Below are 57,671 nucleotides of genomic sequence, written 5' to 3' on the forward strand. Positions count from 1 at the left end.
GTCAGCGGATTTCATAGTGGGCCGCAGCGCATCAGGCTGCAACAAGCCCGGATATAAAGCTGCAACCCATCCTGTCGCAGTCGGAACACACGAAAAACCGTCGCAAACGGGAGGCGTTCATATAAACGACGATGGCGAACCAGCCTGAGCACACCGGTGAGCAAGGCATCGCGCTGATCAAGCAGTTCGAGGGGTTGCGGCTCGCGCGCTATCTCGACGCGGTCGGCAAACCGACCATCGGCTACGGACACCTGATCCTGCCTAACGAGCGCTTCACGCGACCGCTCACGCCTGCCGAAGCCGAGGCGCTGTTGCGGCGCGACCTGCGCGGCGCCGAGCTGAACCTGCGCAAGCTGCTGCGCGTGCCGGTCACGCAGCAGCAATTCGATGCGCTGATGTCGTTCGTCTTCAATCTCGGCGCGGGACGGCTGCGTTCGTCGACGCTGCTGCGCTACCTGAACGCCGGTGCGAGCGCGCGTGCAGCCGACCAGTTCCTCGTCTGGAACAAGGCCGGCGGCAAGCCGCTCGCGGGGCTCACGAAGCGCCGTCGGGCCGAGCGCGCGCTGTTTCTGTCGTGAGCGCCCGGACATCGCACCGGCCGAACGTCACGGGTCGCCGCGCATGTCGTTCGCGCCATTTCGCACGGCGTCGGCCGCCCGTAAGCTGAAACCGTCGCTGAAATCGTGCCGCATCCGTTCCAGCCATCCGTCATTCGTCATTCGCCATTCGTCACGACAGGAGCCCCGCATGAACGCTACTCGCTCGCCCGGCCGCACGACGCCGCCGTGTTCCACCATTTCGCGCACGCTGCGTCGCGTGCTCGGCACCGCATGCATCGCCGTAGCCGCCGTGGCGACGCTCGCGCCGCCCGCCGTCGCCGCCGCCGATCCGCTGCCCGCATACGGCGCCGACCTCCAGCGCACGTCGGTGTCGGGGCTGTCGTCCGGCGGTTTCATGGCCGCGCAGTTCGATGTCGCGTTCTCGAGCCGGTTGATCGGCGCGGGCATTGTCGCCGGCGGCCCGTTCTACTGCGCGGGCGTGAACACGCTGATCCCGCCCGCCGTGGCCGCGACCACGCTGTGCATGCAGCCGATCGGTCCCGCGCCATCCGCGGACGATGCATGGCGCGCCGCGCGCGTGTTCGCGCAACGCGGCGAGATCGACGATCCGGCCGCGCTGCGCGGGCAACGCATCTACGTGTTCAGCGGTGCGAAGGATACCGTGGTGTCGACGCGCGTCGTCGACCAGACCGCGCGCTTCTACACGCTCGCGCAAGTCCCGGCCTCGAATCTTCAGTATCGCGAATCGCCGGACGCCGGGCATGCGTTCATCACGAATCGCCCCGAAGACAACGCATGCAGCGCGAACGCGAGCCCGTATATCGACAACTGCGGCTTCCAGCAGGCGCACGACATCGTGCGCTGGATCTACGCCACATCCGACAAGCCGCTCAATCCGCCCGCCGCGCAGGCAGGCGGCAAGCTGCTGAAGTTCGACCAGCGCGCGTTCGATACGCAGCGCCGCGCATCGCTCGGCGACACGGGATACGCATACGTGCCGGCCGACTGCGAGCGCGTGGCGTGTGCGGTCCACGTGGTGTTCCACGGTTGCGTGCAGAACGTCGCGGCCGTGGGCGAGAAGATGATCCGCGGCGTCGGCTACAACGAGATCGCCGACACGAACCGGCTGATCGTGCTCTATCCGCAGGTCGAGAAATCCGCCGTCAATCCGCTTGGCTGCTGGGACTTCTGGGGCTATACGAGCACCGATCCGCTTCACCCCGACTTTTACCGCCGCGACGCGCCGCAGATGGCCGCCGTGATGCGCATGGTGCAGCGCCTCGGCGCCGCGCGTCCGTAATCCGCGTACCGGCCGACGTCACGTCGCCAACGCCCTTTCATCACGAGGAATCGCCATGTTCTCCACGTTCATCGCCCAATGGGAACGCGCGCACGCCGACGCGCTCCAGCTGTTCGGCAAGTTCGCCGCGCAGACGACCGGCACCGGCGGCACGCCCGGCGGCCCCGCGTGGCGCGCATTCGCGCACACCGCGCTGCTCGCCGGCCACCGTTATGCGGATGCATGCCAGGCAGCGACCGACGCGTTGTGGCTCGGCCAGCTCGCACGGCTCGCTCCCGGCAGTTCGGCCGCCGCGGTCAAGGAGCTGGCGGCACTGAACGCCGATCTCGCGACACGCTTCACGCAGAGCCACGTGCAGCATGCGGGCGCGATGGCCGACGCGGCCGCGCAATATCTCGACGATCTCGGCCGCACGCGCGGCCCCGCCGATGCCGCGATGGCGCTCGGCCGCTTTATGGGCGACCTGCAGGCCCAGACGCGTGCGCATGCGCTGCACGTCGCGTCGCTCGCGAACGGCGTCGCGCCCGCGCTTGCGCAATGGGCCGACCGAACGCTGCGCGACGATCGCGGCGCGCCCGATCAGGAGCAAGCGTCATGAACATCAAGCTCCGCTTCGTGAACCGCTCGAACGACTGCGGCAACAGCGAGGTCGTGCTGTTCCAGCGCGACGTGATCCCCGATCTGGACGCGTTTGCGATCGCGTGGAAGGTGATCCGGTATTGCGGGCGCGACTGCTTCCATCCGTTCGACTACTCGACCGACATCGACGTCGCGCTCGGCGACGAGCACGGCAACTTCTCGCCGCGCGTCACGGCACCCGCCGGCATGCGCTTCGTCGTCGACGCGCAACCCAACGGACGCGGCCGGCTCGTGCCCGACCTGGCCGATGCGCCGGGTGGCGACATCGAGGTCGTCAACCGGTTGCGGCGCGGCGCCGTGAACGTCAACGCGTTCAGCGCGGGCCGGCTGATCGCGGTGAAGCACGCGGTCGCGCCCGGCCAGAAGGCCGTGTTCCGCTTCACGCCGACGCTGTGGATCGGCGTGGCGTCGCAGGTGCAGGAAAGCCGCGCGCTGCACGCGGCGGTGATGTCGAGCGCGAACACGCTTCTGCCGCTCGCGGGCGTCGCCGCGGCCGACATCGTGATGACGGGCGGCGGCACCGGCACCGATGCGCAGCCGTATGCGTTCGCGCTCGAACACATCGTGCACGCGTAGCACGGCCTCACTCGGATTGAATCGACTTGACGGCACGGCTTCTCGGCCGGGCCGGCGGGAAAGGTGCGCGGCAGACCGACTGCCGCTTTTTTCAAACTCAAGGAGCAACGACGTGGATATCCAACTGAACCTGATCAACCGCTCGAACGACGCCAACAACTCGAGCGTCGTGATCTTCCAGAAGAACGTGGCGACCGACTTCGACGAACTCGCGATCGCGTGGAAGGTGATCCGCAATTGCGGCCAGGGCGACAACCATCCGTTCAAGTTCCCGATGACGATGAGCGTGAGCGCGAGCGACAGCTGGGGCAACTACATGCCGCAGCAGGTCGCCGCGAACGGCCAGGTGTTCCAGGTCGTGCGCTCCAGCTCCGGCGACGTGCTGCAGCTCGGCGGCGACCCGGGCGCGAGCTCCGAGGTGCAGGTGCGCAACGACCTGCCGGCCGGCGCGATCAACGCGACGATCTACAAGGACGGCAGCCCGCTCGCGCGCAAGACGTCGGTTGCGCCGGGCCAGAAGGCCGTGTTCCAGTTCAAGCCGACGATCTGGATCGGCGTCGCGTCGCAGATCGAACAGGGCGCGCTGATGAATTCCGCGGTGATCTCCGACATCAACACGGAACTGTCGCTGCTCGGCATCGCGAGCGCCGACATCGTGATGACCGGCGGCGGCCCCGGCCCGCGCTCGATGCCGTTCACGTTCCGGCTGGAAAACGTCGTGATGGCGTAACGGTCCGTGCGCCGGCGACGCACGGCCGGCGCCCATTCAATCAGTTATCCAAATCGAATCAAGGTGACTCATGGACATCAATCTCAACTTCGTCAACCTGTCGAACGACGTCAACAACAGCCAGATCGTGATTTTCCAGAAGAACGTGTCGACGGACTTCGACGAGCTCGCGATCGCGTGGAAGGTCATCACCAACTGCGGACGCGGCGACAACCATCCGTTCGTGTTCCCGATGCTGACGACCATCTCCGCGAGCGATGCCGACGGCAACTACATGCCGCAGAAGCGCGCGGACAACGGGCAGCTCTTCAACGTGTCGCGTTCGACGTCGGGCAACGTGCTCGCGCTGGCCGGCGCGGCGCCGACGTCGCGCGAGATCCAGCTGCGCAACGACCTCAGCCAGGGGGCGATCACCGCGTCGGTCTTCAAGGACAACCGGCTGCTCGCGCACAAGACGGGCATCGTGCCGGGCCAGAAGGCCGTGTTCGAGTTCAAGCCCACGCTGTGGATCGGCACGGCATCGCAGATCGAACAGGGCGCGGTGATGAACTCGGCCGTGCTGTCCGACATCAACACCGAACTGTCGCTGCTCGGCATCAAGAGCGCCGACATCGTGATGACGGGCGGCGGCGGCGGCACCACCGCGACCGCGTATCAGTTCCGGCTCGCGAACGTGGTGATGGGGTAAGCCGCGCGCCGCGCACGCGCGACGGCGAACGGACTGCCCCGTCACGTCGTCGCGCGCCGGCGCGTCAGCCCGCCCGCTGCACGGGCGCCATCTTCGAGAAGTACTTCGCGCCCGCGACGCAGCCGACGACCACGATCGTCACGGCCAGCATCGACGGCGGCACCGTCTCGTGCAGCAGCCCGGCGGCAAGCAGGAACCCGAAGAACGGCTGCAGCAACTGCAACTGACCGACGCCCGCGATCCCGCCGAGTGCGAGGCCGCGATACCAGAACACGAAGCCGATCAGCATGCTAAACAGCGACACGTACGCGAGCCCCCACAGCGCGGCGGCGTCGACACCGTCGAACGTCGCGGGCCGCGTGAACCACGCAGCCGGCAGCATCGCCGGCAGCGACAGCACGAGCGCCCACGAGATCACCTGCCAGCCGCCGAGCTGGCGCGACAGGCGCGCGCCCTCCGCATAGCCGAGCCCGCACGCGACGATCGCGGCCAGCATCAGCGCATCGCCCACCGCCGATGCGCTTGCGCCGTTGCGCAGCGCGAACGCGGCCACCGCACCGCTGCCGACGAGCGAGAAAATCCAGAACGGCAGCCGCGGCCGCTCGCCGCCACGCCAGACACCGAACAGCGCGGTCGCGAGCGGCAACAGCCCGACGAACACGATCGCATGCGCGGACGTCACGTGCTTCAGCGCGAGCGCCGTCAGCAACGGAAAACCGACCACGACCCCGAGCGCGACGACGATGAGCGACGCGGTTTCGGCACGCGTCGGCCGCTTCTGCTTCAGAGCGACGAGCAGCATCAGGCCGAGCACGCCGGCGATCGTCGCGCGCGCGAACGTGAGAAACAGCGGGTCGAGCCCCTGCACCGCGACGCGCGTCGCGGGCAGCGAGCCACTGAAGATGATCACGCCCAGCAGGCCGCTGAGCCATCCGTCGGTCGTCTTGTGCACGGGAAATCCTGATCGAAAAAGGTGGATGACCGATGATCCGCCGCGCGCGAAAAGCGCGTAAGCTACAGACCAATACAATTCGGACAAACTGTACTGGACAACCGTCCGTACAGTTCCCCTCGCTCGCCATGAACCGTTCCGTGCAAGCCCCTGCCGCGCCCGCACCGTCGCGCACGCGCGTGGAAACCGTGATGGACACGCTGCGCGCCCGGATCTCGAGCCGCGCGCTGATGCCCGGCGCACGTGTGCCGTCGATTCGAATGATGGCCGACGCGCTGCACGTATCGAAATCGACCGTCGTCGACGCCTACGAGCGGCTCGCGAGCGAAGGCGTGCTCGTCGCGCGGCGCGGCTCCGGCTTCTACGTGTCGGGCCACGCGCCGCCGCTCGCGCTCGCCGAACTCGGCCCGCGCCTCGATCGCGAGCTCGATCCGCTGTGGCTGTCGCGCCAGGCGCTCGAGGCGGCGCCCAGCTCCGTGAAGCCCGGCTGCGGCTGGCTGCCGTCGTCATGGCTGCCGGACGAAAGCTTGCGACGCGCGCTGCGCGCGGTGTCGCGCGACGAACCCGACGCGCTGACCGACTACGCGACACCGCTCGGGCTGCCCGCTTTACGGCAGCAACTGGCGTGGCGGCTCGCGCAGCACGGCGTCCATGCGGAGCCCACGCAGATCATGCTGGCCGACGGCGGCACGCACGCGCTCGATCTCGTGTGCCGGCTGCTGCTGGAGCCGGGCGACACCGTCGTGCTCGACGACCCGTGCTACTTCAACTTCCAGGCGCTGCTGCGTGCGCATCGCGCGCGCATCGTCAGCGTGCCGTACACGCCCACCGGCCCCGATCTCGCCCGCTTCGAGCAGGTGCTCGCCGAGCATCGGCCGCGCCTGTACATCACCAACGCAGCGCTGCACAACCCGACCGGCGCGACGCTCGCGCCGCCGGTCGCGCATCGGCTGCTGACGCTCGCGGCCGAGCATGGCTTGCTGATCGTCGAGGACGACATCTTCGCGGACTTCGAGAGCACGCCCGCGCCGCGTCTGGCGGCATTCGACGGGCTGTCGCGCGTCGTGTCGATCGGCAGCTTCTCGAAGACGCTATCGGCCGCGATCCGCTGCGGCTATATCGCCGCGCGCCCCGAATGGATCGACGCGCTCGTCGACCTGAAGCTCGCGACGTCGTTCGGCAATGCGCAGATCGGCGCGAATGTCGTGCACCGGCTGCTGGTCGACGGCACCTACCGGCGCCATCTCGACGGCCTGCGTGCGCAACTGGCCGATGCGATGGGCGAAACGATCCGGCGGCTCACGCGCGCCGGGCTCGGAATCTGGACCGAACCGCGCGGCGGCCTGTTCGTATGGGCGGAATTGCCCGACGGGCTCGATGCCGCGCGCGTGGCGCGCCATGCGCTCGACCATGACGTGGTGCTCGCACCGGGCAACGTGTTCAGTGCGTCGCATGGCGCGACGTCGTTCATGCGCTTCAACGTGTCGCGCTGCAAGGGGCCGGCGGTGTTCGATGCGCTCGGGCGCGCGATGGAGGCGGCACGGATGCCGACGCACGCGGCCGCGCAACCGGACAGCCACGTTCGCGCGCTCGCCCGCGAACGTTGACGGCGGGCGATTTTGCCAGGGCCTGTTCATGCTAATAACGGGCCCTAGGAGCCGGTCGCCACGATCTCCGCGATGAAATCGACGAACGCCCGAACCTTCGCGGGCGGCAGGTGACGCGACGGATAGTAGGCGAACAGCGGAAATGCCTCGCCGCGCCAATCCGCGAGCAGTTCGACGAGCCGCCCCTGCTCGATCAGGCCGGCTACCCCGCTCGCCTTGAAGCGCGCGATGCCCACACCGGCCAGACATGCACCGAGCATCGTGCCCGCGTCGTTGACGAGCAGCCTGCCCGTCGTCTTGACCGGCACGCGCTTGCGGCCTAGCTGATAGACCCACTCGAGCGGCTGACCGGTTAGCGTGTTGCGCATCTGGATGCACGCATGGCCTGCGAGATCGTCCGGCGCCGCCGGACGCCCGTGCCGTTTCACGTACGCGGGCGCGGCGACCGTCACCGCGCGCGTCTCCAGCAGCTTGCGCGCCACCAGCGACGACGATGGCGGCTCGCCGAACCGCACCGCAACGTCGAATCCGTCGGCGACCAGATCGCCGAGCTGTTCGCGCGCAGCGAGCTCCAGCGACAGATCGGGATGGCGGGCCAGCAACGCCGGAAGATGCGGCGCCAGCACCCGCCGAGAGAAATACGCATCGACATTCACGCGCAATCTGCCGCGCACGGCGGCGGCCGAGCCCGCGGCCAGCGTCACCGCGTCGCCGATACCGGCGAGCAGCGGACCGATCTCTTCGTACAGGCGACGCCCTTCGTCGGTCAGCGTGACCGAGCGCGTCGTGCGATCGAGCAGCCGCACGCCGACGCGCGCCTCGAGCCGGCCCACGGCCCGACTGACGCCGGACGGCGACAAACCGAGTGCGTCAGCAGCGCGCGCGAAGCTGCCGCTTTCGACGATCGCCGCCAGCACGCCCACGTTCGCGAGAATTCGTCCGTCGATTCCCAGGATCTCATTCATGACAAACAATCACCAATCAAATGACATGGATTCGATTCCATCAGGAATCGCCGACTCCTATCATGCAACCCGATGCATCGCGACGGCAAGCCCGAACGCGACGTGCAGTTACGGCACCCGAAACGTTCGGCGCCCTGCTCCCTTATCGATGAGGATTTCAAATCATGTATGCCATTACCGGTATCACCGGACAAGTCGGCGGCGCGCTCGCGCGCACGCTGCTCGCGGCCGGCCGGCCCGTGCGCGCCGTCGCGCGCAGCGCGGATCGTGCCGCGCCGTGGATCGCACGCGGCTGCGATGTTGCAGTTGCCGAAATGAGCTACGCCGCCGCGCTCACGACGGCCTTCTCGAATGCGGATGGCGTCTTCGTCCTGCTGCCGCCATGCTTCGATCCGTCGCCGGGATTCCCCGAGACGCGCGCTGTCATCGATGCCGTCGGTGCGGCATTGCGCGCCGCGCGGCCGCGCAAGGTCGTCTGTCTGTCGACGATCGGCGCGCAGGCCACGCAGGAGAATCTGTTGACGCAACTGACGATGGTCGAGCAGGCGTTCGACGACTTGCCGATGCCCGTCACGTTCCTGCGCCCCGCGTGGTTCGTCGAAAACGCCGCGTGGAACGTGGCAACCGCGCGCGACACCGGCGTGATCCACAGCTTTCTCCAGCCGCTCGACAAGCCGGTGCCAATGGTCGCAACCGAGGATGTGGGCCGGACCGCGGCCGCACTGCTGCAGGAAGAATGGACCGGCGCCCGCATCGTCGAACTCGAAGGGCCGCGGCGGGTCAGTCCGAACGACCTCGCGAACGCGTTCACCCGTGCGCTCGGGCGCCCGGTGCGCGCCGAAGCCGTGCCGCGCAACACGTGGGCGGCGCTGTTCGACGCGCAGGGAATGCGGCATCCCGCGCCGCGCATGCGCATGCTCGACGGTTTCAACGAGGGCTGGATCGAGTTCGAGTCGGCGCGCGAGGATGTCGTTCGAGGAGAAATCGACGCGGACGCCGTGCTGCACGCGCTCGTCGCCCGCGTCGCCTGAGCGCGACCGGGACGGCGGCCGATGTCGTCACGCCGTCGCCCCGCCGCCCGATCATGCCTCCGCCGCGTGCGCCCGCGCCCGTACCTCGGCGAACGTCCTATCGACCGGCATCCGCCCGGTATCGAACACCGTTTCGAGCGCGTCGTCCCATTCGCCTTCGAGCGCGCGGTCGTCCCATGCAACGGGCAGTGTCGTGGTGCGATACTCGCCCGTGCGCCGATTGCGCAGCAACGTGAGCCTTCCCTTCTTCGATCGCTTGCCCTGATCGGTGACGGGATCCTTGCGAACGTCGTGCCATACGTCGCCACGGCGGATCGCCGAGCACTTCATCGCGAAACGCTGCGTATCGCGGTTCACCTGCTGCAGCAGCGCGCCGCCCATGCCGAACACGACGTTGCCCGCCGCATAGCCCGCGTCGTCGAGCGCGGAGAGGATCGCTTCGATCGACAGCTCGTCGACGCCGTCGCCCTGGATCACGCGCACGCGGTTCAGCACGCGCCGTCCCTTGCCGTTCACGCTCGAACCGAACGATGCGTCGAGCGCGCGCACGGTCTGCAGCACGATCGCCACGGGGTCGCCGGAATCGGGACGCACGACCAGCGTCGCGCCCGAATCGAGCACGGCTTGCCACAGCTCGCCGCCCCACATCTCGAGCGCGGCGAACAGATCGTAGGAGTCCGACACGACCGACACGATCGCGCCGGGCAACCCGAAGCGAGCGATCATGTTGCGATACGCATCGGCTTCGTGCTGGCGCCCCCACGACGTGATCGTGCTGTGCTCGGCCGCCGGCACCGAATACGCGGCCATCGGCTCGTGATAGAAGCGGTTCGCGGCGAGCACGCCGAGCACGGTATCCGAACCCATGAAGCTCACGAGATGCGCGGCGCCGCCGATCGCGGCCGATTCCGCGCTCGATACGCCGCGCGCGCCGAAGTCGTGCAGCTTGAACGGCAGTTGCGCGAGATCGTCGTCGGTTTTCTCGAGAAAGCGTCGGATCGTCTGCCGCAAGTGCCAGCTGCGCGTCGCGACCGTCACCGGGTACCAGACTCGCAGCAGCATCGTCTCCAGATACGACGCGAGCCAGAATACTTTCGGGTCGTCGCACTCGACGGTCATCAGCACGTTATGGACCGGCACGATCGACCCCTCCGGCACCGCGCGAATCTTCACCGGCAGGTAACCGTCGTAGTGCTTGACGATATGGCGCCAGCCGTCCTCGTTGAACGGCTCGCCATGCACCGCGAAGAAATCGCGGGCGTCGTCGATCATCGCGTGCGTGACGGGTCGGCACAGATATTCCTTCAGCAGCATCTGCAAGCCGAAGAACAGCGTGCGATCGTAGCGGCCGCCGCGCGATTCGACGTACGAGAACATCGCCTGCGCGTCGGGCGGATACTGGAGGAAGTGGGACGCCTTGTACGAATCCGTGTTGAGGATCGGATTGGCGAGAGTCGCGGCAAAGCCGCCGGGATCGTTTTGCATGGCTAGAGCTCCTCTAGGCCGTTGAAGCGCCGCCGCGTCTGTCGCGGCGGACCGGAATCCGGGGAATCAGCGTGTCACAGCTTCCCCAGGAAGTGATACGCGATCTCGAAGTGATCCTCGAACATCACGTTGCGCATCTGCGCGAATTCGTTGAGCGGCACCCAGCGCGCCTTGTCGGCGTCGTCGCTGCCCTTCACGCGCGGCAGCTCGCCGGTCGGGAAGTTGAACAGGCATGCGTGCGAGATCGTGCGGCCGCGCAGCGAGCGGGCCGGATGATCGAACACCTGACGATCCTTGATCGAGCCGCGCAGCACGGGCTCCGGCAGCTTCAGGCCGGTTTCCTCGCGCAGCTCGCGAATGCACGCCGCATCGAGCCGCTCGTCCTGGTTCACGAATCCGCCCGGCAGCGCCCACAGGCCGCGGCCCGGTTCGCTGCGCCGGCGCACGAGCAGGATGTGGCCCGAGTGCACGACCACCGCATCGACCGTCACGAACGTGACCGGATACGGCGCGGCCGACCATGCCTTGCGATATGCGGCGATGAATTCGGCCTCCGCCTTCAGCTGCGCGAATTCCGGTTGCGTGCGGAAATGCTCGAGCCAGCGGAACACGGGTTCCGGCACGGCCCATTGCACGAAGCTGTTGGTGCGTTCGGCGAAATACTGGTCGCGGATTTCGGTGGCGGAAATGTCTTCGGTCGCGTCGACGTCGACGAGCTCCCATTGCGGGAACATCCGCAGGTAATACGACGTGGCGTCCTTCTCGTGGCCGATCAGCCCGACCTTGCGCTGCGCGACGTCGCCGAGCGCGGCGGCCACGGCATCCTGCACCCAGCGCACCCAGTCGCCATCGTTGTACGTCGAATCCTGCACGGGCGCGACCGTCACGCGCTCGCGCTCCGACGGCTCGATCAGCGAAGCCAGCATCTGGCAGCGCTCGTCGAACGAGAACGGATCCTTGATGGTGCGGGGCTTGTCGGTCGACCCGATCAGCACGCACACGCGCTCGGCCCGGCTCAGTGCCGACTTCAGCACGTTCAGGTGACCACGATGCGGGGGCTGGAAACGACCAATGAAAACGAGCGCGTCGAAGCGCCGGCTCTGTTGCGTACTCATGAGGCTCCCTCAAGAGATTGAAACGCTTCGGGTCTGTCCCGAAGGCATGGAATCGATCGTAGGTGAATTCCCGGAGAAGGTCAATCGAGCACGCGCTCGACTTGACGAAGTCTGAAGAAATGCACGACGCCGGCGAGTTACACTCGATTCCATCCCAATCCGCGCGTTGCGCCCCGCCATCCATCATGAGGATCTCAGTCAGCCGGATCGTCGGCGTCGATCGCAGACGCCTCTTCACGTGGTCGCAGGACTACGCGCGGCGGCTCGTGTGGGACAGCTTCCTCGCCGATGCCTATCTGCTCGACGGGATGACGGCCGACGTCGGCGTCGACGCGTTCTGCCGCAGCCAGTCGGGCGCGACGATGGTGTCGCGCTACACGTCGTACCGTCCGCCGCAGGTGGCGGCCATCGAAATGGTCGACGGGCCGAAAGTGCTCGAACGTTTCAGCGGCAGCTGGAATTTCACGGAACGCACGCCGGGCACGACCGAAGTGAAATTCACGTACCACTTCCGCGCGCAGCCGTCCTGGCTGCGCTGGCTGCTCGAACCGCTGATCGGCGCGTTCTATCTCGTGCACACGCGCCGGCGCCTCGATTCGTTCAAGCGCTGGGCCGAAGCGGAGGCGTTGCCGCGCTGACGCGCGACGCCGCGCGCATCAGAGGAACGGCGAAATGTTCGCGATTGCCCGCGAGACGTAATCGTCCTTCTCGCCCACCGGCGCCACATAGTGGATCGCGCTGCGCGCGGCCTCGACGCCCGCCAGACGCGCGATGAACCACGCGGCCAGATACTGCGACGACAGGCACCCACCGGCGGTCGCGACGTTCCCGCTGGCCACGAACGGCTGGTCGACCACAGCCACGCCGGCTTCCTGCACCCACGGCTTGGTGGTCAAGTCGGTGCACGCGGGGACATCGCCGAGCCACCCCAGCTTCGCCAGCACGAGCGTGCCCGAGCACTGCGCGCCGAGCAACTGCCGCGCGGGGTCAAAGCGCAATTGCGCCATCAACGCGGCATCGGCGACGACGTCGCGGGTCCGCACACCGCTGCCCACCAGCACGGCGTCCGCGTCGCAGGCGTCCTGCAGCGACGCTTGCGCGTCGATCGTCACGCCGTTCATCGAGCGCACGCGGGCGGTCGGGCTCGCGATCGAAACCCGCCAGCCCGGCTGCTTGACCCGGTTGAGAATGCCGAGCGCGATCAGCGAATCGAGCTCGTTGAAACCGTCGAAGGTCAGGATGGCGATATGCACGGGGCCTCTGCGCGGGGACTTGGTACCGCACGATCATAAGGCGTTCGCAAAATCGGTGCAGTGCGTCGTCGCATGCGCGGCCACCGCTGTCGCCCGGCCGCTCACGCGAAGCCGCGCGCCACCTGCTGCCGCACCTGCGCGTGCGTGCCCAGCGCGGCGTACGCGAAAAGCGTCGCGAGCGCGCGGCGTTGTCCACCGCTCGCCGACCGCGCATGCTCGGCTGATTGCCGGCGCCCGCTTCCATGCGGCAGCAGCCATTTCGTCATTGCGGCGCCGCCGGCAACCGCTATAATCGCGCGACATTCCGACTGCATTGAGCAGGCCGACGGCGCGCGCCATGCGACGCGCCGCATGCCCTCCTCGACAACAATAATGACAAACCGAACCGTTCGACGCCTTCGCCCGTTCGTGCGCGCCGCCGCGCGCGTGCTCGCATGCGCCCCGCTGCTGGGCGTGCCGCCGGCGCTGCATGCGGCCGATGCCGCAAGCCCGGATGCGCAGCCGGCCTCCGGCCGCTACATCGTCGTCGACACCGGCCATACGCCAGCCCATCCGGGCGCCACCGGCGCGAGCGGCCGAGTCGAATACCGGTACAACCTCGACCTGTCCGCCGCCGTCGCGGAGAAACTCTCCGCGCACGGCGATCGCGTGATGCGCACGTCGGCCGACGGCCGCGAGATCGCCCTCGACCAACGCTCGACGCAGGCGCCCGACGCGAACCTGTTCGTGTCGATCCATCACGATTCGATGCAGCAGCAGTTCATCGACGCGGGCCGGCAACGCGAATTCCGCGGTTTCGCCGTGTTCGTGTCGGAGCGCAATCCGCACTACGCGGAAAGCCTGCGTTGCGCGAAGGCGATCGCCGAGCGGCTGGTCGCGGCCGGCGAGCGGCCGTCGCTGTATCACGCGCAGCCGATCAAGGGCGAGAACCGTCCGCTGATCGATCCGCAACTCGGCATCCACCGCTTCGACGATCTCGTCGTGCTGCGCACCGCGCCGATTCCGGCCGTGCTCGTGGAGGCCGGCGTGATCGTCAATCCCGACGAGGAAAGGCGTCTCGCTCAGCGCGAGACGATCCAGCGCCTCGCCACCGCGATCGCGGGCGGGATCGACGCGTGTACGGCAGCCAGGTAAAGGCGGCGCCCGTCGGTTTCAACGGTTTTCACCCAGAGAGGAGCACCACCATGAAGAAGAATCTGCTCGTATCCTGCGCGCTGCTCGCGCTCGCCGTTCCGTTCGCCGCGCATGCGGCCGGCTGCGGCAAGCCGCGCAGCGCGTTCGACCAGGTGTACTGCAGCAGCAACGAATTCTCGCAACTCGATCGCGAGCTGAACGACGAATACGGCCGCGTGCGCAAGCAGTTGAACGGTGAGCAGCAGGCGAAGCTGAAGACCGGGCAGCTCGCGTGGATGAAGCAGCGCGACGATCGCTGCAGCGAGACGCGCGACGACGGCTACCTCGTGAACCTGCAATGCGCGATCGATGCGACGCAATCCCGCCTGTCGTTCCTGCGCGAACGCGAGCGCGAGTGCGCAAGCACCGGGTGCGTGACGGCGAAGCTTGGGGAGTAACCGCCGATCGGGTACCGTGCCGTGAGTCGATTCGCGGCACGGCGCCTCCTTTCGCGCACTATCCAACATTCGACAATCCGATCGCATATCGATGACATCGAACATGACAACGATCGACATCCGCGCCGCAACGTCCATCGATGCATCGGCCATCGCCGACATCCACGTCGCATCGTGGCGCGCCACCTACCCCGGCATCGTGCCTGCCTCGTACCTCGACGGTCTGTCGGTCGAACAGCGCACCACCGTCTGGCGCGAGGTGCTCGACGCCGGACAGTCACGTGTCGCACTCGCGTTCACGGAAGGCGAGCTCCGGGGCTGGATCAACTATGGTCCGACGCGCGACACCGACAAGGATTCCACCTGGGGCGAAATCGGCGCGATCTATCTGCATCCGTCGCATTGCGGCCGGGGAATCGGGGCCGCGCTGGTCGCCCATGCGCGCCGATCACTGCACGACGCGGGGCATGAATGGGTGTCGCTGTGGGTGCTCGTCGAAAATCATCGTGCGAAGGCGTTCTACGAACGCGAAGGTTTCGTTGCCGAACCCGATACCAAGACGTTCGAGATCGACGGTGTGCCGATCGAGGAAATCCGCTATTGGCGTGCGCTTCCCTAGCGACGCATTCAGTCCGTGTTCCATCCGTTTCCCGTCGGGTTGCCGCCGCGTCGCGGCGACGTCACGCACCACGCCATCACAGAAACCACCGATACTCCCGCGCTCCGATCTCGTTGCGAAAATCCAGCTCCTCCTGCCGCTTGTTTTCGCAATACACCATCACGAACTCACTGCCGAGCCCTTCACGCACGCCCGCGTGATCCTGCATCGCCGCGACGGCCGACAGCATCTCCTTCGGAAAATCGATCCCGCTGCCGCGATCGTCGTTGAGCGGCGCGATCGGCTCGAGCCGTGCGTCGAGCCCGTGCTCCATCCCGCTGAGAATCGCCGCGAGCACGAGGTACGGATTCGCGTCCGCGCTCGCGAGCCGATGCTCGATCCGCAGGTTGCACGCGTCCGAGTCGGGAATCCGGATGCACGCGTCGCGATCCTCGAAACCCCAGCTTGCCCGGCTCGCCGCATTGACCATCGACCCATAGCGCCGGAACGCATTGTGATTCGGCGCGAACACCGGCATGCAGTGCGGCAGCAGCGCAAGGCAGCCGGCCACCGCGTGCCGCAGCGGCCGCTGCGCGTCCGCCGCGAGCAGGTTGCGGCCCGCGTCGTCGTACAGGCTCACGTGCACGTGCATCCCGCTGCCCGGCGCATGCAGATACGGCTTGCCCATGAAGCTCGCGCGATAGCCGTGCCGCAACGCGACGCCGCGCGTGCTGCGGCAGAACAGCGCCGACCAGTCGGCCGCGCGCAACGCGTCGTCGGTATGGCCGAAGTTGATCTCGAACTGGCCCGGCCCGAGTTCGGCCGTGATCACCGTCGCGTCGACGCCCTGCTCGCACGCGGCCTCGACCATCTCGTGCAGCACGTCGGAAAACCGCGACAGCCGTTCGATGTGCATGTTCGGCTGATCGTCGCGGTCGTCGCTCAGGCGATCGCGCGGATACTGCGGCATCCCGTCGGCAAGCTGCGCCGCGAACAGGTAGAACTCGAGCTCGAACGCGACGACCGGTCGAATGCCGCGCGTCGCGAACCGCCGCAGCACGCGCGCCAGCACTTCGCGCGGCTCGAACTCGATCGGCGCATCCGTGCCGTCCGAGCTGATCAGCATCTGCGCGAGCGGCTGCCGCTCCCAGCGCACCGGCTTCAGCGTGCCGGGAATCAGGCGTCGCGGCGCATCCGGATCGCCGTCGTTGAAACAGTAATCGCCGATCTTGTAGAGGCCGCCCTGCGTGCCGAGCAGCACGCAGTTCTGCGGCAGCTTCAGCAGCGAACCGGAGGCAACCTTCTCGAGCGCATCGATCGGATAGCGCTTGCCGTAGAAATGGCCCGGCAGATCGAGACAGATCAGGTCGACATAACGGATCTCGGGGTGCGCCTGCCGGAATGCGCGGACTTCATCGACCAGCACGGGAACGACGTCAGCCATGTCTCATCCTTTCCATGTCTTGTATGGCGGTGCCGCGACGCGGCGAACCGGACTCATCGGCATGCGGTACGTCACATGCCTGATGTCGATCAGTACTGCAAACCGGCTGAACGGCACGACGCCCGCTCGGGCCGCCGCCGTAAAACTCAGGTGAACACCCAGATCACGCGCGCCGGTACATCGCCCAGGTTCGCGTACCGAAACCGCTTGTGCGCGGGAAGCTGGAATGCGTCGTTCGGGCCGAGCGTGACGGGTGTGTCGTCGCCGTCGATCCAGATCGTCAGCTCTCCTTCGAGCACGAATCCGCCCTGCTCGTCGCTGTCGTCGACGGAGCGCTCGCCGCTGCTCGCGCCGGGCGCGAGATGGCTCTCCAGGATCGAAAACCGCGAACGCATGTTCGGCGACACGAGGATGTCCGTGATGCCGGCCGCGTAATACACGGTGCGCCGCTCGTCGGGCCGCGTGACCCACGGCACGCTGCGCGGCTTGCTCAGGCTGTAGAAATACGTGGTCGGCACGCCGAGCGCCTCGCCGATCGCGGTGAGATCCGCGACCGTCGGGCGCGACAGTCCGCGCTCGACCTGCGACAGAAAACCGACCGAGCGGCCGATCCGTTCCGCAAGCTCGTTGAGCGTGACCTTGCGATGCTTGCGCAGATCGCGGATCAGGATCGCCAGACTTTCTATTTCTTCCTGTTCGTTCATGATGGATTCCGGTGCGTCAGACGGTGTCGCGCAAACGGTACCAGGCCTTGCCGATCGCTTCGAGCGGTGCGGCGAGACGGTCGCCGCCGGGGAAGCGCGGATTGCGGATGCGCTGGTACTGCGCGAGCAGGCAATCGTCACCGAGCACGGCATCGGCGACCGCGCGCGCGCCGGCGAGCGTCGGCAGCACGCCGTGCCCCGAGAAGCCCTGTAGCCAGAAACGCTGGCCGCGACGGCCGATGTCGGGCGTACGTCGCATGCTGATGTCGATGTGGCCGCCCCACGCGTAGTCGAGCGGTACGCCAGCCAGTTGCGGAAATACGCGTTCGAGGTGCGGGCGCGTCGCGGCCGCGATGTCGGCCGGAATCCCGCCGAGATACGTGCAGCCGCCACCGAACAGCAGGCGGTTGTCGGGGCTCAGGCGGAAGTAGTCGGGCACGAACTGATTGTCGATCACGCAACTGTTGCGCGGCAGCAGCGAGCGCGCGACGTCCGGTGCGAGCGGTGCCGTCGCGACCTGATACGTGCCGACCGGCAACAAGCGGCGCGACAGTTCAGGATCGAGCCGGTCGACATACGCGTTGCATGCGAGCACCAGCACGTCCGCGCGCACTTCGCCATGCGCGGTGCGGGCGACGTGACCACCGGCCGTCTCGCGCCAGTCGAGCACGCGGCTTTGCTCGAAGATGCGGCCGCCGGCCTGCTCGATCGTCCGCGCGACACCGAGCGCGAGCTTCAGCGGATTCAGATGGCCGGCCTCGGGATCGTAGAGCGCGGCGAGATAGCGCGCACTGCCGATCCACTCGGGCATCTCGTCCTGCCCGATCACGCGCAGGCGGTCGTAGCCCCAGCGCTGCGCCGCCTCGTCGCGCGCCTGCGCGAGCATCGCGACGCGACGGGGCCGCACCGCGGCCCACAGGCTGCCGGGCCGGTAGTCGACGTCGAAGCCGTGCCGCGCGGGCAATTCGCGCACTTCGGCCGCGGCCCAGCGCATGGTGTCCCACAGCACGCGCGCGCCGTCGCGGCCGAGCGATTCCTCGAGCGGCTGCATGTCGCAGGACCAGCCGAGCAGCGCCTGCCCGCCGTTGCGGCCCGATGCGGCCCACGCGACGCGGCTCGCCTCGAGGACGACCACGCGCTTGCCCGCGAGCGCGAGCCGCAATGCCGTATGCAGCCCGCTGAAGCCCGCGCCGACAACCAGCACGTCGGCGTCGATGCGTTCATCCAGTCCGGGCCGCTGCGGAATCGGCGCCGGGTAAGTGCCGGCGTAGTAGCTTGCGACGTGACGGTCGGACTGCACGAACATGCGGACTCCCGTGAAATTCTCGCTTGATAATTTCATGAAAAATTAGCATGGCAATTTCACGAGGGCAAGGGGGAAAGCGATCACATTGCCACTTCGGGCGGAGCCTGGCGAAACAGCCGCGTAATCCAGCACAAATACATCAGCCCGAGCACGAACCATGCGATGCCGAGGACCAGTGCGGCCCGCTCGAGGCTCACCAGCAGCCAGATGTCCGATACCGCTCCGATGACCGGAAACACCAGCCCACCGAATACCCCGAGCCTGCGCTCGCCGTGATTGCCCGACAGATAGACGCGAATCACGCACAGGTTGACGGCCGTGAAGGCAAGGAACGCACCGAAGTTGATGAACGACGTCGACGTGGCGACGTCCAGCTTCAGCGCGATCAGGCCGACCACACCCGCCAGCGCGATGTTGATCGCGGGTGTGTTGAAGCGCGGATGAATGAACCCGAAGACGCGCTTCGGCAGGATTTCGTCGCGGCCCATCGCATACAGCAGCCGGCCGACACTCGCCTGCGCCGAGATACCGGACGCGAACTGCGCGAGGATCAGGCCGGCAAGGAACACCGTCACGAACAGGTCGCCCCCGATCATCTTCGCGACTTCGAACGCGGCCGAATCCGTGTCCTTGAATTCGACGCCCGGGTGCGCGAGCTGCATCGTGTAAGCCGCAATCACGAAGATCGCGCCGCCGATCAGCGCAATCAGCAGGATCGCGCGTGGCATGTTCTTTTTCGGTTCGACCGTTTCCTCGGTCAGCGTCGACACCGCGTCGAAACCGAGGTACGAATACGCGGCGATCGCGGCGCCCGCGATCGTCGCGCCGAACGGCACGTGTGGCTTGAAGAACGGCTCCGCCATCGCGATGCCGCCCGGACCGGCCACGGCCGACGCATAGTGCCAGCACAGCACGACGAACATCGCGACGATCGCGAGCTGCACGACCATCAGCACGATGTTGAAGCGCGCGGCGAGCTCGATGCCGACGATGTTCAGGCCGCTCGTCAGCACGATGAAGGCGACGATCCAGATCCAGGTCGGCACGTGCGGAAACGCGGCGTTCAGATACGCTGCTCCGATCAGCCAGATCACCATCGGCAGGAAGAAATAATCGAGCAGCGTCGCCCAGCCGATCATGAAGCCGAGGTGCGGGTTGAACGTCTTGCGCGTGTACGTATAAGCGGAACCGGCGGTCGGATAGAGCCGCGCAAGCTTGCCATAGCTGAGGGCGGTGAACGCGATGGCGATCAGCGCGAGCAGGTACGCGAGCGCGGCCGTGTCGTCGCTGGCCTTGGCGAGCACGCCGTAGGTACCGTAGACGATCAGCGGCGCCATGTAGGCAAGGCCGAACAGCAGGACGGACGGCAGGCCGAGCGTGCGCTTCAGGCCTGGCGATTGAAGGGATGACGACGCTTGCATGTTATCTCCTGGGGCCCGCGGGGGCCGATACGAATGCCTGTGTGCCGTCGGGCCGGCATCTCGAGGGAACGAGCACGCACGCGCGGCGATTGGCGCCTGCGCGATATCGTTGATGAGGGTGAAGCCGGCTTATTCGCCGCGCTGGCGCGTGTCGATCGCGAGCGCGCGATGTCCGTCCGCCTGTTCGAGCGGCGCGAGACCGAGCGGCACGCGCGCGTCGTGCAGATAGCTGTAGTGTTCGCGGCTCGCTTCGAGGCGCGTCAAGTCAAGGCTCACCGGAACAACCGCCTCGTCGCGGCCGAGTTCGAGCGCGGTTTCGCCGAACGGATCGACGAGCGCGGAGAGCCCCGCGAACGTCAGGTCGTCGTCGCCCGATCCGCAGCGGTTCACCATCACCGCAAACATCTGGTTCTCCATTGCACGCGCGGCGATCGCGCGGCGATGCACCGGGCCGAACGGGTCCATGTTGCCGTTGGTGACGATCAGCAGATCGGCGTCGAGCGCGCCGACGGCACGCGCCGTTTCGGGAAACTCGATGTCATAGCAGATCAGCAGGCCAACCGTCAGGCCGTTCCAGACGCAGGTCGCGAAACGGTCGCCCGGCGCGAACACGCCGACATCCGACGCCCACAGATGGGTCTTGCGATAGCGCAGCGCGATGTCTCCGTGCGCGTCGACGAGCACCGTGGTGTTGTAGAACTGTCCGCCATCGCGTTCAGCGAGGCCCACCGCGACGGCGACGCCCTTCTGCCGCGCCGCGGCGCGTACCGCCGACAACGCGGAGCCGTCGAGCGTCTCTGCGACGTCGGCGACGTTGTCCCGTGTCGGAAAGCCCGACAGCGTCGTCTCGGGGAATACGACCAGCTTCGTACCGCCTGCCGCATCGACGCGCCCTATCGTGTCGATCACCTTGCGCGTGTTGTGCGCGACGTCGCCGTCGATCAGCGAGAGTTGCGCGAGTTCTACCTGCATGAAATCGTCTCCTTCCAATAACCTTTCAATTGCGTGTCGCATGCACTGTCCTTTCGATGCGGTGCTTCACCCGGCGAAGCCCCACCGGTATCGCGCCCGTTCGAAGTGAGGCCGATTATCGGGTTATTATTTTTGGCCTGAAATTCCCCACCCGGGTTACCCTGACCGGAGGACACGATGGACCTCGAATGGCGAGATCTCGCTTTTCATCGGGAGATTGGTTCAGCCATCGACGCCCTCGATGGCCCGCATTTCTGGGCACGCCTCACGCGGGTGCTCGAGCGGCATCTCGATTTCGACAACTGGGTCGCGCTGCGTTTCGCACGCGACGCACCGCCGCTCGTGCTGGCCGAGCAGGCCATGCCGGACGGCAAGATCGACCTGATGTTCCAGGACTATCTGGCTGCGCTCTATCAGCTCGATCCGTTCTATCTCGCCGCGTTCGAAACGCAGGCGTCGGGCTTCTACACGCTCGCCGACGTCGCGCCGGACAATTTCCGGATGACCGAGTACTACCAGCGCTACTTCAAGAAGAACATCGTCGGCGACGAAGTGCATTTCAACGTCGTGATCGACCGCGATCACACGCTTGGCTTGTCGCTCGGCAAGACGAGCAAGTATGACGATCGCGAGATGGCGCTGCTCACGCTGTACACGCCGTGGGTGTTGTCGCTGATGCAGCAGCGCTTGCGCTTCGAGACGTTCGTCGCGCGGGAGACGCCGCGCGCGACCGAGGGCGAAGCGCCCGACCCGCATGCACGCTTCGGGATGCTGACCGGAAAGAACGGTCGCGGCGCGTTGACGACGCGCGAAATCGAAGTGGCGATGTTGTCGTTGAGCGGATTCTCGTCGCGCGCGATCGGCGACAAACTGTCGATCTCGTTCGAGACCGTGCGCGCGCACAAGAAACACATCTATGCGAAGCTGGGTGTCGGTTCGCAGTCCGAGCTGTTTGCATTGTTCTACGATCGCGGCCGAACCGGCGAGGCCGCGTAATTCGCGTTTCGATGCAACGGCACGGATAATTGCGGGCGCACTGCCCGAATCGCGTGGAGCGTGCGCGCCTCACCGCCGGCGCGGTGATCCGGGACGACGGCACGATCGTCTATCCGGACGTCGAACGCGATGCGCGGGCAGAAGACGCCGCCGCGCGGCCCGCCCCGTGACGCGACACCGATCGTGCGCGCGATGCCGTCACGGCATGAACGCGCGCGGGCGCGTCAGGCCCGATGCAATGCCCACGGCGAGCGGCCGTGCCCGCTGAGCACCCGATACGCGGCCCGCGCGCCCCGCTTTGCGCCGCGACGATCCTGCATTACCATCGAGCGTCCACCGCGCGTACCCGCGCGCCGCGCCACTTCCGCACTCCCGCATCAATGCTCGTCCTCATCACCATCGCCGGCCTGTGGGCCGGCCTGCAGAACGCCCTCGCGGGCGGCGGCTCGTTCGTCACGCTGCCGGCGCTGATCGTGTCGGGGATGTCGCCGCTCGCGGCGAACATCACGTCGACGGTCGCGCTGTTTCCCGGCCAGGTCACGACGGGCTGGGCGAGCCGGAACATGGTGCGCGGCGCGGGCAAGTTGCCGTTTCGCGCGCTGTTCGCGATCAGCGTGGTCGGCGGCGCGCTCGGCGGCCTGCTGCTGCTGAAAACGCCGTCGTCGATCTTCTCGCACCTCGTGCCATGGCTCGTGCTGTTCGCGACGGTCGTGTTCGCGTGGGGCAGCTTCTTTCGCAAGCCCGGCGCCGACACGCAGCATATCGGCCCGGTCACGGCCGCGATCTCGCAATTCCTGATCGCGATCTACGGCGGCTACTTCGGCGGCGGCATCGGGTTCCTGATGATGGCCGCGCTGACGATGGCCGGCCTGGCGCCGCGTCACGCGATGTCGACGAAGAATGCGCTCGCGGGCGTGATGAACGCGTCGGCGGTCGTGCTGTTCGTAACCTCGCCTCACCTGCACTGGCGCGAGGCCATCGCGCTCGGCGGCGGTGCGATCGTCGGCGGCCTGCTCGGTGCGTGGGCGATGCACCGCGTGAACGAGCGCGTGCTGCGGATCGCGATTGTCTGCATCGGCGCCGCGCTGACCGTCGGGCTGTTCGTCAAGCCGATCTGACGTACGCGCGCCGTCAGCCGCGATGCATTCGCAATCGATGGGCACGCGTGCGTGCGCCGTGCGACGGCGGCGTCACGCATCCGCCTTGATGTCACAGCGGCTTGCGCGCCCCGCGCTTGATGCCCGCCGCAGCCCGGTGCGCTCAACCAAACGGCCGCACGCCGATCAGGAGGCCGTGCAGGAACAGCGCGAAGACGGCCCATACGACGAGCCCGGCGACGATCGTCACGACATCGCCCGACAGCCTCCCGGCCGGATAACGGACGCCGTTACTGCGATCGCGCGCACGCCACACGACGAAATCGGCCAGCGACCACACGAAGAATGCACCGAACAGCACGACCGCGTGCAACGTGCCGTTCGCGAGCAGATGGGCGACCGCCCACACCATCACGCCGGCCACCATCGGATGGCCGACGAGCGTCTTGATGCGGTTGCGCGGCACGTAGGCCGCGGCGATCAGCACGAAGGCGATCGCGGTCAGCATGCCGGTGAGATGGCGAACGCCGACGGGCGACACCCACAGCAGCGTTCCGCCCTGGCGCGCGATCCCGTAACCCCAGATGATCAGCACGAAGCCGACGATCGACGCGAGCGCATACGGGCCCTTCCAGCGTTTCTCGCCGATCCGCTCGATGGTTGCGGATCGCCAGCCGTCCGCGAAGATCCGAATCGAATGCACACCGAGGAAGATCGCTAAACCGAAAATCAGGACGAGCATCGGTTGTCTCCGTCTGGAACGATGAGTGGGGAATCAATCGCGCGGCTTTCGACGTGCCGTTCGCGAAGCCGGCAGCGAGACCGGCGCGGGTTGCGCCGGGCACGGGCGCAATCGCGCCGATCATAAACGCCGAGGCTGCCGTTGTGAAGCAGGCGGACCATGCAGTGCGTCGAACCCGGCGCCTGCACGCACCCGACGTGATTCGAATGCAAGGAAAAAGAAAATACGCCGTCGTACGCGGGGCGCTACGTGCGCTTACGCGTCGTTTCCGGTTTCGGCGCCGGCTTCGACTTCGGTCGTGCCTTGCGCTTCGGCGCACCGGCAAGCAGTGCGGCACGATACGCACCGCGACACCAGTCGAACAGCGCACCCGCGTCCTCGAGCACGTCGGCCGGCGTTTCGTAATAGCCCTCGAGTGCGACGGTGCGCGTCGGACGCTCATACGAGAACGGCCCCATCCCCGCCGCGACGAACGCGGGACGGTTCACGTCGTCGACACGCAGGAACAGCGACCCGCGCGACATGAAACCGAACATCACGCCGTCGAGTCGCATCGCGGCACCGCTGAAGAACCGCACGACCTGTACGTTGCCGAGCGGCGCGAGCCGGTACGCGATCTCCTCGCCGTGCGCCTTCTCCGATTGCCAGCTCATGCGGCCTCCGTGCAGCGTAGCGTCCACATGTCGAGTTGCGCGTCGTCGAAGCCGACGGCCGCCGCGCTCTCACGGATCTGCCGCCACGTCGCGCGATCGACCGGAATGCCGTCCGCGCCGCGCGCGGCGCGGCTCGCCTCCTCCGGCTCGCCGGGCATCCGCACCGGCGCCTCGCCTGCCTGCGGCGACGCCTTCGCCCATTCGACGAACGCGTCGGCTTCACGCTGCGCATCGGCCGCGTCGAATGCGTTCGGATCGATCAGCACCGACAGCATTCCATTGACGATCGCGCTCGTCTTCTGCAGCGTGCCGCCATGCGTCGTATGCCCGCCGACCAGCGCGCCGCCGAAGATCTCGCACATCGCGGCCAGCGCATAACCCTTGTGCAGTCCGAACGGCAGCAGCGAACCGAACGGCTGCTCGTGCATGACGGCCGGATCGTCGGTCGGCTGTCCGCGATGATCGATCAGCGACCCGGCCGGTACGCGCTTGCCCTGGTTGTAGGCCACCCGCGTCTTGCCGTAAGCAATCGCGCTCGTCGCGAAATCGAGCAGCAGCGGCGGCCGGCCCGCGCGTGGATACGCGGCGCAGAACGGATTCGTGCCGAAACGCGCATCGGTGCCGTGCAGCGGCGCGACGAGCAGGTCGCCCGGCACGTTGACGAAATGGAACGACACGAGCCCCGAGCGCGCGCACTGCTCGGCCCAGTGCCCGATGCGGCCCAGGTGATGGACGTCGCGCAGCCCGATCGCGCAGATGCCGATGCGCCGCGCGCGCTCGATCCCTTCGACCATCGCCTCGAACGCGATCACCTGGCCGAAGCCGCGCCCGCCGTCGATCGTCAGCACCGCGCCGCCGTCGCGGACGATCGACGCGTGCCCGTTCAATTGCAGTTGGCCCTCGCGCCACGACGCCACGTAGTTCGGGATCATCCCGATCCCGTGCGAATCGTGACCCGCCAGATTCGCGCCGACCAGGTGATCGGCGACGAGCGTTGCCTCGCGCGCACTGCTGCCGGCCCGCTCCCAGAGTGCCGCGACGAAAGCGTGCAGCGGTTCGGCGCGCATGCGCAGCGGGTCGGTATTGGCGGTCGGCAACGCGGTCATCGGCAAGGCTCCGTGAGATCGTCAGGAATGCGGTTGATTCCGTTCGGCGCGGCAGCGCGAACGCTCAGCGCGCGGACGCGATCACGTCCGCCACCGCCGCGGTCAGCTTCTTCGCGTACGGCACGTGCAGGAACTCGTTCGGGCCGTGCGCATTCGACTTCGGCCCGAGCACGCCGCACACCATGAACTGCGCGGACGGGAAGCCGGCCTGCAGCACGTTCATCAGCGGGATCGTGCCGCCAAGGCCCATGTACGCACAGTCCGCGCCGAAATGGCGGCGCGACGCAGCGTCGAGCGACGACGCGAGCCACGGCGCGAGATCCGGCGCGCTCCACCCGGTCGCCGCGCCCGCATCCGGCTTGAACGTGACCTTCGCGTTGTACGGCGGATCGAGTTCGAGCAGTTCCTTCAGCTGCTGCACGGCCTGTGCGGCGTCGACCAGCGGCGGCAGGCGCAGCGACAGCTTGAACGCGGTGCGCGGACGCAGCACGTTGCCCGCGTCGGCGAGCGCCGGCAAGCCGGCCGCGCCCGTCACGGACAGCGACGGACGCCACGTCGAATTCAGCAGCGCCTCGCGCGGATCGGTCGTGGTCGGCAGCACCGGCTTGCCGTCCGCGCCGCATGCCCACGGCAGGCCCTTCCACACGGCGTCGCCAAGGATCGCGGCGGCCGCGTCGGCTTCGCGCACGCGGCTGTCGGGAATCTCGCAATGGAACACGCCCGGCAGCAGGTTGCCGTTCTTCGCATCTTCGAGGCGCTCGAACAGCTGGCGCATCACGCGGAAGCTCGACGGCGCGATGCCGCCGAACACGCCCGAGTGAACGCCTTCCTCGAGCACCTCGACCTGCAGGTCGCCGGACACCAGCCCGCGCAGCGACGTCGTGAGCCACATCTGGTCGTAGTTGCCCGCGCCCGAATCGAGGCACACGACGAGCGACACCTGGCCGAGCCGGTCGCGCAACGCGTCGACGTACGGCAGCAGATCGTAGCTGCCCGACTCCTCGCAGGTCTCGATCAGGCCGACGCAGCGCGGCCGTTCGACGCCCTGCTCGTCGAGCGCGCCGAGTGCCGCGAGGCTCGCGTAGATCGCATAGCCGTCGTCCGCGCCGCCGCGGCCGTACAGCTTGCCGTTCTCGAACTTCGGCGTCCACGGGCCGAGGTCCGCGCGCCAGCCGTCGAATTCGGGCTGCTTGTCGAGGTGGCCGTACAGCAGGATCGTATCGGTGCTGCCGGAGCGCGTCGCGGGCGTTTCGAAGAAGATCACCGGCGTGCGGCCGGGCAAGCGCACGATCTCGAGCTTCAGGCCCTTCACCGGCTGGCGTTCGGCCCACTGCGCGGCATCGGTGACGACGCGCTCGAGATACCCGCGCTTCGCCCAGTCGGGGTCGAATGCGGGACTCTTCGCGGGGATCGCGATGTAGTCAGTCAGTGCGTGGAGAATTTCATCGTTCCACTTGCGCTCGACGAAGGTAACGAGCTTGTCATGGTCGAGGACGGGGGTAGTGTCGACGGAGGTCATGGTGGCGTGCCTGGATAGGGCTGACGAAAGTTCGGATGATACGCCGATGGTTTGCGCGCGGGGCCCTTTCCCCGACCGTTTCCGGGCCATTCCGGGCGCGGTTCGCGGTGCCGCCCGAGCGTGCCGCCACGCCGGCGCATGCCCGCTTCCCGCGCTCGATTCGGGAGCGGATTCCGCGACAGCGCGCTTTTTAATGCACCCAATAATCGCCAACAAATTCAATCATAAACGCGCACATTATTTACCTCACACCATGATTTAACCGGTCGGTCAAAAAATCGATTATTCACCCACGCCGACTCGACCGCCCTCTAGACTTACCGGGCCTCCGCTCCACCGCCCTGCCAGCCTCGATGCGGCTTGAAATCGATTCCGCGCCGCCATTCCCGGCTTTCGATTTCAATGACATCCGTCAACATTTAACTCATTAAATTTCAACGTTTACCATTACCTGAAATCATTAACGAGATAACATGGCGTCGTTCAATAAAACGGCGATCCATTTTCGGAAAACGTCGAACCGGCGCCGGGCCGCGCCACCTCAACCGCATCACGTCCATTCAAGGAGCCTCGCATGTCCGATGCCAGCTCGTCCTCCCCCCGTTCCACCGCCGCGCCAGCCGCGACCGCCGCGCCGAAAATCGGCGTCATCCCCGCCACGCTGATGGTCGCGGGCAACATGATGGGCTCCGGCGTCTTCATGCTGCCCGCAAACCTCGCGGCCACCGGCGGCATCGCGATCTTCGGCTGGCTGATCACCGTCGTCGGCGCCGTGTCGCTCGCGCTGGTGTTCGCGAAGCTCGCGGCGATCGACCCGGCCGCCGGCGGCCCGTATGCGTATGCACGCAAGTCGTTCGGCCCGTATATCGGCTACCAGACCAATCTGATCTACTGGCTCGCGAACGTGCTCGGCAACGTCGGCCTCGCGGTCGCGGGCCTCGGCTATCTCACGCACTTCTTCCCGATGCTGCGCGACCCGCTGGTCTTCGCGCTCGCGCAGATCTTCGTGATCTGGCTGTTCACCTACGCGAACATCCTCGGGCCGAACGTGGTCGGCCGCGTGCAGTCCGTCACGACGATCTTCGCGCTCGTGCCGATCCTCGGCATGGCCGTGTTCGGCTGGTTCTGGTTCAGCAAGGACGTGTACCTCGCCGGCTGGAACGTGTCCGGCACGAGCAGCTTCGGCGCGATCGGCGCGACGCTGAACTTCACGCTGTGGGCGTTCATCGGCGTCGAGAGCGCATCGGTGTCGGCCGGCGTGGTCGAGAACCCGTCGCGCAACGTGCCGATCGCGACCGTCGGCGGCGTCGTGCTCGCCGCCGTCTGCTACGTGCTCAGCTCGACCGTCATCATGGGAATGATCCCGAACAAGGCGCTGCTCGCGTCGAGCGCGCCGTTCGCGGATGCCGCGCGCCTCGCGCTCGGCGACACCGCCGCGAACGCGGTCGCGATCTGCGCGGCGCTCGGCTGCCTCGGCTCGCTCGCCGGCTGGACGCTGCTGGTCGGCCAGACCGCGAAGGCGGCGGCCGACGACGGCCTGTTCGCCGGCGTGTTCGCGCGCGTGAACTCGAAGAACGTGCCGTCGGCCGGCCTCGCGATCGTCGCGGTCATCATGTCGGTGCAGGTGCTCGCGACGATGTCGCCGAGCGCGAGCGAGCAGTTCGGCAAGATCGCGTCGATCGCCGTGATCATGACGCTGCTGCCGTACATCTATTCGTGCATCGCGATCAAGGTGCTCGGCTACGGCAAGATGCCGTCGCACCAGTTCACGTTCTATACGATCGTCGGCCTGATCGGCGCCGTCTACGCGCTGTGGGCGATGGTCGGCTCCGACGGGCAGCAGACGCGCTGGTCGCTGATCTTCGTGATCGCAACGATCGTGTTCTACGAGCTGTCGATCAACCGCCAGCGCGAAATCGAGGAAACCCATGTCCATCCGGGCGGCCGCTCGCCGCGCTGGGTGCGCTATCTCGCGCTCGGCGTCACCATCGTCGCGCTCGTCGCGACCTTCTGGATCTCCGTGGGCCGACACAAGGCCGACGTCCTTCACGCACGCTCGCCGGCCGCGGGCGTCCAGGCAACCCAGCAAACGGGGGAATAACCCATGACCGCTTCCTTGACCCAACCGGCGTTCCGCCGCCTCGGCATGAAGGCGCTGCTCGTGCAGCACGACATCGACGAACGCACGGCCACCGGACGCGCGGCCACCGCGCTCGTCGAAGAATTGCGCACGCGCCTCGTCGACGTCGTGATTGCGACCTCCGCCGAAGACGCGCGCGCGGTAGTCGACGCCGATCCCGCGATCCAGTGCCTGCTGCTCAACTGGGAGCTCGGCAACGATCCCGCTCATGCGCCCGCGCAGGCCGTGCTCGACGCGATGCGCGCGCGCAATGCGACGGTGCCGGTGTTCCTGCTCGCGAGCCGCGCGAGCGCGGCCGCGATTCCCGTCGACGCGATGCGCAAGGCCGACGACTTCATCTGGATGCTGGAAGACACCACCGCGTTCATCGGCGGGCGGATCGTCGCCGCGATCGAACGCTACCGCGAAACCGTGCTGCCGCCGATGTTCCGCGCACTCGCGCAGTTCTCGCGCGTGTACGAATACTCGTGGCACACGCCGGGCCACACGGGCGGCACCGCGTTCCTGAAATCGCCGGTCGGCCGCGCGTACTTCGAATTCTTCGGCGAGGCGCTGTTCCGCTCGGACCTGTCGATCTCGGTCGGCGAACTTGGCTCGCTGCTCGACCACTCGGGCCCGATCGGCGAAAGCGAACGCTACGCGGCGCGCGTGTTCGGCGCGCACCGCACGTATCACGTGACGAACGGCTCGTCGATGTCGAACCGCGTGATCCTGATGGCGAGCGTCACGCGCAACCAGGTCGCGCTGTGCGACCGCAACTGCCACAAGTCCGCCGAGCACGCGATGACGATGTCCGGCGCGATTCCGACCTACCTGATTCCGTCGCGCAACCATTACGGGATCATCGGGCCGATCATGCCGGAACGGCTCACCGCCGCCGCCGTGCGTCTCGCGATCGACGCGAACCCGCTCGTGCGCGGTCGCGACGGCATCGATCCGACGCCCGTGCACGCGCTGATCACGAACTCGACGTACGACGGCCTCTGCTACAACGTCGCGCGCGTCGAGGAACTGCTCGGGCAGAGCGTCGACCGATTGCATTTCGACGAAGCGTGGTACGGCTATGCGCGCTTCAATCCGATCTACCGCGATCGTCACGCGATGCACGGCGATCCGGCGCGGCACGACGCGAGCAAGCCGACCGTGTTCGCGACGCAATCGACGCACAAGCTGCTCGCCGCGCTGTCGCAGGCGTCGTTCATCCATGTTCGCGACGGCCGCAACCCGATCGAGCATGCGCGCTTCAACGAGGCATACATGATGCATGCGTCGACGTCGCCGAACTACGCGATCATCGCGTCGAACGACGTGAGCGCCGCGATGATGGACGGCCCCGGCGGCGAGGCACTGACGACCGACGCAATCCGCGAAGCCGTGTCGTTCCGCCGGATGCTCGCGCGGCTGCATGCGGAATGCGAGGAGAACGACGACTGGTTCTTCAACGGCTGGCAGCCGGACACCGTGGTCGATCGCAAGACCGGCCGGCGCGTGCGCTTCCACGAAGCGGACGAAACGCTGCTCGCCACCGATCCGTCATGCTGGGTGCTGCATCCGGGCGATACGTGGCACGGTTTCGGCGACATCGAGGAAGACTACTGCATGCTCGATCCGATCAAGGTGTCGATCGTCACGCCGGGCGTCGCGCCGCACGGCGGGCTGATGCCGGTCGGCATTCCGGCGTCGGTCGTCACCGCGTATCTGGACCGCCACGGCATCGTCGTCGAGAAGACGACCGACTTCACGATCCTGTTCCTGTTCTCGCTCGGCGTGACGAAGGGCAAGTGGGGCACGCTCGTCAACACGCTGCTCGACTTCAAGCGCGACTACGACGCGAACGCGCCGCTCGAACAGGCGCTGCCGGAACTCGTCGCGCGCTATCCGGACCGCTACGGCAAGCTCGGCCTGCGCGATCTGTGCGACCTGATGTTCAGCGCGATGAGCGACCTGAAGACGACCGAGATGATGTCGCGCGGCTTCTCGACGCTGCCGAAGCCCGACTTCAGCCCGGCCGAGGCGTTCGAGCATCTCGTGCACAACGACATCGAGATGCTGGAGCTGTCGGAGATGGAAGGCCGCACGGTCGCGACGGGTGTCGTGCCCTATCCGCCGGGCATTCCGCTGCTGATGCCCGGCGAGAACGCGGGGCCGGCCGACGGCCCGCTGCTCGGGTACCTGAAGGCACTCGAGCAGTACGACCTGCGCTTCCCCGGCTTCACGCACGACACACACGGCGTCGAAGTCGAGGACGGCGTGTACCGGATCGCGTGCATCAAGGAAACCGCGCGCGACACCGTCACGCGCTGAGCATGCGCGCCGCGACGCCGCGCCGGCAGCACGCGGCCGGCGTCGCGATGCGTGACGGTTCGCCGGTCAGGCAGGCAAACGACCGCCCCATGCGGCGAAGCTGTGCTTCGCCATCCTCATCGAATTCGCCTTCAGTTCGCCGTGCCACGATACGATCGCGTCGGTCGGCTGCATGGCCTTCGGCGACCGCGATCCGAAGCGTGCGAGAAATCAGCTGGCAATGAACGACGAATAAGCGACGGCCGGCGAAGCCGTGGCGGAGGAAAACGCGACGCTCACGCGTCAGCGGACCTCACGCCGCGATCCATCCCGCGCCGATACGCGGCCGGGCTCGTCGCCGCGACACGCCGGAAGTGCCGGCGCAACGACTCCTCGGAACCGAACCCCGCGCGCGCGGCAACCTGCGCGAGCGACATCCCTGGATGCGCTTCGAGCATGTCCTTCGCGACGTTCACGCGCTCGCGGATCAGCCACGCGAGCGGCGACATCCCCGTCGCGTCCGCGAACTGCCGCTGCAGCGTGCGCGTGCTCATCGCCGCCTGCGCGGCCAGCGACGCGAGCGTGTGCGGCTCGGCCGCATGCGCGCGCATCCAGTCGATCAGCTTCGCGAGCCGGTCGCTGCCGCCCGGCGCGACCGGTCGCGGCACGAACTGCGCCTGGCCGCCGTCGCGATGCGGCGGCAGCACGAGGCGCTGCGCGACCCGGTTCGCGATCGCGCCGCCGTGATCGCGGCGCACGAGATGCAGCAGCATGTCGAGCCCCGCCGCCGAGCCGGCCGACGTGACGACCTGCCCTTCGTCGACGTACAGCGCGTCGGGATTCACGCGCAGCGACGGATAGCGCGCCTGCAGGCGCTCGGCGTAGCGCCAGTGCGTCGTGACGGTGAGCCCGTCGAGCACGCCGGCCGCCGCGAGCACGAACACGCCCGAGCAAATCGAACAGAGCCGCGCGCCGCGACGGTGCGCGGCACGCAGCTTCTTCAGCAACGGTTCCGGCGGCGGCTCGTCGGGATCGCGCCAGCCGGGAATCACGATGGTGTCCGCGCGATCGAGCATCGCGAGCCGGTACGGCGCGGCGACCATGATGCCGCCCGCCGCGCGCACGGGCCCCGGCTCGCTCGCGCAGACCGCGAAGCGATACCAGTCGACGCCGAGTTCCGGGCGTTCGAGCGCGAACAGTTCGACCACGCAGCCGAATTCGAAGGTGCAGAGGCGATCGTAGGCGAGCGCGACGACGAGATGATTGTGCATGGCGCGATGTTACCGGAACTTGTCGATCGCGCCACTGCCGCGATGGCCGCCGAACCGCGATACTGCCCTTCATCCCGGCGCATTGGGCGCCGTCCTCCAGGAGTGCCTTTCATGTCCTACGTCACCGACGTCCCCGCCGCCGACAGCGCCGCCGCCCTCGCGCACTTCGAAGCCTCGTTGCGCTTCGAGACCGACTGCTGGGACGTGCACGACGCGCTCGCGTCCGGCGTGCCCGATTTCGTGCTGCTCGACGTGCGGGGGCCCGAGCAGTTTGCCGCCGGCCACGTGCCCGGCGCGCGCAACCTGCCGCACCGCAAGATCGTCGCCGGCAAGCTCGCCGACCATCCGGCCGACACGCTGTTCGTCGTCTACTGCGCGGGGCCGCACTGCAACGGCGCGGCGCGCGCGGCGATCCGGCTCGCGCGCCTCGGCCGCCCGGTGAAGCTGATGATCGGCGGTATCACCGGCTGGCTCGACGAAGGTTTCGCGCTGCGCAACGAAATGCAGCCGGCGGACGTCGCCACGCGCTGATCGTCATTAAAAACGCAACAATCAATTGCCGGCACACGAACGGAAAAAGCGCGACAATCGGCCTCATTGAAGTTCGGACGGAGCAGCAACATGCAACACGAAGTCCTGATTCAGATAGCCGGTTCGGTCGCGGCGATCGCGCTCTATTTTCTTCCGGCGGTTGTCGCCGACCGACGCGCCCGGCACGACAAACTGACGATCGCGATGTTCAACGCGCTGTTCGGGTGGACGGGCATCGGCTGGCTGATGACGCTGTACTGGGCATGCCAGCCGAACCCGCAAACGGATGTCGCGCAAACCATCCTCGCGAAGCGCCGCGGCATCAGCATGCGGACCTTCTCGGCCGGTCTCGTCGAACGCGTGCAGCGCCGCGTTGCCGCCCAGCAGCAATGGGCCGAGAAGCAAGGTTGCCGCTAGGCAGCCGCGCCGTTCGCCTTACCTCGCCGCGCCGAATTTCGGCATCCTGACGTTTGTCGAGGCCCGGTAGTCCCACACCAGCTTGTCGCGCGGCACGTCACTGCCCGCGCGCAACCACGCCCCGAACGCCCCCGCCGTCACCGCCCGCGCGATCCGCTCGCCCGGGCACCCATGCGGCCCCGTGCCGAACCCGAAGTTCGGCCCCGGCGCGCGGCCGGGCAGCAACCGGTTCGGATCGCGATGCACGGCCGGATCGCGATTCGCCGCCGCGAGCACGACCAGGATGGCTGCACCGGCATCGACGGTCACGCCCTCGATCGTCGTGCGCGACGCGACGAAGCGGCGCGTATTCTGCACCGGCGAATCGAATCGGCCGACCTCGGCGACGAATGCATCGAGCGCCGCGGGCTCCGCCAACGCGCTTTCGGTGACGGCACCGTCCCACGCGACCAGCACATTGCCGAGCCATGCGGCCGTCGCCTCGCACGTTTGCGACAGCAACCCGACGAGATTCGCGACGAGCGCGCCGCTCGCGTGCCATCCCGCGGCGCCAGCCGCCTGCTGAATCGCCGCGACCCATGAGCCGTCGTGTGCGCGCGTGCGCGCGACGCGCTCGGTCATCCGGTCGAGCAGTTGCCGCGCGGCCTCGCTCGCGCGGGCCAGTGCCGCGTCGTCCGACAGCGGCGACAGCGCGGCGACGAAGTCGACGACCAGCGCGGCAATATCGTCGAGCTGCGTATCGTCGAAGCCGAGCAGATCGGCGACCGCGCACACCGGCACCGTCATGCACCACGCGTTCAGCGCATCGGCGTCATGCGGCGCCGGGAGCCGGCGGCCGGCGAGTTGCGCGGCCCGCTCGCGCGACGCATCGGCGTCGATCGGCGCGAATGCCGCGCGCAGCGCCTGTTTCGGCACGTCGTGCCGCAATGCGCCGTCGTTCATGCGCACGAGCTCGCCGAACAGTGCGCCCGCCGTCGTCCCTCGCAGCGCGGGCGGTACCGGCGCATCGAGCGGCCTGACGCGGCACGCCGGGTGACAGAGCACGGCCGTGACGCTCGCCGCCCGGCTCGCGACCCACAGGCCGAGCGAGGCGTCGAACGCGAGCGGTGGCCCGTCGACGAGCGTCGAGTAGTACGGGTAAGGATCGCGGTGCGTGACCGCGGCAATCGGATCGGTCGGGTTCATGCGTGCAGTATCGGTGCGCCGGGCCGACGCATGTTTCGGGTTGACGTGAAATGTCGCGGAAGTCGCGGTCATGGGCATGCCGGCGCCGCGGGATGCTGCGATGCAGCAACGCGCGGCCGGTACGCGGCGCGGCGCCGTGCCGGACGTGGCGTCAGGCTGCCGACCGGTAGCGGTTCGACTGCATGCGCATGCGCACGCGCCCGGCGGGAATCGCACGCGGTTCGGGCACCACCGTTTCGTGATGAAACATTTCCTGGCGGAAGTGGCCGCCCTCGTCGAACCACTGGCAGATGAGCCAGTCGGCATCATCGAACACGACCGGCCCGGCATAGGTGACGGTCATGCGCGGCCCACCCGTTTTCAGCGTCACGACATCGCCGACGCGAAAGCCGTGGTTGCGATTTGCTCGGATTGTCATCGCTCTCTCGATTTTTTATATATTCATTTTCCGGCGGCCCGCGCCGGTCATTCGGATCTGCCGCAGATTACCAACCCGACAAATAACCGGCAACTCCCGAACACCGAAAAACATCGATCGGAAAATCGCGGCAATATGCGGCACCGGTTCGCACGGCAGGCTTCTGGCACCATAATCGGCGCGGCTTGCGCGCCGATTATGGTCAAACCGCCGGAATGCGGAGAATAAACGATGAATTTTGCGCCGTCGTCGAACTTCAAATCGACAACGGTTTCGATTGATCACTGTCAATCGGTTTACGGCTGTAAACGTTCTCGCGTTTTATCGACACTCATTGTTCGAACCGGACGCGCGAATTGTCCGGTGCCGAAAACCAGCGATTGAGGTCGCGCCCCGGCACCGCCGCCTGCGTGAACGTGAACGTGCCGTCGCGCGCCATTTCCGTCGCGGCGCGCAGGAATGCGCCGAACGCGGCCCGCGCGAGCGCGCCGCCGACGCTCACGCGCTTTACGCCGAGCGCCGCGAGCGCGTCGAGGCTCAGCAAGCCGCCCTGCAGTCCCATCACGACGTTGACCGGCGCGCCGACCGCGCGCGTGATCGCCGCGATGTCGTCGGGGTCGGTCACACCGGGCGCGTACAGCACGTCGGCGCCCGCGTCACGAAACGCGACCAGCCGCGCGATCGTGTCGGCGAGGTCGGGGCGGCCGTGCAGGTAGTTTTCGCAGCGCGCGGTCAGCGTGAACGGAAACTTCAGCGAACGCGCCGCATCGACCGCCGCCGCGATACGCTCGACCGCCACGTCGCGCGGATAGATCGGCGCATCGGCACGGCCGGTCGCATCCTCGATCGAGCCGCCCACCGCCCCGGCGTCGGCCGCCAGGCGAATCGTGTCGGCGACCGTGTCCGGCGCGTCGCCGAAACCGTTCTCGAGATCTGCGCTGACCGGCAGGCCGCCCGCGGCGACGATTTCGGCGATGTGCTCGAGCATTTCGTCGCGGTCGATCGCGTTGTCGGGTCGCCCTCTCGAAAACGCAAAGCCGGCACTCGTGGTGGCCAACGCTTCGAAGCCCGCCATCGCGAGCAGCCGGGCCGAACCGGCATCCCAAGGGTTCGGGATGATGAAGGCCCCGGGGCGCGTGTGCAGCGCGCGGAAGGTTTCGGCGTGGCGGAACTGCACGTTGGAATCGGACATCGCGATCTCCTCGGAATGGAGACGTCAGCATACGCGCGCGCGGTACCGCGACGCTTCAGGACACGGCGAAATATCGATGTGGATGGCAGCGCCTCGGGCGCGGCGCGGTGCCCCGCTGGTCACGCCGCCGCGCGTCTACACGACGTAAGCGCCCTTCGCATGCAGTTCCGCCTCCGCGCGCTCGAGCGCCGCGATCGCATCGCTGCCTTCGAGCGCCAGCAACTGCGCAACTAGAGCCTCAGCCATCGCATGCGCGGCGACCAGCGACGGAAAGAACGACGGGCTGTCGTGCGTGAAGATCAGCTGCGCGTCCGCATGCAGCGCGATCGGCGATACAGCGCTGTCCGTGATCGCGACGATCTTGCTGCCCTGCGCCTTCGCCGCCTGCGCGACGCGCGTCGCTTCCGCGGAATACGGCGCGAAACTGATGACCACCGTCACGCTCTGCTTCGCGATCGTGCGCAACTCCATCTCGAGCGAGCCGGCGACGCCGTTGAGCAGCGACACGGTCGGCCGGAACAGCCGATAGCCGTACACGAATCCGAACGCGACCGGATAGCACGACCGAAACCCGGCGACGTGCACGTGCGACGCCTTGCGGATCAGCTTCGCGGCGTCGGCGAGCGCGTGCTCGTTCTGCGCGGCGGTGGCGGCAAGGTTATGCTGCTGCGCGGCAAGCAGGTCATGCGCGAGCGACGCCTTCGCATCGGGCCGCACGAGCGAACGCGCACGCTGCGTGAGCGGCTCGGGACGCGTGCGCACGCGCGCGACGCACAGGTCGCGCAACTCGTTCCAGCCGGGGAAACCGAATTGCTGCGCGAGCCGCACGAGCGACGCGGGTTGAACCTGCGCGCGCTGCGCGACCTTGCGCATCGACGAGGTGGCAACCTCGTCGGGATGATCGAGCAGAAATGCAGCGCCCGCCTGGAATTGCGGGCTCAGTTCGGAAAATTGCGCCCGGATCCGGGACGCGAGTTCATCGAAATTGGCGGCCATCTTGGTGAGAACGGGAACCGGTCGTCCATGGTATCACCGGCCCCGCGCGCACCGGTCAGCGCAGCACTTCGATGTGGTCGGCGTCGACCTTCACCTTGCCCGACCACTTGCGCTCGAACTCGCCGGTCAGCTTCACTTCGTTCTTGTCGCTGACGGGCTGGCCGGCCGCCCACAGCTTCTTGTCGATCTCGACGCGGATCGTGCCGGTTGCATCGGCGAACTCGTAGTCCTCGCCGCCGGTGTGCTTGACGATGCGCCCCTGCAGTTGCACGTGCTGGTCGTCCTTGCCGTTCGCGAGCAGTTCCTTCACGGTCGTCGTGGTCAGCGTGGACGGCCCCGTGTATTCCGCATGGACGGCGGCAGGCAGCAGCGCGAGTGCGACGCTCAGGGTTCTGGCCAGATGTTTCATGATTGCGTTTCTCCTCTTCCTCGATAACGCGCCGCGTCCGGTTGAACGCGACGGCCCAAGATTACGGACCGTAAGATTAAGCAAACCTGAAGGCCGTGCCGAAGCGACACGGTGCCGCATCGGGCCCGCACGAACGCGCGCCGGCCATCGCCGTTTAAGCTCTCCCTAAGACACCTGCGCTTATCATGAGAACCCCGGGGCGCCACGCCCGCCAACAGACACGAATCCATGCGCGTACTGCTCGTCGAGGACGATCCGCTGATCGGCAGCGGGCTCGAACAGGGCCTCAAACAGGAGGGCTTCGCGGTCGACTGGGTCAAGGACGGCGACGCCGCGACGCTCGCGCTGCGCTCGACCGGCTACGGCCTGCTGCTGCTCGACCTCGGGCTGCCGAATCGCGACGGCCTGTCGGTGCTCGCGTCGCTGCGCCGGCGCGACGAAACCCTGCCCGCGATCATCATCACCGCGCGCGACGGCGTGCCGGACCGCATCGCCGGCCTCGACAGCGGCGCCGACGACTACCTGGTCAAGCCGTTCGTGCTCGAGGAACTGCTCGCGCGCATTCGCGCCGTCAATCGCCGTCACGCGGGGCGCGCGCAGACGACGCTCGCGATCGGCCCGCTGCGGCTCGATCCGGTCAAGCACCTGGTCTGGCTCAACGACGAAGAAGTCACGCTGTCGCCGAAGGAATTCGTGCTGCTGCACGAACTGATGCGCGACCCCGGCGCGGTGATCTCGCGCGAACAGTTCGAGGAACGGCTGTACAGCTGGGGCGAGGAAATCGAGAGCAACGCGGTTCAGGTACACATCCACAACCTGCGCAAGAAGCTCGGCCACGACATGATCCGCACGGTGCGCGGCGTCGGCTACCGGATCGGTGACGGCGCATGACGCGCCTGCAACATGCGATCGCGCGCTGGCGCAGCGCGTCGCTGCGGCGGCGCCTGTTGACGTGGCTGCTGCCGGCCGCGTGCGTGATCGGGCTGGTCGCGAGCGCGGGCACCTACTGGGGCGCGCTGCGCGAGCTCGACGATCTCCTCGACGACCAGATGCGCAGCATGTCGAAGCAGATCGTCGTCGGTCCGAACGGCGAGCTGTCGTTCCGCAACCATCGCGAGGGGAAACACGAATTCGAGGCCGGCGATCCCGACGCCGTGCTGCTGCAAGTCTGGCGCAACGGCACGCTCGTTTATTCGACCGACCGCAAATCCGCGCTGCCCCCGCCGACGCAGACGGGCCTCGGCAGCGTCGACGTCGGCGGCCAGCCGTGGCGCACTTACGTGACCGAGCGCGGCGGCACGACGATCCGGCTCGCGCAGGCACGGCATGCGCGCTGGGAAGCGATCGCGGGCATCGCGGTGCACCTGCTCTGGCCGGTGTTCTCGATGCTGCCGGTCCTCGCGATCGGGTTGTGGTTCGGCATCGGCGCGGGGCTTCGGCCGCTGCGCACGATCGCATCCGGCCTGAAGCGCAGGAATGCGAACAATCTCGAACCGGTCGACATCGCGTCGATGCCGAACGAGGTGCGCCCGCTCGCCGAGGCGATCAACGACTTGCTCGCACGGCTCGACCGCTCGTTTACGCTGCAGCGACACTTCATCGCCGATGCCGCGCACGAATTGCGCACGCCGATCATGGGGCTGTCGATCCAGTCGCAATTGCTGCGGCGCGCGTCGACGGCCGACGAGCGCGAGCAGATCGTCGCGCAGATCCAGGCCGGCACGACGCGCCTCGGCCACCTCGCCGAACAGTTGCTGACGCTCGCGCGCCTCGAACCGGACGCGCAGTCGACGGCCGCGGCATCCGCGCCCGTCGATCTCGCCGCGCTGTGCCGCTCGGTGGTCGCCGATCGCACGCGCGTCGCGGATGCGCACCATATCGACCTCGGCGCGATCGTGTCGTCGCCCGTGATAGCCACCGGCAACAAGGACACGTTGCGCGTGCTGCTGAACAACCTCGTCGACAACGCGATCCGCTACGCGGGCGACGGCGCGCGCGTCGACGTGTCCGCGCGCCTCGACGGCGCGACGCCCGTGCTCGAAGTCGCCGACGACGGCCCCGGCATTCCGGAAGCCGAGCGCACGGACGTATGGGAGCGCTTCTACCGCGGCGAAGGCGCGCAGGCGGCCACGTCGTCGGGCAGCGGGCTCGGCCTGTCGATCGTCAAGAGGATCGCCGAACAGCATCGCGCGACGGTCGCGCTCGCGACGACGCAAGGCGGGCGCGGGTTGACCGTGACGGTGCGTTTTCCGGTGCCGGCCTGATACACGCGTGACGGCCGCCTTTTCCACAGATTGTGTTGGCAAGCTTGTGGACAACCGGCTGCCAACGACGGCAAGCGATTGATCCGAAAGGATTTGGCGGGCGTGCGCAGCGAATGCGCCAGGCCGGGTCGAACAAGCGCAATGCCCGGTTCGGCCGATCGCGATGCGGCGATTCGCGTGCCGTCGACGACGTCCGCCGCACATGCGGCTACACGATTCTGGAATCGACCGACGCGTTTCGCGCGGCCCTTCACGCATCCGGAGTTCGTCGCGACACCGTCGGCTTACCCAACGTCCGCCGTCGCGCGTCGGCACGGCGCACGACTCGCACGCGGTGCCGCGCCACGCGATCGCCACGCGGACTTCTCCACAGAAAATGTTGGCAAGCTTGTGGATATCCTGCGCACCGCGACGCTAAGCCCTTGATCCGACGGACTTTGGCACGCGTGATGCAGACGCGGTGTGCGCCGCGCCAACGCACGCGCCAGTTCGCCGCACGTCGCATCACGATGCCACGCCGATGTACGCACCATACGCGTGCGGCATGCGACGCGCTCGTCGCCCCACTTGCCCACAGATTTTGTTGGCAAGCTTGTGGATATCCTGCGCACGCATCGCCTAACCCCTTGATCGGCAAATGATTCATGTGCCGCGCCAACATTGCGGCAACGCGCGACACGCTCGCTTGCACGATCCGGCAATCCGGCGCAGCGGCGGCACGCAGAACGCAGCTTGACGTTCATGCATGCCGCGCGTCACGATCACACGAGCCGCACGCGCGGCCGCGCATCGCGACACGGCATGCGGCGACACACGTGCGGGCCGTTCGGCCCGCATCGGACAACGACACATCATCCGAGGAAGACCATGGAACATTTCACCGCTGGGCAGTTGATCGTTTCGCTCGTGCTCGTCGCGATCGTCGTCTATCCGTATGTCCGGATCGTTCGGCGTACAGGGCATTCAGGCTGGTGGATCCTGACGATGTTCATCCCGGTCGTGAACTTCATCATGTTGTGGGTGTTCGCGTTCGCGCGCTGGCCGTCGGTCGACGATCGGCACGGCTGAACATCGCGCGGGCTTGTCCACAGATTTTGTTGGCAAGCATGTGGATAGCCTGCGCATACCACGCACAAGCGCTTGATCCGAAAGGCTTTGTCCGTGCCGCTTCGAACCGTGCAGACAGGCCTCCCGCACGCCGGCGCCAAGCCCGCCCGTCAACGAACGCGCCCACTCGCGGGCTTGTCCACACTTTTTGTTGGCAAGGATGTGGATATCCTGAGCATGCGTGACCTAAGTCGTTGATCGCACAACGTTTCGACGTGCCGATCACGACCGCGGCACGGCGTGCATCCATCGCTTCGTCCGTCCGCCGATGAATGCACGCCGCGCCGCCCGCTCAGGCGAACGCCGCGACCGCGATGCGCGCGGCGGCCGCGATCACGTCGTCCTTCGCCTTCGCATCGGCACGCGCCTGCGTGTAGTACACGACGAGCACGATCGGCGCGCGCGACGGCGGCCAGATCACGCCCGCGTCGTTCGTCGTCCCGTAGTCGCCGGTGCCGGTCTTGTCGGCCACTTGCCAGCCGGCCGGCACGCCCGCGCGAATCCGCTTGTCGCCGACCTTGTTGCCGCGCAGCCACGCGACGAGCTGCGCGCGCTGCGCGGGTGGCAGCGCATCGCCGAGCGTGAGCACGCGCATGCTCGCGGCCATCGCAGCGGGCGTCGTCGTGTCGCGCGGGTCGCCCGGCAATGCGGTGTTCAGTTCCGTCTCCCAGCGATCGAGCCGGAACGTGTCGTCGCCGATCGAGCGTGCAAATGCGGTCACGGCCGCCGGCCCGCCGATCAGCTTCATCGCCAGGTTCGCGGCCGAATTGTCGCTGTACTGGATCGCCGCCTCGCACAACTCGGCGACGGTCATCCCGGCGCCGACGTGCTTGCCCGACACCGGCGAGTAGTTCACGAGATCGGACTGCGCGATCGTCACCCGCTGCTGCAACAGCCCCGGGCGCTCGACACTCTGCGCGAGCACCGCCGCACTCAGCATCGCCTTGAACGTGCTGCAGAACGGGAAGCGCTCGTCCGCGCGATGCCGCGCCTGCCGGCCGCTCGCGGTGTCGATCGCGCACACGCCGAGACGGCCGCCCGCCGCGCGCTCGAGCGCGGCAAACGACGTCGCGGACGAAACATCCTGCTCCGCGGCCGGCGGCGAAGCACACGCGGCGACGGTCAACGCGAGCGGCGCCGTCGCGGCGGCCAGCAACAGGGTTCGACGTTGCGATGAGTAGGTCATGTCGTGTCTCTCGTGGTGGAATGGATGCGAATCGGCCGGCCGGCGAGACAGCACTATCGTGACTTTACGGTTGTCTGACAAGCAACGATAATTGAGCGCTGACACAAGAAATTCTTATGACCAAGCTCCGCCCTCATCTTCCGCTGAACGCATTGCGCGCGTTCGAATCGTCGGCACGCCACCTGAACTTCACGCGCGCCGGCCTCGAGTTGAGCGTGACCCAGGCTGCCGTGAGCCAGCAGGTGCGCTCGCTCGAGGAGCGGCTCGGCTGCGCGCTGTTCACGCGGCTGCCGCGCGGCCTCGGGCTCACCGACGAAGGGCGCGCGCTGCTGCCGGTGCTCAGCGACGCATTCAGCCGCATCGAGACCGTGCTCAAGCAGTTCGAGGGCGGGCGCTTCCGCGAGGTGCTGACGCTCGGCGCGGTCGGCACCTTTGCCATAGGCTGGCTAATGCCACGGCTGAAGCGCTTCGGCGACACGCACCCGTTCGTCGAACTGCGGCTGCGGACCAACAACAACGTCGTCGACCTCGCGGCCGAAGGCCTCGACTTCGCGATCCGCTTCGGCGAAGGCAACTGGCCGGCGACGCGCAACGAGCGGCTGCTCGACGCGCCGCTCACCGCGCTGTGCGCGCCGGAGATCGCGCGGCGTCTCGCACGGCCGGCCGATCTCGCGAACGAAACGCTGCTGCGCTCGTACCGCACCGACGAATGGCTCGGCTGGTTCGACGCCGCGCAGCTCGAACCGTGGTCGGTGAACGGGCCCGTGTTCGATTCGTCACGGCTGATGGTCGAGGCCGCGATGCAAGGCGCGGGCATCGCGCTGGCGCCGGCCTGCATGTTCGTGCGCGAGCTGCAGCTCGGCCAGCTTGCGCGGCCGCTCGACATCGACGTGCGGGCGGGCGGCTACTGGCTCACGTCGCTGAAGTCGAAGCCGCTCACGCCAGCGATGACGCTGTTTCGCGACTGGATCGTGGCGGAAGCGGCCGACGCGGCCGACGCGGCGCCGCTCGAATAGCGGCGCGTCGCTTGTCCACAGATTTTGTTGGCAAGGATGTGGATATCCTGGGTACCCGACGCCTAACTCGTTGATCGCGCACGAATTACCGCACCGATGCATGCATCGGGCAGCCGGTGCGCAAGCACGTGAACGGCACGGCCGCCGTTCGCCGGATCGTCAACCATCAGGAAGCAATCACGTCAGACTTATCCACAGATTTTGTTGGCAAGCCTGTGGATATTCCGCCAATGTGACGCGTAACATCCTGATACAAAAGGGGATTCAGTAGATCGGACCAGACAGGTCAATGACGCGGCATCGTTTGCGGCGTCGCGCCATGCAGCAGGCGGCCGGTTCGCGGAGCCGGACGGTTCTCCACAGAATGTGTTGGCAAGCTTGTGGATATCCTGCGCATCGGCAGGCTAACTCGTTGAGCGCACGGGCTTTTGTGCGGGCCGCGCAGGATTGGGCAGCACCGGCGCGGGCCATGCGGCCGGCGCCGGCGCTGCCGGTTCGTCAATGCCGGTCGAGCCCGCCGCGCAATTCGCGCGCCTTGTCGCGCAGCGCCTCGTATCCGGAGCGCGCATGTTCGGGCAGGTCGGGATCGCCGATCAGCGCGCCGAGCGTTTCGATCAGGCTGAACAGGATGCCCTTCGCCGCGCCGGCCGCGATGCTCTGCGACTCGATCGACTTGTGCAGGTGGTCAACCGCCGCTTCCAGATTCTCGAGCTTCTGCTCGCCGTCGTCGGGCCGATTGTCGGTCGTCATCGTAGGTGCCTCCGCCATCGTTCAAGGGTCATGTCACGATTCTATGCCGCTGCACACGGACGTGGCGCGACATCGCGCAACGTCCGTGCACGCGCCGGCGTCATAGCACCGCAACGACCTTCACGCGCCCCGGCTGCTCCGCCGATGCGATCACCTGGCCGTCGACGCGGCGGAACATCAGCGTGACGCTTTCGTCGCCGACACGCAGGTCGTCGATACGCAACCAGTCGACGCCTTCCGGCAGCGCCGGGCGCTCGACGCGCACCTCGTGGCGCGCCGCGTCGACGCTCACGCCGAGGCACGCCTGCAGCATCATGAACGGCGCACCGGCCGCCCACGCCTGCGGCAGGCACGCGACCGGATAGGCGGTCGGCGGCTCGCCGCGTCGGCGCGGGAACCCGCAGAACAGCTCCGGCAGCCGCATCTCGAAGCTGACCGCCGCTTCGAACAGCGCGCGCAGCAGGTTCACCGCGGCCGTCTTGTCGCCATAGCGCGCGAGCCCGCGCGCGATCAGCGCATTGTCGTGCGGCCACACCGAACCGTTGTGATAGGCCATCGGATTGAAGCGCGGCTGACCGGCCGCGAGCGTGCGAATGCCCCAGCCCGTCTGGAACAGCGTCGAGCCGAGCACGCCGGCGACCGCCGCGCCGCGCTCGGCGTCGGGCAGCCCGAACGCGAGCAGATGGCCCGCGTTCGACGCCAGCACGCGGCACAGATCGCCGTGACCGTCGAGCGCGATCCCGTAGAACTGGCCTTCCGGCATCCAGAACAGCGCGTCGACCTGATCGCGCAGCGCCTTCGCGCGCAACGCGTAGCGCGTCGCGTCGGCCGCGTGGCCGCGCCGGTGTGAGCACATCGACATTGCCTCGAGTGCCGCGCATGCATATGCCTGCACTTCGACGAGCGCGATCGGCCCGTCGGGGAAACGGCCGTCCGCGTGGAATACCGAATCGTGGCTGTCCTTCCAGCCCTGGTTCGCGAGGCCGCGCTCCGACGTGCGCTGGTAGTCGAGCAGCCCGTAAGGGTTGCGGTCGCATTTGTCGATCACCCACTGCGCGGCGCGCTCGAGCGCGGGCCACAGCTCGTCGATCAGCGCATCGTCGCCGGTGTGCTCGACGTATGCGCCCGCGAGCACGATGAACAACGGGGTCGTGTCGACGCCGCCGTAATACAGCGCGAACGGCACCTCGCCCGTCGCGGCCATCTCGCTGCGGCGGAACTCGTGCATGATCTTGCCGGGCTCCGCATCGCGGAACGCGGACGTCTCGCGCGCCTGGTGCTCCGCGAGAAAACGCAGCACGCCGCGCGCGAGCGACGGCTGCAGCCACAGCATCTGCAGCGACGTGATCACCGCGTCGCGGCCGAACGGCGTCGAGAACCATGGAATGCCCGCATACGGATACGGCCCGGTGTCGAGCTGCGTCGTGAGCAGCCCGAGATCCGCGAGCGACCGGTCGAGCCATGCGTCGAACAGCGGATTGCCGGTGTTCACGCGTGCCATCGACTCGCGCCGCGAACGCATCTCGCGATGCACGCCGACGAGTGCGGTGCGCAGCGCGACGCGCCCGCATCCCGGGCCGTCGCCGTCGTGCGCCGGGCCGAGGGTCGCGTCGACGGTCAGGTAGATCGACACGCACGCCTGCGCGGCGATCGTCAGCGTGTAATCGGCACGATCGACCGACAGTGCGTCCGGTGCCGGCGAGAAATGCACGGTCACGTTGCGCTCGACCTTGTCGAGACCGTCGTAGCGCAGCCGCACCGCGCCGGCGTCGACGCTCGGCGCAACCACCGTGCCACGCTTCGGGCGCGGCGTGCCGCGCACTTCGAACATGTCCTTGAAATCGGCCGCGAACGACAGCGACAGCGGCACCTCGGCCTCGCTCGCGCCGTAGTTCGTCAGCGTCAGCGCTTCGTACAGCACATCGCCCGCGAGCACGCGCGTCCGTTCGATGTGGATGACACCCTCGGGCGTCTCGCGGCCGCCGAGCGGCGGCAGCGGGCGGTTCGTCAGGTGGGCGGTAAACGACGCGTTGTCCGCGCTCGTGGCGCCCGACAGCAGCGACGGCGCGCGGCCGCCGAAGGTCAGCCGCCACGTCGACAGCACGCGCATGTCGTCGACGAACAGGCCGTCGTCATGGCCGCCGATGTCGCCCAGCGCGTCGCTGACCACGAATGCGTCGCCGGATTTCAATACGTACTGGTTGTTGCGCGCAAGCGCCTTCGGATCGGCTTCGGGCGCGATGAACGCGGGGCCCGTCGCCTGGGTCGGGGGAACCGGCGCGACTTGCGGCGCCTGCGTCGTAGTGGCTTCGGCGTGATTCGGCATCGATGCTCCTGTGTCGAGGCGCAACGCGCGGCGCGCGTCGCGTGTTTCGCACAGGATAGGCCAGAACGGGGGCCGCGCGCAGCGACGAAAAGGACGCGCCCCGTGCGACGTTGCCGTCGCCGCGCGGGGGCGCGTACAGACACATCAGCCGGCGCTCAGAATTTCCACAGGATGTTGCCGAGCACCGCGTTGTCGCGCACGCCGCCGCCATACTGGCCGCTGAACGTGAGGCCGAGCGTCAGGCGTTTCGTGATGGCCGCGTCGATGCCGGCTTCGAGCACCGCGCTGTCGCGCGCAATCGGCACGCCCGACACCTGGAACGACGTACCGCCGTTCGCGAACGTGAACGCCGACGACGGCTGAACGTTGCCGAACGCATGCCGCCAGCCGACCGTCCCGCGCGCGGTGAACGTGCCGCTTGCGATCGTGCCGAGTTGCGACGCGGCACGCAGGCCGAGTGTCGAGAACCCGACGTGGGTCGTCTCGCCGCCCGCACGCAGCGCGGCCGCACCGCCGCTTTCCGTATAGCCGTCGGTATGCAGGTTCACGTAAGCCAGGCCCGCGAACGGTTCGAGCGCGACCGGCCCGACCGGCAGCGCATAGCCGACTTCCCCGAAGACCTGCGCGGAATTCGCGTTGTAGCCGGCCGAATCGTGATCGGAGAAGCCCGCGAAGCCCGGGTAGCGGTCGCTGTTGATCCGATACCACGTGTACGACGCGCCGCCGCGCACGCCGAGCGCGCCGTACTGCGCGCCGCCGTACAGCGACAGGTAGTAGCTGTTGACCGACGCCGACGCGCTCTGGTCGTTGTCGAGCGAGCCGTGCGTGACGCCGGCGGCCAGGCCGGCGCGCCACTTGTCGTTGAGCGCCATGTCGGCACCGGCGATGAAGCCCGTCATGCTGCGATTGATCGTCGACGTGTTGCCGTCGCCCGCGAGCCTGCTGCGGCCGCCGAACGCCTGCCCCCAGACCACCGGCTGGTACGGCGTGCCGCCATGGCATCCTTCGCGCGAACCGATCCGGCGCTCCGGCGGCAGCGTCGGGTCAACCGCCCCGGCCGTGTTGTCGCCGCACAGCGCGGCGCCGCCCGACGACAGCGCGGCGAGCGGCCCCGATCCCGGCGCAAGGCCCTGGCGCACGCGATCGGTCACGGCATCGCGCACGTAGCGGCTGTCGAGCAGCAGCATGCTCTTCAAGCTCGCCTGCAATTCGCCGTCGAGCATCCCGTAGGCGCGGCGCGCGGTGGCGGCATCGGTCGTCAGCACCGTGTCGTACAGCGGGTTGCCCGCGCCGAGCGCACCGATCGCGGTGGCGACCGCGCGCTGGTTCGGCGTCGTCGCGACATCCGGCAGCGCCGTGCCGTTCGAGACCAGTTGCAGGTATACGTGGTCCGGATCGTAGCTGAGCGTCGGCATCAGGAACGCGTAGTTCGAATTCACCTGGCTGAACGTGCCCTGCACGCCCGACGACGCGCTCAGGATCGTGTACTTGGTGGTCGGCTGGTAGCTGGCCTGGTTCGCGAGCACCTGCACGGTGCCGCCGTTCAGCGTGGCCGTGCCGCTCGCCGCGATGCTGCCGCCCTGTTGCGGCGTGACCGCGACCTGCAGCGTCGAGCCCGGCTGGAACGTGACGTTGCCGGCGACGTTCAGCGCCGCGCCCGGCTGCGACACGGCCGCGAACGCGCCGCTCTGCACGACGAGGCCGCCGACGGTGCCGGTGCCCGTGAGCGTCGCGCCGTTCTGCACGGTCACGGTCGACTGGCCGAGCGAACCGTCGACGGCGAGCGTGCCCGCGGCCACCGTGGTGGGGCCGCTCAGCGTGCTCGTGCCGGTCAGCGTCAGCTGTCCGCTGCCGGCCTGCGTCAGCGAGCCGGTGCCGGACAGCACGTTCGCGAGCGTCACGTTCGCGGACTGGTTGACGATCAGCGCGCCGTTGTCGACGACATTGCCGACCACGCTGCCCGACGTGCCACCGTTGCCGAGCTGCAGCGTGCCGCCCGCCGCGATCGTCGTGCCGCCCGTGTACGTGTTGCTGCCGGTCAGCGTCTGGATGCCGGTGCCCGCGACCGTCAGGCCGCCCGTGCCGCCGATCACCCCGCCGAACGCGCCGCTGGCGGTGCCGCCCAACGTCAGCGCGTTGCCGCCGAGGCTCACGTTGCTGCCCGCCACGCCCGACAGCGCGCCGAGCGTTTGCGCACCCGACGCGCCGCTCAGGTCGAGCGTCGCGCCCGCGTTCGCGAGATTCACCGGGCCGGTCGCCGCCAGGCTGCCGCCCGCGCCGAGCGCCAGCGTGCCCGCGTTGATTGTCGTGCCGCCGGTGTACGTGTTCGCGCCGGTGAGCGTCGTGGTCGCCGCGCCGTCCTTCACGAGCGCGCCAGTGCCGGAGATCGCGCCGCTCAATCCGAGCGCATTGCTGCCGCCGAGCGTCAGCGTCGCGCCCGTGCCGAGAGCGACTGCGTTGTTGATCGACAGGCTCGCATTCGTATCGAGCGTCGCCGCGCCGCCCACGTTGAGCGCGCCGGTGCCGAGTGCCGATGCGTTGCCGAGCACGAGGCCGCCGCCGTTCAGGTTCGTGCCGCCCGAATACGTGCTCGCGCCGTTCAGCGTCTGCGTGCCGGTGCCCGCCAGCGTCACGCTGCCGGTGCCGCCGATCGCTCCATTGAACGTGCCGCTGCCCGCCCCGCCCAGCGTCAGCGCGTTGGCGCCGAGATTCACGTTCGTGCCGGCCACGCCCGACAGCGCGCCAAATGTTTGCGCACCGGCCGCGCCGCTCAGGTCGAGCGTCGCGCCCGCGTTCGCAAGGTTCATCGCGCCGGTCGCCGCCAGGCTGCCGCCCGCGCCGAGCGCCAGCGTGCCCGCGTTGATCGTCGTGCCGCCGGTGTACGTGTTCGTGCCCGTGAGCGTCGTGGTCGCCGCGCCGTCCTTTACGAGCGCACCCGTGCCGGAGATCGCGCCGCTCAATCCGAGCGCATTGCTGCCGCCGAGCGTCAGCGTCGCGCCCGTGCCGAGAGCGACTGCGTTGTTGATCGACAGGCTCGCATTCGTATCGAGCGTCGCCGCGCCGCCGACATTCAGCGCGCCGGTGCCGAGTGCCGACGCGTTGCCGAGCACGAGGCCGCCGCTATTGAGGTTCGTGCCGCCCGAATACGTGCTCGCGCCGTTCAGCGTCTGCGTGCCGGTGCCGGCCAGCGTCAGGCTGCCGGTTCCGCCAATCGCGCCGCTGAAGGTGCCGCCGGCCGTCCCGCCCAGCGTCAGCGCGTTGGCGCCGAGATTCACGTTCGTGCCGGCTACGCCATTCAGCGCGCCGATCGATTGCGCCCCCGTCGCAGCGCTCAGGTCGAGCGTCGCGCCCGCGTTCGCGAGGTTCATCGCGCCGGTCGCCGCGAGGCTGCCGCCCGCGCCGAGCGCCAATGTGCCCGCGTTGATCGTCGTGCCGCCCGTATACGTGTTCGCGCCCGTCAGCGTCACGGTCGCCGAGCCGTTCTTCACCAGCGCGCCGGCACCCGAAATCGCACCACCCAGCCCGAGTGCATTGCTGCCGCCCAGCGTGAGCGCCGCGCTCGCGCCGAGGTCGATCGCGTTGCCGATCGACAGGTTCGTGTTCGCATCGAGCGTCGCCGCGCCGCCGACGCTCAGCGTGCCGGAACCGAGTGCCGCGGCATTGCCGAGCGCGAGAACGCCGGCGTTCAGCGTCGTGCCGCCCGTGTAATTGTTCGCGCCGCTCAGCGTCAGCGTCGCCGCGCCGTTCTTCACGAGGCCCCCGCCGCCGGAGATCGTGCCGCCGAGCCCGAGATCGGTGGTGCCGCCGACCGTCAGCGTCGTGCCGGTCGCGACGTTGAAGCCGTTCGCGAGCGACACGTTGGCGCTCGCATCGAGCGTCGACGAGCCGTTGACGTTCACCGCGCCGGTGCCCAGTGCCGTGTTGCTGCCGACGACGAGACTGCCGCCGTTCAGGTTCGTGCCGCCGCTGTAGACGTTCGGGCCGGTCAGCGATTGCGTGCCGGTGCCGGACAGCGTCACGCTGCCCGCGCCGGCGATCGTGCCCGCGTAGGTCGTATTGACGGTGCCGTCGAGCGTCAGCGAATTGCTGCCGAGGTTCACGTTCGTGCCTGCCGCACCGGCCAGCGCGCCGATCGTCTGCGCGCCCGACGCGCCGCTCAGGTCGAAGGTCGCGCCCGCACCGGTCAGGTTGACCGTGCCGGTCGCCGCGAGGCTGCCGCCCGTACCGAGCGCGAGCGTGCCGGCGTTGATCGTCGTGTCGCCGGTGTACGTGTTCGTGCCGCTCAGCGTCAGCGTCGCCGCGCCGTTCTTCACGAGGCCGCCCGCGCCCGCGATCGTGCCGGACAGCCCGAGCGCGTTGCTGCCGCCGACCGTCAGCGTGGCGCCGGTGGCGAGATTGATCTCGTTGCCGAGCGTCACGTTCGTGCTCGTGTCGAGCGACGCCGCCGCGTTGACGTTCAGCGCGCCGGTGCCGAGCGCCGTGTTGTTGCCGACCACCAGGCCGCCGCCGTTCAGGTTCGTGCCGCCCGAATACGAGCTCGCGCCCGACAGCGTCAGCGTGCCGCCGTCGTTCTTCGTCAGCGCGCCGCCGCCCGTCACCGTGCCCGACAGCGTGAGCCCGGTCGCGCCCTGCACCGTCAGCCCGCCTACGCCGAGCGTCACGTCGTTGGCGACGTTCAACCCGGCCGTGCCCGCCTGCAGCGCGCCACCGGTGGCCGCCACGGTGCCCGTGCCGAGCGACGCATTGTCGTTGATGATCGCGACGCCGCCCGCGAGCGTTGCGTCCTGCGCGGTCGACGCGCCGTTGATCGTCCAGTTGCCGCTCGTGAGGTCGAGATGATTGAAGTTGATGTAGTTGTTGACCGCGATCGTACCGTTCGCCGTGGTGCCCTGCTGCAGCACGAGCGTGTTGTCGCCGCCCGCGCCGCCGTCGACGACGCCGGTCGCCGCGACGCCGAGCGTGACGGGGCCGATCGTGATGTTGAACGCGCCGCCCGTGCCGCCCGCCGTATTGACCGATGAGCCGGTGACGGCGGTGAACGTGTTCGTGCTGTTCGCGCCCATCGACACGCCGCCGTTGATCGTGCCGGAGTTCACGAATGTGTTGCCGACGCCGGCCGTGCCGCTCGAGCCGAGCGACACGCGGCCGATGATCGTCCCGCTGTTCGTCATGTTGACCTGACCGCCGCCGTAAGCGGCGACCACGGGCGCGTCCGCGCCGGCGAGCGTGGCACCGGGCAGCGCGGTCGAGCTGATCGTGCCGGTGTTCGTGATGTTGGAGACGCCGCCCGTGCCGTTCTGAACCGACAGCGCCATGCCCGTCACGCCGCTGATCGCGACACCGGTCGAGCCCATCATCGTGCCGTTGTTGGTGACGGTCGTGGTGCTCGCCGATGCATTGCCGACCACCGCGCCGCTCGACAGGATGCCGAGCCCCGAGCCGAGCGCGGAAGGATCGATCGTGCCGTTGTTGGTCAGCGTGACGCCGCTGCCGGTCAGCGACATCGCGGTGCCGCCGACGCCCAGCAGCACGCCCACGCTCGCGCCGGGGTTGACGGTGGCGTTCACGTTGTTGGCGCTGTTTGCATAGCTCGGCGCCAGCGGATTCGCGACGCCGGAACAGGTCACCGTCGTGCCTGCGGTGCTGCACGTCGCGTACGCGGGAACGATGCCCGCGCCGGACAATGCCAGCAACACGCCGGTCGGCAACAGGAATCTCGGAAACGGCTCTGCGCTCTTCTTCGAATGCGGAATGTTCATGCGTCCCCTCGTCGTCGGCATGACCGCTGAATCGAACCGGCGACGGCGGAATATCCGGGGCGCAAGCGTGCCCTCCGGCTGTCGCGGAACGACGTCGGTTTATTCGTGGATGAACTGCTGGTTATTCGACCCGCGTTTGCGAAGGCAAAACTAGCCGGATGACATGATCGTGGCCCCTGGTTTTTATGCAGCGATTTTCTGGTTGATTTGATTACCGCCCTGCTTTTGTCAGACAAGGCTATATCAAAAAAACAGGGTTTTCCAGTCGATATTTATTTATCGGAGAGCGACCAATGAGATACGTATTTTTTACTTGTCGAAATGCGCAAAAACGCCGTGGCACGCATGAATTTCGCGGCCGAATCGATCACAAGGCGCCGAGCGGCCGCGTGATCGGTGAAAACCCGACGCTTCGTTGGGCATCACTTCGATTTTCGCAGTGCAATATGAATGACGTAGGCGGCGATCGGCACAAACAATCCGAACCAATTCCATTGGCCTGAATCGGATCGAATCGCGGCCGAACTGCCGCGTTACGAAAACAGGCTAATCAAATAAAGCATCGGCCGGAACGACATCGGCCGCGCATCGGGATCGAGCTCCAGGCGCAGCGCATGGATCGCGTATGCGGGCACTTCCCGCCAGCTCGAATAAATGTCGCGCCACTGGAAGTGGCGCGGATACGCGGCGAAGATGTTGGCGGGCGCGATGCCGACCCGCTCGAACGCAAGGCGTGCCCGCGCGAGGGGGTAATGCTGGCTGACGATCAGCGCCCTTGAAGAATCGTCAACGCGCGTGCCCGGCCGCGGTCAATCCACCGGGCACGTCGCGAGCCGCCCCATCGCCTCCCCCGCGCCGCGCACGGCGCAGGTGGCGGGTTCGTCGGCGATCCGCGCGGCCAGGCCGGTCTCGTCGCGCAGCAGGCGTTCGAGGCCCGCGAGCAGCGCGCCGCCGCCCGTGAGCACGACGCCGCGATGCGCGATGTCGGTCAGGAGTTCGGCGGGCGCATTTTCCAGCACCGACTTCACCGCACCGATCACCTGCTTGAGCGGCGCGGCCAGCGCGTCCGCCACGTCGTGGTTGGTCAACTCGATCGAGCGCGGCAGGCCGTCCGCGACGCCGCGCCCGATCGCGCGCGTCGACGTGCGCGGCACGGCGCTGGTGGCCGAGCCGATCGTCGTCTTCACGCGCTCGGCGGTCTGCTCGCCGAGCAGCACGCCGTACAGGTTGCGCACGTGGTTGACGATCGCCGCGTCGAACTGGTTGCCGCCCACGCGGATCGCCTCGCGGTAGACGATGCCGCCCAGCGCGATCACCGCGACTTCGGTCGTCCCGGCACCGATGTCGATCACCATCGAGCCGACCGGCTCGGTCACCGGCAGGCCCGCGCCGAGCCCGGCGGCGAGCGCTTCCTCGATCAGTTCGACCTCCGATACACCGGCCGCGAACGCGGCCTCGCGGATCGCGCGGCGCTCGACCGCCGTCGCATCCGACGGCACGCACAGCGTGACCTCGACGCGGCGGCCGAAACGCGAGCGCGTGCGCGACATGTCGATGAAGCGGCGAATCATCTGCTCGGCGGCGTGCGCATCGGCGATCACGCCGTGCCGCATGGGCCGCACGGCCTCCAGATGCCCCGGCTCGCGGCCGAGCAGCGCCTTCGCGAGCTCGCCGACCGCTTCGAGGGTCGGCCGCGCGTCGGTCGCGCCGCCCTTGCGAAAGCAGACGACGGACGGCTGGTTCAGCACGACGCCCCGCTCGTGTGTGTAAATCCGCGTACTCGCCGTCCCAGGGTCGATCGCAACGGGTTGCGCAAACAACTTTCCGAACAGCGGTGTCGACATATCAAGCCTTTTTTGAACAAACCGGCCGAAACGGCCAGACCGCGTCCCCGCGGCGTACTTTTCCCGCTCCATCACGGACTTAGCGGCAATTCGTTCCGGTACTTTAGACAATTCCCATGATTTTTTCGCGACGAAATTGCCGAATGCGCGTTCCGACGGCCCTGCGGCTACGTATCGGCCTCTCGCGCCGCGCTTGTAAAACACGGTAATCTCTCGGTCTTGCCTGCTCCCGGCAGGCGTCCGACGCCCGATCACGCCAGGTATTCCTCCATGACAGCGACCGCTTTTCCCCGCTGGTTCGGGGTGCGCCGACTCGGCGCAACGCTCGTTGCGCTCTGGTGCTGCACCGTTGCCGCGCAGCCCCTGCCGGCCGCCGACACCGCCGCCCGCGACGCAGCGACGGCCACGGCCGCCGCGCCGGCCGCCCCTGTCACGACGGCCGCCGCCCCCGCCGCCAGGCCCGCGCCATCCTGCACCGCCGACGGCGGCCCGGCCGGGCGGCCGGCGATCGGCCTCGTGCTGTCCGGCGGCGGTGCGCGCGGATATGCGCACCTGGGCGTGCTGAAGGTGCTCGAGGAGAACCGCATCCCGATCGACTGCATCGCCGGCACCAGCATGGGCGCCGTGGTCGGCGGCCTGTACGCGAGCGGGATGGCCGCCGACGAGATGCAGAAGCAGCTGTCGGAGGTGAACCTGGCCGACATCGCGTTCGACGTGACCGATCGCGCGGACCTCCCGCAAAGCAGCCGCGAGGACGAGCGGCTCTACATCAACAGCCTGACGCTCGGCTTCGGCAAGAAAGGCGTGAAGGCGCCGGTCGGCCTCGTGCAGGGCAACCGGCTGCAGGCGCTGCTCGCGAACTGGACGGCCGCCGTGCCGACCAACCAGCCGTTCGACCAGTTGCCGATCCCGTATCGCGCGGTCGCGACCGACCTGCAGACCGGCCAGATGGTCGTGCTCGACCACGGCTCGCTGCCGCTCGCGATCCGCGCGAGCATGGCGATGCCCGGCCTGTTCGCGCCGGCCGAGATCAACGGTCGCGCGCTCGTCGACGGCGGGCTCGTCAGCAACCTGCCGGTCGACACCGCGCGGCAGATGGGCGCGAAGGTCGTGATCGCCGTCGACATCGGCTCGCCGCTGCGCCCGCTCGACGCGCTCGCGTCGCCGGCCGACGTGATGCAGCAGATGGTCGGCATCCTGATCCGCCAGAACGTGACGTCGCAGCGCAAGCAGCTCGCCGCGCAGGACGTGCTGCTCACGCCCGACCTCGGCTCGCTCGCGTTCACCGATTTCCAGAACGCGAAGCAGGCGATCGCCGCCGGCGCGGCCGCCGCGACGGCGGCGCTGCCACGGCTGCGGCACTTCGCGCTCACGCCGGAACAGTACGCGGCCTACCGGTCCGCGCATGCGCAGCCGCTACCGCCGCCGATCCGCATCACGCGGGTCGAGATCAAGACGACCGGCGGCGTGCCCAAGCGCGTCGTCAGCGACGCGCTGCACGTGAGGCCGGGCGACATCTACGATCCGGCGACGGTCAGCCAGGACCTGCTCGGGTTGACGACCGGCGGCAATTTCGAGAGCGTGACGCAGCAGATCGTGAGCCACGGCGACGAGAACGTGCTCGAGATCGATGCGCGGGAGAAATACTGGGGGCCGAATTTCCTGCTGTTCGGCGTCGGGATGTCGAGCAGCTCGACCGACGAAGGCGGCTTCCGCCTGCACGTCGGCTATCGGCGGCCGTGGCTCACCGAATCGGGCCTCGAGTTCCGCGCGGATACGACGATCGGCAGCGACCTGCAGTCGGCGCGCGTCGAGTTGCGCCAGCCGTTGCCGGCCGCCTACGGCTTCTACATTTCGCCCTACGCGGAATATCAGCGTCGCTACGTGAACGTGTACGACGACAGCGGCGAGGTGAAGCTGAATCAGTACCTGATGCAGACGGCGCGCACCGGCCTCGACTTCGGCCTGCCGATCGCGCGGCTCGGCGACTTCCGGATGGGTATCGGCTACGCGACCGGGCATGGCTCGCCGAACTACAACCTGCCGTTCCCGTTCGACGACGGCAGCTCGACGCTGATGTGGCCGAGCTTCACGTCGCAGGCGCTGACCGCGCGCGCGCGGCTCGTCATCGATCAGCTCGACGATCCGATGTTCCCGAGGCGCGGCTATTACGGCGAATTCCGTGTCGAGCGGTCGCTGTGGTCGCATAACAGCGAGTCCGCCGAGAATCTCACCGATGTGTCCAACAGGCCCTACACCGAGCTCTACGGCAAGGCGATGATCGCGCAACAGTTCGGCCGGCACAGCGTCAGTGCGACGATCGAAGGCGGCAAGAGCATCGGCGGCACCAACCTGATCAACGCGTTCAACTTCACGCTCGGCGGATTCCAGCATCTCGCCGCGTATGCGGCCGACCAGCTGACCGGCAACGAACTCGCGTACGGCAACGTGACGTACATGAACCAGCTGATGACGTTCAACGCGTCGCCGATCAAGGCGCTGTCGATCGGCGCCAGCGCGGAACTCGGCAACGTGTGGTCGAGCGGCGTGAACGTCGGCGGCGGCACGCTCAAGCAGAGCTATACGTTCTTCACGAGCCTGTCGACGGCATTCGGTCCGCTGTACATGGGTGTCGCGCTTGCGCCGGGCGGCCGGCGCAACATCTACCTGCAGCTCGGCCGCACGTATTGACGGCGCTCAGATCGGCCAGCTGATCTCGAAGCGCGCGCCGCCGAGTTCGGCCGGATCGACCACCGCGATCCGGCCGTTGTGCGCGTGGAGCACCTGCCGCGTGATCGCGAGCCCGAGCCCGTAGCCGCCGGTGCGGCGGTCCAGGCGCACGAACGCGTCGAAGATGCGTTCGCGCTCGCTCTCCGGCACGCCCGGGCCGTCGTCCTCGACGTAGATCGCGATGTTGCCGTGCTCGATCGCGAGCCCGACGACGATCCGCGACGCCGCGTATTTGCTCGCATTGCGCAGCAGGTTGCGCATCGCGTACGACATCAGCCGCCGGTCCATCTTCACGCGCAGATCCGACGCGATCGCGATGCGCGACTCGATCGCGCGCTCCGGATACAGCAGTTGCGCGTCGCTGATCTGGTGCTCGAACCACGCGACCGGCGCGGTCAATTCGAGGTTCGACTGCAGCGAGCTGTATTCGAGCCGCGCGTACGTGAGGCTCATGTCGATCAGTTCCTCGAGCTCCGTCACGTCCTGCGCGATGCTCTCCAGCGCACCGTGGTATTCGGCGGCGGAGCCCGGTTCGCGCAGCATTTCGAGCGCGAAGCGCACGCGCGCGAGCGGCGTGCGCAGCTCGTGCGAGATGCCGTTCGTCAGGTCGCGCTGCGCGGCGATCAGACGCTCCATGCGCATCGCGAGCGCGTTCAGCGTGCGCGCAAGCGGGCCGATGATCACGCTGTGCGATTCGCGCGCGCGCGTGTTGAAGCGCCCGCCGGTGAAGTCGATCGCGCGTTCGCGCACCATCACGAGATCCGACCAGACCGGCCGCATCCATCGGTACGCGGCGAGCGCGGGCGCGGCGAACACG

General features: G+C 67.9%; 50 protein-coding genes and 2 pseudogenes (1 of these 52 running past the window's edge). 24 read left to right on the plus strand and 28 right to left on the minus strand.

From position 1 onward, the window contains the following. Positions 1-131: 131 nt before the first annotated feature. The 6 genes from HW466_RS19930 (at position 132) to HW466_RS19955 (ending at position 4,493) form a co-directional block, all read left to right on the plus strand. Complete coding sequence (locus tag HW466_RS19930) at positions 132-578, plus strand: lysozyme (RefSeq protein ID WP_059449501.1); 447 nt, start codon at positions 132-134, stop codon at positions 576-578. Between the two features lie 169 nt (positions 579-747). Further along, positions 748-1,860, plus strand: coding sequence for an extracellular catalytic domain type 2 short-chain-length polyhydroxyalkanoate depolymerase (locus HW466_RS19935; protein ID WP_151006060.1), 1,113 nt, complete (start codon positions 748-750; stop codon positions 1,858-1,860). A gap of 55 nt (positions 1,861-1,915) precedes the next feature. Further along, entirely contained in the window at positions 1,916-2,458 is a 543-nt protein-coding gene (locus HW466_RS19940) for a hypothetical protein (RefSeq protein WP_151006061.1), read from the plus strand. Further along, complete coding sequence (locus tag HW466_RS19945; protein WP_151006062.1) at positions 2,455-3,075, plus strand: hypothetical protein; 621 nt, start codon at positions 2,455-2,457, stop codon at positions 3,073-3,075. The genes HW466_RS19940 and HW466_RS19945 overlap by 4 nt, the downstream gene beginning before the upstream one ends. A gap of 112 nt (positions 3,076-3,187) precedes the next feature. Beyond that, a complete protein-coding gene (locus HW466_RS19950) occupies positions 3,188-3,805 on the plus strand; it encodes a hypothetical protein (protein ID WP_059449497.1) in 618 nt (205 codons plus the stop codon). Between the two features lie 70 nt (positions 3,806-3,875). After that, positions 3,876-4,493, plus strand: coding sequence for a hypothetical protein (locus HW466_RS19955; RefSeq protein WP_059449496.1), 618 nt, complete (start codon positions 3,876-3,878; stop codon positions 4,491-4,493). A gap of 64 nt (positions 4,494-4,557) precedes the next feature. On the opposite strand, the gene HW466_RS19960 is transcribed toward HW466_RS19955, so the two are convergent. Further along, positions 4,558-5,445, minus strand: coding sequence for a DMT family transporter (locus HW466_RS19960; RefSeq protein ID WP_059799714.1), 888 nt, complete (start codon positions 5,443-5,445; stop codon positions 4,558-4,560). A gap of 128 nt (positions 5,446-5,573) precedes the next feature. Here HW466_RS19960 and HW466_RS19965 point away from each other — a divergent pair, with 128 nt between their 5' ends. Next, a complete protein-coding gene (locus HW466_RS19965) occupies positions 5,574-7,052 on the plus strand; it encodes an aminotransferase-like domain-containing protein (RefSeq protein ID WP_174905621.1) in 1,479 nt (492 codons plus the stop codon). A gap of 44 nt (positions 7,053-7,096) precedes the next feature. Here the strand turns inward: HW466_RS19965 and HW466_RS19970 are convergent, their stop codons facing one another. Continuing rightward, on the minus strand, positions 7,097-8,005 hold the full coding sequence (locus HW466_RS19970; RefSeq protein ID WP_151006838.1) for a LysR family transcriptional regulator: 909 nt from the start codon (positions 8,003-8,005) through the stop codon (positions 7,097-7,099). Positions 8,006-8,181: 176 nt separating this feature from the next. Between HW466_RS19970 and HW466_RS19975 the strand changes: the two genes are divergently transcribed. Next, positions 8,182-9,048 (plus strand): NmrA family NAD(P)-binding protein, encoded by an 867-nt coding sequence (locus HW466_RS19975; RefSeq protein ID WP_174905620.1) that lies wholly within the window; start codon positions 8,182-8,184, stop codon positions 9,046-9,048. Positions 9,049-9,099: 51 nt separating this feature from the next. On the opposite strand, the gene HW466_RS19980 is transcribed toward HW466_RS19975, so the two are convergent. Continuing rightward, positions 9,100-10,533 carry a nicotinate phosphoribosyltransferase gene (locus tag HW466_RS19980; RefSeq protein ID WP_151006204.1) on the minus strand — a complete coding sequence of 478 codons (1,434 nt, stop codon included), beginning with the start codon at positions 10,531-10,533 and terminating at the stop codon, positions 9,100-9,102. Between the two features lie 74 nt (positions 10,534-10,607). Further along, positions 10,608-11,648 (minus strand): bifunctional nicotinamide-nucleotide adenylyltransferase/Nudix hydroxylase, encoded by a 1,041-nt coding sequence (locus HW466_RS19985; RefSeq protein WP_151006205.1) that lies wholly within the window; start codon positions 11,646-11,648, stop codon positions 10,608-10,610. 185 nt (positions 11,649-11,833) lie between these two features. Between HW466_RS19985 and HW466_RS19990 the strand changes: the two genes are divergently transcribed. Continuing rightward, on the plus strand, positions 11,834-12,286 hold the full coding sequence (locus HW466_RS19990; protein WP_059506640.1) for a type II toxin-antitoxin system RatA family toxin: 453 nt from the start codon (positions 11,834-11,836) through the stop codon (positions 12,284-12,286). 18 nt (positions 12,287-12,304) lie between these two features. Here HW466_RS19990 and HW466_RS19995 read toward each other — a convergent pair whose 3' ends face one another. Both HW466_RS19995 and HW466_RS20000 read right to left on the minus strand, forming a co-directional pair. Beyond that, entirely contained in the window at positions 12,305-12,901 is a 597-nt protein-coding gene (locus tag HW466_RS19995) for a DJ-1/PfpI family protein (protein WP_151006206.1), read from the minus strand. Positions 12,902-13,002: 101 nt separating this feature from the next. After that, the gene (locus HW466_RS20000; protein WP_176316095.1) at positions 13,003-13,254 is read right to left on the minus strand and encodes a hypothetical protein; all 252 of its coding nucleotides are present in this window, start codon (positions 13,252-13,254) and stop codon (positions 13,003-13,005) included. A gap of 19 nt (positions 13,255-13,273) precedes the next feature. On the opposite strand from HW466_RS20000, the gene HW466_RS20005 reads away from it, so the two are divergent. The 3 genes from HW466_RS20005 (at position 13,274) to HW466_RS20015 (ending at position 15,091) form a co-directional block, all read left to right on the plus strand. Further along, positions 13,274-14,035 (plus strand): N-acetylmuramoyl-L-alanine amidase family protein, encoded by a 762-nt coding sequence (locus HW466_RS20005; RefSeq protein ID WP_174905619.1) that lies wholly within the window; start codon positions 13,274-13,276, stop codon positions 14,033-14,035. 50 nt (positions 14,036-14,085) lie between these two features. Continuing rightward, positions 14,086-14,472, plus strand: a complete 387-nt coding sequence (locus HW466_RS20010) for a lysozyme inhibitor LprI family protein (RefSeq protein WP_059449486.1) — start codon at positions 14,086-14,088, stop codon at positions 14,470-14,472. Between the two features lie 91 nt (positions 14,473-14,563). Beyond that, positions 14,564-15,091 carry a GNAT family N-acetyltransferase gene (locus tag HW466_RS20015; RefSeq protein ID WP_151006258.1) on the plus strand — a complete coding sequence of 176 codons (528 nt, stop codon included), beginning with the start codon at positions 14,564-14,566 and terminating at the stop codon, positions 15,089-15,091. A 76-nt stretch (positions 15,092-15,167) separates the two neighbouring features. On the opposite strand, the gene HW466_RS20020 is transcribed toward HW466_RS20015, so the two are convergent. The 5 genes from HW466_RS20020 to HW466_RS20040 all read right to left on the minus strand — a co-directional run bounded on the left by HW466_RS20020 (position 15,168) and on the right by HW466_RS20040 (position 20,917). Then, on the minus strand, positions 15,168-16,514 hold the full coding sequence (locus HW466_RS20020) for a glutamine synthetase family protein (protein WP_151006259.1): 1,347 nt from the start codon (positions 16,512-16,514) through the stop codon (positions 15,168-15,170). Positions 16,515-16,660: 146 nt separating this feature from the next. Beyond that, positions 16,661-17,218, minus strand: a complete 558-nt coding sequence (locus HW466_RS20025; RefSeq protein ID WP_059449483.1) for a helix-turn-helix domain-containing protein — start codon at positions 17,216-17,218, stop codon at positions 16,661-16,663. 16 nt (positions 17,219-17,234) lie between these two features. Beyond that, the gene (locus HW466_RS20030; RefSeq protein WP_174905618.1) at positions 17,235-18,524 is read right to left on the minus strand and encodes an NAD(P)/FAD-dependent oxidoreductase; all 1,290 of its coding nucleotides are present in this window, start codon (positions 18,522-18,524) and stop codon (positions 17,235-17,237) included. An 80-nt stretch (positions 18,525-18,604) separates the two neighbouring features. Further along, positions 18,605-19,945: an APC family permease gene (locus HW466_RS20035; protein ID WP_059769185.1), complete on the minus strand. Its 1,341-nt coding sequence runs from the start codon at positions 19,943-19,945 to the stop codon at positions 18,605-18,607. Positions 19,946-20,074: 129 nt separating this feature from the next. Continuing rightward, a complete protein-coding gene (locus HW466_RS20040) occupies positions 20,075-20,917 on the minus strand; it encodes a carbon-nitrogen hydrolase family protein (protein ID WP_151005073.1) in 843 nt (280 codons plus the stop codon). A 177-nt stretch (positions 20,918-21,094) separates the two neighbouring features. Between HW466_RS20040 and HW466_RS20045 the strand changes: the two genes are divergently transcribed. From HW466_RS20045 to HW466_RS20055, 3 genes and pseudogenes are all read left to right on the plus strand, one after another. Then, positions 21,095-21,913, plus strand: coding sequence for a response regulator transcription factor (locus tag HW466_RS20045; RefSeq protein WP_060022502.1), 819 nt, complete (start codon positions 21,095-21,097; stop codon positions 21,911-21,913). Positions 21,914-21,960: 47 nt separating this feature from the next. After that, positions 21,961-22,083 (plus strand): annotated as a pseudogene (locus tag HW466_RS20050) (DUF488 domain-containing protein); the annotation flags it as partial. Positions 22,084-22,293: 210 nt separating this feature from the next. Then, a complete protein-coding gene (locus tag HW466_RS20055; protein ID WP_151005071.1) occupies positions 22,294-23,031 on the plus strand; it encodes a sulfite exporter TauE/SafE family protein in 738 nt (245 codons plus the stop codon). A gap of 142 nt (positions 23,032-23,173) precedes the next feature. On the opposite strand, the gene HW466_RS20060 is transcribed toward HW466_RS20055, so the two are convergent. From HW466_RS20060 to HW466_RS20075, 4 genes are all read right to left on the minus strand, one after another. Further along, positions 23,174-23,752, minus strand: a complete 579-nt coding sequence (locus HW466_RS20060) for an NnrU family protein (RefSeq protein ID WP_060127996.1) — start codon at positions 23,750-23,752, stop codon at positions 23,174-23,176. A 245-nt stretch (positions 23,753-23,997) separates the two neighbouring features. Then, on the minus strand, positions 23,998-24,405 hold the full coding sequence (locus HW466_RS20065; RefSeq protein WP_059447108.1) for a TfoX/Sxy family protein: 408 nt from the start codon (positions 24,403-24,405) through the stop codon (positions 23,998-24,000). After that, the gene (locus tag HW466_RS20070) at positions 24,402-25,511 is read right to left on the minus strand and encodes a malate/lactate/ureidoglycolate dehydrogenase (protein ID WP_151005069.1); all 1,110 of its coding nucleotides are present in this window, start codon (positions 25,509-25,511) and stop codon (positions 24,402-24,404) included. The genes HW466_RS20065 and HW466_RS20070 overlap by 4 nt, the downstream gene beginning before the upstream one ends. A 64-nt stretch (positions 25,512-25,575) precedes the next feature. Then, positions 25,576-27,030 carry a M20 family metallopeptidase gene (locus HW466_RS20075; protein ID WP_059506616.1) on the minus strand — a complete coding sequence of 485 codons (1,455 nt, stop codon included), beginning with the start codon at positions 27,028-27,030 and terminating at the stop codon, positions 25,576-25,578. A 574-nt stretch (positions 27,031-27,604) separates the two neighbouring features. On the opposite strand from HW466_RS20075, the gene adiC reads away from it, so the two are divergent. Then, a complete protein-coding gene (gene adiC, locus HW466_RS20080; RefSeq protein WP_059544160.1) occupies positions 27,605-29,131 on the plus strand; it encodes an arginine/agmatine antiporter in 1,527 nt (508 codons plus the stop codon). Positions 29,132-29,134: 3 nt separating this feature from the next. Beyond that, complete coding sequence (locus tag HW466_RS20085; RefSeq protein WP_151006463.1) at positions 29,135-31,474, plus strand: Orn/Lys/Arg family decarboxylase; 2,340 nt, start codon at positions 29,135-29,137, stop codon at positions 31,472-31,474. 275 nt (positions 31,475-31,749) lie between these two features. Here HW466_RS20085 and ftrA read toward each other — a convergent pair whose 3' ends face one another. After that, a complete protein-coding gene (ftrA, locus tag HW466_RS20090; RefSeq protein WP_059544162.1) occupies positions 31,750-32,724 on the minus strand; it encodes a transcriptional regulator FtrA in 975 nt (324 codons plus the stop codon). 111 nt (positions 32,725-32,835) lie between these two features. Between ftrA and HW466_RS20095 the strand changes: the two genes are divergently transcribed. Together HW466_RS20095 and HW466_RS20100 are read left to right on the plus strand one after the other, a co-directional pair. Continuing rightward, complete coding sequence (locus HW466_RS20095; protein ID WP_060348249.1) at positions 32,836-33,255, plus strand: rhodanese-like domain-containing protein; 420 nt, start codon at positions 32,836-32,838, stop codon at positions 33,253-33,255. Positions 33,256-33,345: 90 nt separating this feature from the next. After that, a complete protein-coding gene (locus HW466_RS20100) occupies positions 33,346-33,672 on the plus strand; it encodes a superinfection immunity protein (protein WP_059544168.1) in 327 nt (108 codons plus the stop codon). 18 nt (positions 33,673-33,690) lie between these two features. Here the strand turns inward: HW466_RS20100 and HW466_RS20105 are convergent, their stop codons facing one another. From HW466_RS20105 to HW466_RS20125, 5 genes are all read right to left on the minus strand, one after another. After that, entirely contained in the window at positions 33,691-34,857 is a 1,167-nt protein-coding gene (locus tag HW466_RS20105) for a cytochrome P450 (RefSeq protein ID WP_174905617.1), read from the minus strand. Between the two features lie 151 nt (positions 34,858-35,008). Further along, a complete protein-coding gene (locus HW466_RS20110; RefSeq protein WP_151006207.1) occupies positions 35,009-35,275 on the minus strand; it encodes a YodC family protein in 267 nt (88 codons plus the stop codon). A gap of 331 nt (positions 35,276-35,606) precedes the next feature. After that, positions 35,607-36,467, minus strand: a complete 861-nt coding sequence (locus HW466_RS20115) for an isocitrate lyase/PEP mutase family protein (RefSeq protein ID WP_151006209.1) — start codon at positions 36,465-36,467, stop codon at positions 35,607-35,609. Between the two features lie 135 nt (positions 36,468-36,602). Continuing rightward, the gene (locus HW466_RS20120; RefSeq protein ID WP_059447098.1) at positions 36,603-37,463 is read right to left on the minus strand and encodes a MurR/RpiR family transcriptional regulator; all 861 of its coding nucleotides are present in this window, start codon (positions 37,461-37,463) and stop codon (positions 36,603-36,605) included. Positions 37,464-37,518: 55 nt separating this feature from the next. Beyond that, entirely contained in the window at positions 37,519-37,872 is a 354-nt protein-coding gene (locus HW466_RS20125) for a YgiW/YdeI family stress tolerance OB fold protein (protein ID WP_059447097.1), read from the minus strand. A 228-nt stretch (positions 37,873-38,100) separates the two neighbouring features. Here HW466_RS20125 and HW466_RS20130 point away from each other — a divergent pair, with 228 nt between their 5' ends. The 3 genes from HW466_RS20130 to HW466_RS20140 all read left to right on the plus strand — a co-directional run bounded on the left by HW466_RS20130 (position 38,101) and on the right by HW466_RS20140 (position 41,204). Continuing rightward, positions 38,101-38,763, plus strand: a complete 663-nt coding sequence (locus tag HW466_RS20130; RefSeq protein ID WP_059447096.1) for a response regulator — start codon at positions 38,101-38,103, stop codon at positions 38,761-38,763. After that, positions 38,760-40,136: an ATP-binding protein gene (locus HW466_RS20135; protein ID WP_174905616.1), complete on the plus strand. Its 1,377-nt coding sequence runs from the start codon at positions 38,760-38,762 to the stop codon at positions 40,134-40,136. Before HW466_RS20130 ends, HW466_RS20135 begins: the two co-directional genes overlap by 4 nt. A gap of 867 nt (positions 40,137-41,003) precedes the next feature. Further along, a complete protein-coding gene (locus HW466_RS20140; RefSeq protein WP_059466929.1) occupies positions 41,004-41,204 on the plus strand; it encodes a DUF805 domain-containing protein in 201 nt (66 codons plus the stop codon). Positions 41,205-41,535: 331 nt separating this feature from the next. Here the strand turns inward: HW466_RS20140 and blaPEN-bcc are convergent, their stop codons facing one another. Then, on the minus strand, positions 41,536-42,429 hold the full coding sequence (blaPEN-bcc, locus tag HW466_RS20145) for a PEN family class A beta-lactamase, Bcc-type (RefSeq protein ID WP_174905615.1): 894 nt from the start codon (positions 42,427-42,429) through the stop codon (positions 41,536-41,538). A 116-nt stretch (positions 42,430-42,545) separates the two neighbouring features. On the opposite strand from blaPEN-bcc, the gene penR reads away from it, so the two are divergent. Next, on the plus strand, positions 42,546-43,445 hold the full coding sequence (gene penR, locus HW466_RS20150) for a beta-lactamase transcriptional regulator PenR (protein ID WP_059793030.1): 900 nt from the start codon (positions 42,546-42,548) through the stop codon (positions 43,443-43,445). A 498-nt stretch (positions 43,446-43,943) separates the two neighbouring features. Here penR and HW466_RS20155 read toward each other — a convergent pair whose 3' ends face one another. The 5 genes and pseudogenes from HW466_RS20155 to mreB all read right to left on the minus strand — a co-directional run bounded on the left by HW466_RS20155 (position 43,944) and on the right by mreB (position 54,124). After that, positions 43,944-44,195: a hypothetical protein gene (locus HW466_RS20155; RefSeq protein ID WP_059447090.1), complete on the minus strand. Its 252-nt coding sequence runs from the start codon at positions 44,193-44,195 to the stop codon at positions 43,944-43,946. 100 nt (positions 44,196-44,295) lie between these two features. Then, entirely contained in the window at positions 44,296-46,521 is a 2,226-nt protein-coding gene (locus HW466_RS20160; protein ID WP_151006156.1) for an amylo-alpha-1,6-glucosidase, read from the minus strand. Between the two features lie 155 nt (positions 46,522-46,676). Then, positions 46,677-52,280, minus strand: a complete 5,604-nt coding sequence (locus tag HW466_RS20165; protein ID WP_174905614.1) for an autotransporter domain-containing protein — start codon at positions 52,278-52,280, stop codon at positions 46,677-46,679. Positions 52,281-52,813: 533 nt separating this feature from the next. After that, positions 52,814-53,059: pseudogene (locus HW466_RS31930) on the minus strand (YdcF family protein); the annotation flags it as partial. A 30-nt stretch (positions 53,060-53,089) separates the two neighbouring features. Continuing rightward, positions 53,090-54,124 (minus strand): rod shape-determining protein, encoded by a 1,035-nt coding sequence (gene mreB / locus HW466_RS20170; protein WP_059447300.1) that lies wholly within the window; start codon positions 54,122-54,124, stop codon positions 53,090-53,092. Positions 54,125-54,394: 270 nt separating this feature from the next. On the opposite strand from mreB, the gene HW466_RS20175 reads away from it, so the two are divergent. Continuing rightward, positions 54,395-56,815: a patatin-like phospholipase family protein gene (locus HW466_RS20175; protein ID WP_060135595.1), complete on the plus strand. Its 2,421-nt coding sequence runs from the start codon at positions 54,395-54,397 to the stop codon at positions 56,813-56,815. Positions 56,816-56,821: 6 nt separating this feature from the next. On the opposite strand, the gene HW466_RS20180 is transcribed toward HW466_RS20175, so the two are convergent. Continuing rightward, positions 56,822-57,671, minus strand: partial view of an ATP-binding protein gene (locus HW466_RS20180; RefSeq protein ID WP_151004222.1) — the 3' portion only. The gene runs 281 nt beyond the window's last position; 850 of the gene's 1,131 nt are visible here — the last part of the coding sequence; its start codon lies off the right edge, out of view; it ends in the stop codon at positions 56,822-56,824.

It is taken from the genome of Burkholderia territorii, from assembly GCF_902833055.1.
Taxonomy (GTDB): Bacteria; Pseudomonadota; Gammaproteobacteria; order Burkholderiales; family Burkholderiaceae; genus Burkholderia; species Burkholderia territorii.

Coding starts and splice junctions, on each gene's coding strand:
- HW466_RS20070 (WP_151005069.1), bottom strand. CDS start 25,511: ATGACCGCGTTGCCGACCGCCAATACCGACCCGCTGCGCATGCGCGCC.
- HW466_RS20120 (WP_059447098.1), bottom strand. CDS start 37,463: ATGGCCGCCAATTTCGATGAACTCGCGTCCCGGATCCGGGCGCAATTT.
- HW466_RS20160 (WP_151006156.1), bottom strand. CDS start 46,521: ATGCCGAATCACGCCGAAGCCACTACGACGCAGGCGCCGCAAGTCGCG.
- HW466_RS19990 (WP_059506640.1), top strand. CDS start 11,834: ATGAGGATCTCAGTCAGCCGGATCGTCGGCGTCGATCGCAGACGCCTC.
- HW466_RS20095 (WP_060348249.1), top strand. CDS start 32,836: ATGTCCTACGTCACCGACGTCCCCGCCGCCGACAGCGCCGCCGCCCTC.
- penR (WP_059793030.1), top strand. CDS start 42,546: ATGACCAAGCTCCGCCCTCATCTTCCGCTGAACGCATTGCGCGCGTTC.
- HW466_RS20115 (WP_151006209.1), bottom strand. CDS start 36,467: ATGTCCGATTCCAACGTGCAGTTCCGCCACGCCGAAACCTTCCGCGCG.
- HW466_RS20175 (WP_060135595.1), top strand. CDS start 54,395: ATGACAGCGACCGCTTTTCCCCGCTGGTTCGGGGTGCGCCGACTCGGC.
- HW466_RS19940 (WP_151006061.1), top strand. CDS start 1,916: ATGTTCTCCACGTTCATCGCCCAATGGGAACGCGCGCACGCCGACGCG.
- HW466_RS20015 (WP_151006258.1), top strand. CDS start 14,564: ATGACATCGAACATGACAACGATCGACATCCGCGCCGCAACGTCCATC.
- HW466_RS19975 (WP_174905620.1), top strand. CDS start 8,182: ATGTATGCCATTACCGGTATCACCGGACAAGTCGGCGGCGCGCTCGCG.
- HW466_RS20075 (WP_059506616.1), bottom strand. CDS start 27,030: ATGACCTCCGTCGACACTACCCCCGTCCTCGACCATGACAAGCTCGTT.
- HW466_RS20065 (WP_059447108.1), bottom strand. CDS start 24,405: ATGAGCTGGCAATCGGAGAAGGCGCACGGCGAGGAGATCGCGTACCGG.
- HW466_RS20135 (WP_174905616.1), top strand. CDS start 38,760: ATGACGCGCCTGCAACATGCGATCGCGCGCTGGCGCAGCGCGTCGCTG.
- HW466_RS19985 (WP_151006205.1), bottom strand. CDS start 11,648: ATGAGTACGCAACAGAGCCGGCGCTTCGACGCGCTCGTTTTCATTGGT.
- HW466_RS19935 (WP_151006060.1), top strand. CDS start 748: ATGAACGCTACTCGCTCGCCCGGCCGCACGACGCCGCCGTGTTCCACC.
- HW466_RS20165 (WP_174905614.1), bottom strand. CDS start 52,280: ATGAACATTCCGCATTCGAAGAAGAGCGCAGAGCCGTTTCCGAGATTC.
- HW466_RS20100 (WP_059544168.1), top strand. CDS start 33,346: ATGCAACACGAAGTCCTGATTCAGATAGCCGGTTCGGTCGCGGCGATC.
- ftrA (WP_059544162.1), bottom strand. CDS start 32,724: ATGCACAATCATCTCGTCGTCGCGCTCGCCTACGATCGCCTCTGCACC.
- HW466_RS20020 (WP_151006259.1), bottom strand. CDS start 16,514: ATGGCTGACGTCGTTCCCGTGCTGGTCGATGAAGTCCGCGCATTCCGG.
- HW466_RS19955 (WP_059449496.1), top strand. CDS start 3,876: ATGGACATCAATCTCAACTTCGTCAACCTGTCGAACGACGTCAACAAC.
- HW466_RS20025 (WP_059449483.1), bottom strand. CDS start 17,218: ATGAACGAACAGGAAGAAATAGAAAGTCTGGCGATCCTGATCCGCGAT.
- HW466_RS20010 (WP_059449486.1), top strand. CDS start 14,086: ATGAAGAAGAATCTGCTCGTATCCTGCGCGCTGCTCGCGCTCGCCGTT.
- blaPEN-bcc (WP_174905615.1), bottom strand. CDS start 42,429: ATGACCTACTCATCGCAACGTCGAACCCTGTTGCTGGCCGCCGCGACG.
- HW466_RS19930 (WP_059449501.1), top strand. CDS start 132: ATGGCGAACCAGCCTGAGCACACCGGTGAGCAAGGCATCGCGCTGATC.
- HW466_RS20035 (WP_059769185.1), bottom strand. CDS start 19,945: ATGCAAGCGTCGTCATCCCTTCAATCGCCAGGCCTGAAGCGCACGCTC.
- HW466_RS20000 (WP_176316095.1), bottom strand. CDS start 13,254: ATGCGGCGCGTCGCATGGCGCGCGCCGTCGGCCTGCTCAATGCAGTCG.
- HW466_RS20110 (WP_151006207.1), bottom strand. CDS start 35,275: ATGACAATCCGAGCAAATCGCAACCACGGCTTTCGCGTCGGCGATGTC.
- HW466_RS20130 (WP_059447096.1), top strand. CDS start 38,101: ATGCGCGTACTGCTCGTCGAGGACGATCCGCTGATCGGCAGCGGGCTC.
- HW466_RS20055 (WP_151005071.1), top strand. CDS start 22,294: ATGCTCGTCCTCATCACCATCGCCGGCCTGTGGGCCGGCCTGCAGAAC.
- HW466_RS19945 (WP_151006062.1), top strand. CDS start 2,455: ATGAACATCAAGCTCCGCTTCGTGAACCGCTCGAACGACTGCGGCAAC.
- HW466_RS19980 (WP_151006204.1), bottom strand. CDS start 10,533: ATGCAAAACGATCCCGGCGGCTTTGCCGCGACTCTCGCCAATCCGATC.
- HW466_RS20125 (WP_059447097.1), bottom strand. CDS start 37,872: ATGAAACATCTGGCCAGAACCCTGAGCGTCGCACTCGCGCTGCTGCCT.
- HW466_RS20040 (WP_151005073.1), bottom strand. CDS start 20,917: ATGCAGGTAGAACTCGCGCAACTCTCGCTGATCGACGGCGACGTCGCG.
- mreB (WP_059447300.1), bottom strand. CDS start 54,124: ATGTCGACACCGCTGTTCGGAAAGTTGTTTGCGCAACCCGTTGCGATC.
- HW466_RS20045 (WP_060022502.1), top strand. CDS start 21,095: ATGGACCTCGAATGGCGAGATCTCGCTTTTCATCGGGAGATTGGTTCA.
- HW466_RS19965 (WP_174905621.1), top strand. CDS start 5,574: ATGAACCGTTCCGTGCAAGCCCCTGCCGCGCCCGCACCGTCGCGCACG.
- HW466_RS20005 (WP_174905619.1), top strand. CDS start 13,274: ATGACAAACCGAACCGTTCGACGCCTTCGCCCGTTCGTGCGCGCCGCC.
- adiC (WP_059544160.1), top strand. CDS start 27,605: ATGTCCGATGCCAGCTCGTCCTCCCCCCGTTCCACCGCCGCGCCAGCC.
- HW466_RS20140 (WP_059466929.1), top strand. CDS start 41,004: ATGGAACATTTCACCGCTGGGCAGTTGATCGTTTCGCTCGTGCTCGTC.
- HW466_RS20060 (WP_060127996.1), bottom strand. CDS start 23,752: ATGCTCGTCCTGATTTTCGGTTTAGCGATCTTCCTCGGTGTGCATTCG.
- HW466_RS20155 (WP_059447090.1), bottom strand. CDS start 44,195: ATGACGACCGACAATCGGCCCGACGACGGCGAGCAGAAGCTCGAGAAT.
- HW466_RS20105 (WP_174905617.1), bottom strand. CDS start 34,857: ATGAACCCGACCGATCCGATTGCCGCGGTCACGCACCGCGATCCTTAC.
- HW466_RS20030 (WP_174905618.1), bottom strand. CDS start 18,524: ATGTTCGTGCAGTCCGACCGTCACGTCGCAAGCTACTACGCCGGCACT.
- HW466_RS20085 (WP_151006463.1), top strand. CDS start 29,135: ATGACCGCTTCCTTGACCCAACCGGCGTTCCGCCGCCTCGGCATGAAG.